Below are 40,891 nucleotides of genomic sequence, written 5' to 3'. Positions count from 1 at the left end.
CGCCTCGGCGGCCGTCGGCGTTCGGACGCCTGCGCAGGCGGCGACGCTGCGCGTGGTCTCGCTCGAACTGCAACTCACTGAAATCCTGGTCTCGCTCGGCGCGCCGCCGATAGCCGCCGCTGACAACCCGCTCTATCGCCGCCTGATCGGCCGGCCGGAGCTGCCGGCCGACGTGCTGGACCTTGGTCCGATCCAGCAACCCAACCTCGAGTTCCTGCAGTACCTTGCGCCGGATCTCATGGTCGTTCCCGCCTGGGAGGCGAACGCGAACCGGGCCACGCTCGCGCGCGTCGCGCCCATCGAGGTTCTGGGCGACCTCTCGCCCCGGCCGCCGCTCGAACGGTTGGAGGCGGTCGCGCTCCGGCTCGCCACGATCGTCGGGCGGGAGGCCGAGGTCGGCGCCCTTGTCGCTGCCCTCGGGGCGTCTTGCGCCCTCGCGCGCGAAACCGTCTCGCCGCAGCCGACGCTGCTCTGCCGCTTCTTCGAGGACGGGCGGCACCTCGCGGTGTTCGGCACGAAGAGCGTGCTGGGCGCCGTCGCGGAACGCTGCGGGGTGGTCAATGCGTGGACGGGCCGGCAGAACGCCTTCGGCGCCTCCCTCGCGTCGGTCGAGACGCTCGCCTCCATGCCGTCCGCGCGCATCGTGCATTTCCACCGCGGCTCCGAGACGGAACGGGCGATCGCGCGGCTGGAGCGCAGCCCGCTGTGGCGGGCGCTCCCCACGGTCCGGCGCGGCGAGGTGACGGCCATGCCGGTCGTCCATCCGAACGGCGGCCTCGCCTCCGCCGCGCGCCTCGCCGACCAGCTCCGCACGGCGCTCGGCGCTCATGGCTAGACCCGTGCCGGGATATGACCTGCCCGACGCCGTCATGCCCCCGCGGCGGCGCGAGCATCCACGCGTTAAGACCGCGGCGCCCTACGTCGAGGTCGTGTTCGCTCGCTCGAAGGCGCGGGCATGACGGCCCGGTCGGACACGGCGTCGTCCGCCAAGGCCCCGAACGCCGCCCGCCGGCCGGTCGTCGGCGCGGCCGCGGTCGCGATCGGCTTGCTGGCGTTCGGGCTCGCGCTCGCGGCCTTCAACCTGTCGTCGACTGCGCCCGCCGGGCGCTGGCTGGAGGCGCTGGTCGCGCCCGATGAGAACGACATGCGCGAACTCGTCCTGCGCTACAGCGCTCTGCCGCGCATCGCCGTCGCGCTTCTCTGCGGTCTCGGGCTCGGTCTGTCCGGCGCGCTGTTGCAGCAGGTTCTGAGAAATCCGCTCGCCGAACCCGGCACGCTCGGGGTGTTCGCGGGCGCGCGCTTCGCCCTGTTCGCCGCGACGCTCTGGGCCCCGGAACTGCTCGCCTACGGGTACGAGCCGCTTGCGCTCGCCGGCGCGTCCTTGAGCATGGCGATCGTCCTGCTGCTCAGCCGAGGCAGAGGCTTCGCGCCTGCGGCGCTCATACTCTCGGGCATGATCGTCTCTCTCGCGCTCGAAGCCGCGAACAAGATGCTGACGATCGGCAATTTCGAGCTGCTGTCGGACCTCATGATCTGGCAAGCCGGCTCGCTCGCGCAGAACGACTGGTCGACGGCGCTTGGCCTTGCGCCACGCATCGCGGTCGCGGGCATGGCCGCCGCCTTCGCGGCGCGGTCGCTCGCGCTGCTCGATCTCGACGACGCCGGCGCGCGCAGCCTGGGCGCGCGGCTCGGACTGACCCGGCTCATGGCGCTCGCGATCGCGGTCTTCGTCAGCGCGACCGTCGTGGCGAGCGTCGGCGCGATCGCGTTCGTGGGGCTCGCGGGACCCGCGATCGCTCGGGCCGCAGGCGCACTCCGGCTTTCGCAGCGGCTTGTCTGGGGCTCGGTCGTTTCCGCCGGCCTGCTGACGCTGACCGATCAGGCGCTGGTGGCGCTCACCGGCGGCATGCTGCCGCCAACCGGCGCCGTGACGGCGCTCCTTGGCGCGCCGCTGCTTCTCTGGCTGGTCTGGCGCTTCCGATCGACGGCGGCAGGCGAGCGGGTGACGACAGGGGCCTCACCCCGGATTGGCGCCTCATGGTGGCTTCCCATGATGATCCTCCCGGCGCTCGTGCTCGCCGTACTGGTCGCGATGTCGCTTGGCCGCGTCCCGAACGGCTGGGTTTGGGCGACCGGCGCCGATCTCTCGGCGCTTGCGCCCTGGCGAGGCCCACGCGTCGCCGCGGCGCTCGCGGCCGGCTTCATGCTGTCCGTCGCGGGCGCGCTGCTGCAGCGGGTCAGCGGCAACCCTATGGCGAGCCCCGAGCTGCTCGGCGTCTCGGCCGGCGCCGCGATCGCGCTGCTCGCCGCCGCCTTCCTCGCGCCCGGCCTCGGCTATGGCGGAGCGCTGGCGCTTGCGGCCGCCGGCGCCCTCGTGAGCCTGTCGGTGGTGCTTGTCCTCGGAAAGCGGTCCGCCTTCGCGCCGACGCAGACGCTTCTCGTCGGCGTCGGCCTGACGGCGCTGCTCGGCTCGGTCTCGGAAATGGCGCTGGTGACCGGGGACCCTCGCGTCGCCCAGTTCCTCACATGGCTCGCAGGCTCAACCTATTCGGTGTCGTCGGCGCAGGCGGCGGCCTCCTGTGCGTTCGCCGTGGTGACGGCGCTTTCGCTGCCGCTGCTGACCCGCTGGCTCGCCATCCTGCCGCTGGGCGATCCGCGCGCTCTTGCGCTTGGGCTTCACGTCGGCCGCATTCGGCTGATCCTCCTAAGCGTCGCGGCCGTGCTCACCGCAGCCTCGACGCTGCTCGTCGGACCGTTGAGCTTCGTCGGTTTGATGGCGCCGCACCTGGCCAGGCTTTCCGGCGTGCGCGGAGCGCTCGCCGAGACGATTGCGGCGGGCCTCATCGGAGCGCTTATCATGGTGCTGGCCGATTGGCTCGGCCGCACGATCGCGTTTCCCTGGCAGGTCCCGGCCGGGGTGGTGGCGACGGTGATCGGCGGTCTGTACTTCACGTGGGCCATGCGGAGCCGCAGATGACCATCCCGGCGCTAGCCCCGCTCTTCAAAGGACCACTCGAGCCGTTCGCCGACGCCCTGACGCTCGGGCCGATCGAGAACGCGAGGCCGGGCGCAGACCTGCTCGACCGCGCAGTCTTGCGAGAGCTGATCGAAAGGCTCGCGCCGAACTATGGCGACGGCGACCGCCGCGCCGTCGCGTCCATCTGGTCGAAAAGCCATTTCAGCACGCTGATGCCAAGCGCGCTCGCGGCGAACCTCCTGCTCGACATCGATCTTCCGATAGCGATCGACCGGGTCGGAATCGTCAGCGACGACATGGGACGGACCGAGCAGATCGTCCTTGAGCATGCCGGCGAGCCGCTGTCCGCCGGCTTGGCCGAGCATCGCTTCGATGACCTGATAGAGGCTCACGTGGCGCCGTTGATCGCGGCGCTGGCCTCCGTCAGCGGAGCCTCGACGAAGGTGTTCTGGAGCAACGCCGGCAACGTGTTCGACTACGTCGTGCGTGAGACGCGCCGCCTGGCCGCGTCGACGACCGGTTCGGACGCGGGGCTCGCGCTCATGGCGAAGCGAAGGAAGGCCGGACGCCCGAACCCGCTTTACGCCACCGTGAGCTATCCACCCGGCGGCGGACGAATTCGCAGGGTTTGCTGCCTGCGCTATCTGGCGCCGAACATCAGCTACTGCGGCACCTGCCCGATCGCGCCCCAAGCCGCCAGCAGACATCAAGCGCGGTAAACGGGCGCGAGAGGACGTCGGGAGCCGTCGGCTGGTCTTCAACCTTCGGCTGCAGCACCAGCGCAGGGCCGCCAGCAGAGCGAGATTCAGCCCGGTCAACACGGCGCGCCGGGCGGTCAACGCCGCCGCTCAGGCTCGTGGGGTGGGCGTCGAGGCCGTCACGCCGTCAGGCGATAGCCGACGCCGGGCTCGGTCAGGAGCAGCGCGGGGCGGGCCGGATCGGCCTCTAGCTTGACGCGGAGCTGGCGGACGAAGACGCGCAGGGAGGTCTGGTCGCCGTCGTCCTGGCCCCAGACGGCGCGGAACAGGTGGCGATGGGTCAGCACCTTGCCCGCGTGGACGACGAGTTCGCGCAGGATCGCGAACTCCTTGGGGCTGAGCTTCACCTCGGCCCCGTCGCGCGTCACGAGATGGCGCGCGAGATCGACCGTCAGCGGGCCGGCGACGAAAATCGGCTCCGCGCCCCGGTCGGCGAGCCGGTGGCGGAGCGCCGCGCGCATGCGGGCCATCAGTTCGTCGGTCCCGAACGGTTTCGTCACATAATCATCGGCGCCGAGATCGAGCGCCGCGACCTTGGCGGCCTCCTCCCCGCGGGCCGACAGCACGACGATCGGGACCGGGCTCCTGGTCCGGATCTCCCGGATGACGTCGAGCCCGTCCATGTCCGGGAGCCCGAGGTCGAGCAGGACGAGCTCCGGCGCGACATGCCGCAGCAGGCGCAGCGCCTCGGCGGCGGTGTCCGCCTCCAACGTCCGGTAGTCGTTGACCACGAGCGTCGCCTTCAGGAAGCGCCGGATCGGCGCCTCGTCGTCGACGATCAGGACGGTGATCGCGCTCGAGGCCATCAGGACGCGCTCCCGGTCTCTTCCGCGGCCGGAAGCCGCAGCGTGAAGCGGGCGCCGCGGCCCGACGGGGCGGGCTCCGCGGTCGCGGAGCCGCCGAGCGCCTCGACGAAGCCCTGGGCGATCGCGAGGCCGAGGCCAGCGCCCGGCGTTTTCCGATCGCCGCCCGCGGAGCGATAGAAGCGGTCAAAGATGTAGGGCATGTCCTGCGGGGCGATCCCGGGCCCGTCGTCGGTCACGCTCACCGCGATTTCGCCACCCGCGCGCGCGCCGCGGATCTCGATGCGGGCGGCGGCGGGCGTGTGCTTTCCGGCGTTCTCCAGCAGGTTTGTGAGCGCGTGCTCGAACAGCACCGGATCGCCCAGCGCCGTAAGAGGCTGCTCCGGAAAGTCGAGCGCGACGGCGCGTGGCCCAAGCGCGCCCGCCGCGCGGCGGAGCGCGACGCCCGTGATGTCCTCGACGTCGATCGGCTCGCGCTTGGCCGCGACGCCGCCGGCGTCGAGGCGCACCACGTCGAGGAGGTTCGCCACGAAGCGCGTCAGCCGCTCGGTCTCGCTCTCGGCGCTCGCCAGCATCTCGTCGCGGGTGGCGTCGTCGTAGCGAGTCCCGAAGCTCCTCAGGCTCGTGATGACCCCCATGATGGTGGCGAGCGGCGTCTTCAGGTCATGGCTGACGGAGGTCAGCAGCGCCCCGCGCAGCCGTTCCGTCTCCGCCTCGAGCCGCGCTTGGTCGACATCGACTCCGAGCCGGACACGCTCGAGCGCCACCGCGGTCTGGTCCACGAGCGCGTCGAGCAGCCGGCGCTCGACCGGCGTCAGGACAGCGCCGTCGACGCGGCGCGCGACGCCCACGACGCCGAGCCGCCCGCGGCTGGTCTTCAGCGGAAGGAACAGCCGCGTCGCGCCGGGAAGCGTCGGCGCGCCGAGCCCGGTCGGTTCGTCGTGCTCATAGGCCCAGGTCGCGGCGGCGAGCTCGGCCCTGTCGAGCTCGTCCTCGGGCGGATAGGCCCCGCCGATCGCGAGCCCTTCGGACTGGGCGGTCAACAGCACGACGTCGGCCTTCAGCATCAGCGCCACCTGATGGGCCGCCGCCCACAGCAGGTCGTCCTCGGTTCCGACCGCGGCGAGCTTGCGCGAGAACGCGTAGAGCTCGGCCGTCACGCGCGCCTGGGTCCGCGCGGCGATCGTCTGCGCCCGCGCGCGCGCCGCGACCGAACTCGCGAGCAGCGCGGTCAGCGAGAAGAACACCAGCGCGACCACGTTTTCGGGATCGTCGACGGTCAGCGAATACCGCGGTTCGAGGAACAGGAAGTTGTAGGCGACGGCCGACATGACGGAGGCCGCAAGCGACGGCGCCAAGCCATAGCGGACCGCGACGAGCAGCACCGGCGGCACAAAGATCAGGGAGATGTTGGGCAGGTCGATCGTCAGATCGATCGCGAGGCCGACGCCGCCCGCAAGCGCCACGCCCGCCGCGGCGAGCGCATAGGCCGCGCCGCCTGGCCCGCGCTCCGCCGCGCGCGTCTCGACCGTCTTCGGCGGCGCCGTCTCGCCGTCGCCGGAGACGACCTGCACGGCGATCGGGCCGGCGCGGTCGATCAGGTCGGCGACCACCGAGCCGCGCGTCAGCGCGAACCAGAACGAGCGCCGGGCCTTGCCCACCAGGATGGTGGTGACGTTGCGGCTGCGGGCGAAATAGAGAAGCTCGTCGGCGACGTCGCGGCCGCCGGGCAGCACCAGCGCCTCCGCGCCGAGCGCCTCGGCGAGCCGCAGCGTGTCGGCGATCCGGTCGCGCTCGAGCTCCGACAGTCGGACGTGGCGCGGCGTCTCGACCGCGACGCAGTGCCATGGCGCACGGGCGCGGTCGGCGAGGCGCTTGCCCGCGCGCACAAGCGACGCGGCCCCCGGCCGCTCATCGATCGCGACCAGCACGCGCTCGGCCGCGGGCCACGGCCCCTCGATCGCGTTCGCGGCCATGTAGCCGCGCATGTCGCTGTCGACCCGCTCGGCGGTGCGGCGGAGCGCGAGCTCGCGGAGCGCGGTGAGGTTGCCTGGCTGGAAGAAGTGGCGAACCGCGCGCTCGGCCTGTTCGCGCACATAGACCTTGCCGTCCGAGAGCCGCTTGCGGAGGGCGTCCGGGGTCACGTCGATGACCTCGACCTCGTCGGCGAGGTCGAAGATGCGGTCCGGCACGGTCTCGCGCACGCGGACCCGCGTGATGCGGGCCACGACGTCGTTCAGGCTTTCGAGGTGCTGGACGTTCAGCGTCGTGAAGACGTCGATCCCGGCCGCGAGGATCTCTTCGACGTCATGATGGCGCTTCGGATGGCGAGAGCCCGGCGCGTTGGTGTGGGCGAGCTCGTCGACGAGCACGAGCCTCGGCGCGCGGGCCAGCACCGCGTCGATGTCCATCTCGGCGAGCGTCCGGCCGCGGTAGGGAACGTCGCGCCGCGGAACGACCTCGAGGCCTTTCAACAGCGCGTCGGTCTCCGCGCGGCCGTGGGTCTCGACGACGCCGACCGCCACGTCGACCCCTTCGCGTCTCGCGGCCTGCGCCGCCGACAGCATCTCGTAGGTCTTGCCCACGCCGGGGGCCGCCCCGAAGAATATCTTCAGCCGCCCTCGCGCCTCGCGGCTGGCGAGGCTGAGAAGGCTGTCAGGCGATGGGCGGGCGTCGGCGACCATATGGGCCGCCTTATACGCCCTTGCCGCCGCAGCGCCTCACGGCTTCAGCGCGTCGAGCGCCATGTTGAGCGCGAGCACGTTGACGCGGGGTTCGCCCAGCAGGCCGAGCGCGCGGGGCTGGACCGCCCGCTGCGCCAGCGCCCGCACGTCGGCCTCCGGCAGACCGCGCTCGCGCGCGACGCGCTGGACCTGGGCGAAGGCGGCGGCCGGCGAGATGTCGGGATCGAGGCCGGAGCCGGACGCGGTCACGAGGTCGGCCGGGACCGGACCCGTCATGCTGTTTTCGGCCCTCGCCTTCTGGACGTCGCCGGCGATCCGCTCGGCGAGCGCCTTCGAGGTGGGGCCGAGATTCGAGCCCGACGAGGCGGATGCGTCGTAGCCGTTCGCGCCAGCGGCCGAGGGCCGGCCATGGAAGTAGCGCGGGCTCGTGAAGGCCTGGCCGATCAGGCTGGAGCCGACGACTGTCCCGTTCCTTTCCACCATCGAGCCGTTGGCGGCCGACGGCGCGACCGCCTGGGCGATTCCCGTGACCGCGAGCGGATAGGCGACGCCGGTGACGAGCGTGAACAGGACGAGCAGCACGAAGGCGGGGCGGAGATGCGAGAGCATTTTGGGATGTCCGAAATGGATGGCCGCGTCACGCGAGCCCGAGCGCCGAGACGCCCATGTCGATGAGCTTGATGCCGACGAAGGGCGCCACGAGGCCGCCGAGGCCGTAGACGGCGAGGTTCCGCCGCAGCAGCGCGGCCGCGCTCGACGGCCGGTAGCCGACGCCCTTCAGGGCGAGGGGCGCCAGCGCGACGATGATCAGCGCGTTGAAGATGATGGCCGAGAGAATGGCGCTCTGCGGCGAGGCCAGCCCCATGACGTTCAGCGCGCTCAGGGACGGATAGAGCGTGACGAACATCGCCGGCAGGATCGCGAAATACTTCGCGACGTCGTTCGCGATCGAGAAGGTTGTCAGCGCGCCGCGCGTCATCAGCAGCTGCTTGCCGATGCCGACGATCTCGATGAGCTTCGTCGGGTCGCTGTCGAGATCGACCATGTTGCCGGCCTCTCTCGCCGCGACCGTGCCGGTCTGCATCGCGACGCCGACGTCCGCCTGGGCGAGCGCCGGGGCGTCGTTGGTCCCGTCGCCGCACATCGCCACCAGTTTGCCGCCGGCCTGCTCCTTGCGGATCAGGGCGAGCTTCATCTCGGGCGTGGCTTCGGCGAGGAAGTCGTCGACGCCGGCTTCCGCCGCGATCGCCGCCGCGGTCATCGGGTTGTCGCCGGTGATCATGACGGTGCGGATGCCCATCGCCCGCAGCTCCGCGAAGCGTTCGCGGATGCCGCCCTTCACGATGTCCTTCAGATGGACGACGCCGAGAGCCTGCGCGTCGCGCGACACGACGAGCGGCGTCCCGCCGGACCTGGCGACCCGCTCGACGATCTCCGGCAGCTCCGGCGGAACGATCCCGCCGAGCGCCTTCACGTGAGCGATGATCGCGTCGGCCGCCCCTTTGCGGATTCTGACCCCGCCGACGTCGATCCCGCTCATGCGGGTCTGCGCCGTGAAGGGCACGAAGGTCGCGTCGAGCCGCCCCATCTCGCGGCCCCGCAGACCGTGCGCCTCCTTGGCGAGGACGACGATCGAGCGGCCCTCGGGCGTCTCGTCGGAAAAGCTCGTGAGCTGCGCCGCCGCCGCGAGGTCGGCGGGCGCGACGCCCGGCAGGGCGATGAACTCCGACGCCTGACGGTTGCCGAGGGTGATGGTGCCGGTCTTGTCGAGCAGCAGCACGTCGACGTCGCCGGACGCCTCGACCGCGCGGCCGGACATGGCCAGCACGTTGAAGCGCACGAGCCGGTTCATGCCCGCGATGCCGATGGCGGACAGGAGGCCGCCGATCGTCGTGGGAATCAGCGTGACGAACAGGGCCGCCAGCACGATCACCGACGCCACGCCGCCGGCGTAGGACGCGAAGAACGGGATGGTGGCGACCGCCAGCACGAAGATCAGGCTGAGGCCCGCGAGCAGGATCGTGAGCGCGATCTCGTTCGGGGTCTTGGCGCGCTCGGCGCCTTCGACCAGCGCGATCATCCGGTCGAGGAAGCTCGAGCCGCCCGCCGCCGTGATGCGCACCCGGATGCGGTCCGACAGGACCTTGGTGCCGCCGGTGACGGCGGAGCGGTCGCCGCCCGACTCGCGGATGACGGGCGCGCTTTCGCCGGTGATCGCGCTCTCGTCGACCGTCGCGACGCCTTCGACCACCTCGCCGTCGCCGGGAATGAGGTCGCCGGCGTCGACCAGGACGTGGTCGCCCACTTTGAGCGACGCGGCCGCCACCTCCTCGACCCGGTCGCCGTCGCCGAGGAGGCGCTTCGCCATGGTCTCGGACCGGGTGCGCCGGAGCGCGTCCGCCTGCGCCTTGCCGCGCCCTTCGGCCACGGCCTCGGAGAAGGTCGCGAAATAGACCGTCGCCCAGAGCCAGACGGCCATCTGCCCCGAAAAGCCCGCTTCCCCGCCGGCGGCCAGATCGCGGGCGAACAGGAGCGTGGCGACCACGGCCACGATCTCGACCGCGAACATCACGGGGTTGCTGATCATCTCGCGCGGATCGAGCTTGCGCGCGGCCGCGCCGAGCGCCGGGACGATCAGCGCGGGGTCAAGCAGGGAGCGGGGTTGTGCGGACATGGTGTTGGCTCGGATTGGCGCCGCCGTCTTGTCCCGGCCTTGAGCCGGGACCCAGACGCGCGGGGCTCGCAAGGTATGACGGCGAGGGTGGAGGTCTTCTGGAAGCGTCGAGGCTCTGGGTCCCGGCGCAAGGCCGGGACAAGAAGGCAAGGCCTCACCACGTCCTCCCCTGCGCCGTGGCGAAGGCGTCGGCTACCGGCCCGAGCGTCAGCGCAGGCAGGTAGGTGAGGCCGCCGACGATCAGGATCACGCCGACCAGCAGCCCGACGAACAGGCCGCCATGCGTCGGGAAGGTGCCGGCGGAGGGGGGAACGGCGGGCTTGCCCGCGAGCGAGCCGGCGACCGCCAGCATCGGCACGATGAGGGCGAAGCGGCCGATCATCATCCCGGCGGCGAGCAGCAGATTCCAGAAGGGACTGTTGGCCGTCAGCCCGCCGAACGCCGAGCCGTTGTTGGCCGCGGCCGAGGTCGTGGCGTAGAGCATCTCCGAGAAGCCGTGCGGACCGCTCTCCTGCAGCCCGGCGAGCCCGAGGGGGCTCACGGACGCCGCGGCGAGCGCGATCAGCGTGGCGGCCGGCGAGCAGAGCAGCGCCAGCATGGTGAGCTTCACCTCGCGGGACTCGATCTTCTTGCCGACGTACTCCGGCGTCCGCCCGACCATCAGCCCGGCGACGAACACCGCGACCACGGCGAACAGCAGCACGCCGTAGAGTCCCGCGCCGACGCCGCCGATGACGACCTCGCCGAGCTGCATGTTGATCATGGGGATCAGCCCGCCGATCGCCGAGAAACTGTCGTGCATGGCGTTGACGGCGCCGCAGGAGGCGGCGGTGGTGACCGCCGCGAACAGCGCCGACAGCGCGACGCCGAAGCGGACCTCCTTGCCCTCCATGTTTCCGCCCGCCGGATCGAGCCCGAGCGCGGCATGGATCGGGTTGGCCGAGCCCTCGGCCCAGTAGACCAGCGCGACGCCCGTCAGGAACAGCGCCCCCATCGCCGCGAGGATCGCCCAGCCCTGACGCTCGTCGCCGACCATGCGGCCGAACAGGTTGGTCAGCGCCGCTCCGATCGCGAAGATCGAGACCATCTGGACGAGATTCGCGAGCGCCGACGGGTTCTCGAACGGATGGGCGGAGTTCGCGTTGAAGAAGCCGCCGCCGTTGGTGCCGAGCATCTTGATCGCGAGCTGGCTCGCGATCGGCCCGAGCGCGATTGTCTGCTCGGCGCCCTCGAGCGTCCGGGCGGTCGTGTAGGACGACAGCGTCTGGGGAACGCCCATCGCCACATAGGCAAGCGCGAGCACGAGGCAGGCGGGCAGCAGCAGGTAGAGCGTGGAGCGGGTGAGGTCCGCCCAGAAATTGCCGACGCCGCTCGCGGACCGCCGGGCGAAACCGCGGACGAACGCGACCGCGACCGCCATGCCGGTCGCGGCGGAGACGAAGTTCTGCACGGTCAGCGCCCACATCTGCGAGCCGTAGGACAGCGTCGTCTCACCGCCATAGGACTGCCAGTTGGTGTTGGTGGCGAAGGAGACCGCGGTGTTGAGCGCGAGATCGGGCGCGACGCCGGCGAAGCCCTGCGGGTTCAGCGGCAGCGCGCCCTGAAGGCGCAGCAGGTCGTAGACCGCGAGGAAGCCGAGGGCGTTGAAGGCGAGCATCGCCAGCGCGTAGGCCGCCCACCCTTGCTCGGCGTCGGGCTTGACGCCCGCAAGCCGGTAGAAGCCGCGCTCGACCGGCGCGAGCACGGGATGAAGGAACGTGCGCTCGCCCGCGTAGAGCCGGGTCAGGAAGCCGCCGAGGGGGCGGGCGAGCGCGAGCACGAGCGCGCAGAACAGCGCGATCTGCATCCAGCCGTTGAACGTCATGTCGGATGTCCGGGAATATGCGCCGGCGGCGTCAGAAGCGCTCGGGGCGAAGGAGGGCCGCGACGAAGACCGCGGCCGTGATGACGGCCGCGGCTCCGCCCAAGGCGGCGTCGAGAAACGGAAGACCGAGCAGCGTCACGGCTCTCAAAGCCTCTCGCAGGCGAGCGCATAGGAACCGAGCGCCACGAAAGCCGCCAGGCCGGCCGCCAGCATCAGCAAGTCCATCATCGTCAGTGGGTCCCACGGGGGTTGATCTCCGCATGGAGACTGGCCCCGGCGCGCGTTGGGGATCGATGAGGGCGAAGGCCTGCGGGCGTTAAATCCGCGTTGGCGCGGCGAGGCTGTGTCGTTCAGCGGCGGCGACATCCACACGAAGGGCGGAACGCGTCGCGCGGCGCATCGGGGCGGGCTCAGCCGCCTCGATCAGCGAAAATCGCCATGGCTTAGAACAAGTCTAGAATATTGATCTTGCTCGATTTTCCAGCGGGTGGTTTCTAGCCTTCGCGGGCGGACTCACGACGTTCCGCGAAGCGCGACGGTGACCGGGATTTCGACGCCGGCGCGTGAAGGCGCCGGGGCGGGAAAAGGGGTGCGGTCGCCCGGTCGGGCCTGATAGGTAGGCCCGCGCAAGGAAGGCTCGGGAGACAGGCGAGCCGAGGAGAAACTGTCCGGCATGGCGAAGAAGAGCGGCTCGTCCGCGCGCATCTGGTTCCTGGCCCATTCCTGGCTCGCCCTGCCGATCTGGGCGTTCCTGTTTTTCGTGTGCCTCACCGGCACGATCGCGACAGTGAGCCAGGAGATCGTCTGGCTGGCGAACCCGGCGGTTCGCGCGAACGCGCCGTCCGCCGACGCCACGCCGCTCGGCTATGACGAGGCGCTGGCGGCGGTCGAGCGGCAGCGGCCCGGGGTCGTCCCGACGCAGATCGTCCGCTCAGTGAAGTCGCAGTTCGCGCTTCGCGTCGAGGTCGCGCGGCCGGACGGGGCGACGGTCGAGCTGTTCGTCAACCCCTACACCGGCGAGATCCAAGGCGAGCAGGGCGCGTTCGACTTCCAGCAGTTCACGCGCGCTTTGCACGGCTGGCTGCTCACCCCGTTCACCAACGGATTCGCGATCGGCTGGTACGCGGTCTCGCTGCTGTCGATCCCGCTGCTCGGCTCGCTGATCACCGGCGTCGTTGTCTACAAGAAGTTCTGGCGGGCCTATCTCAGGCCGAGGCTGAGGCTGTCCAAGGGGCCGCGGGCGTTCTGGGGCGACCTGCACCGGCTGGTCGCGATCTGGTCGATCCCCTTCGTCGCGATCATGTCCGTGACGGCAGGCTGGTTCCTGATCCAGGCGATCCTGTTCGACAACGCCATCTCGATCTCGACGGCGGGTGCCCCGCCGATCGTCGCGCGCGAGCATGCGCCGAACCTCAAGGCCGGCGAGGCGCCTCCGAAGGTCAGCGTCGACCGCGCGGTGGCGGCGGCGAAGGAAAGTTTTCCCGATCTCGAGCCCGGCCTGATCATGCTGCCCCAGAACGCCTTCAGCCATGTGAGCGTCTGGGGGCGCGGCTCCTATCCGCTGATCTTCGAGCAGGCCGCCGTCAATCCCTACACCTACGGCGTGGAGTGGACCCGGCGGGTGTCGGACCGCAACGCGCTCGAGCTCGTCACCGAAAGCATGCGGCCGCTGCATGTCGGCGACTTCGTCGGTCTGTCGCTGAAGCTCGTCTACTTCCTGTTCGGCGCGATGCTGACCGCTCTGTCGCTGAGCGGCGTGATGATCTGGACGAAACGGACGGCGCAGGCGACCGTCTCGGTCGCCCGCGGCGAGCCGATGCCGGCCCCGTTCCCGGAGCCCGCGGAATGAGCGTCGCGACCATCGAAACCGGAACGCTGAAGCGCTGGTGGCTGCGCTGGCGCTTTCACCTGAGCGCGCTCGTCGTCCTCGTGCCCGCCGCGCTGACGCCGCTCTATTTCGAGCAGGTCGCGATGTTCGCCGGAACGTCGGGCCTCGGCGCGCGCGAGATCGGCGAACGGCAGGTCGGGCCGTGGACGGTCAGGCTCGCCGAGTTCGACCTGATGGCCCCTCAGGTCCAGGGGCCGGCGGGGCCGGTGAAGCTGTTCTCGCTGGCTTTGACGGGCCGCGCGTTGACCGAGGTGCGCGCCGCCTATCTGAAGGTCGGCAAGCCGCGGTCGCTGCGGGCGACGGGCGCGATCTTCTTCGGCACGCCCTACCGCCAGACGGCGGGCCTGCCCGTGCCGGAGCGCACGAGTCCGGACGCCGAGGTCTGGCTCACGCTCGAAGGATGGGACGGCTCGATGCAGCAGGCGCCGCTCAAGCTCACGGACGTCTCGCCGGTGACGGCGGACTGGCTCAAGCGCAACGGAGGGCGAAAGCCATGAACAGACTGCGTCCCGGCGCGCTCGCCGCCGCCCTCGGGCTCGTGTGCCTCGCGGCGCCTGCCCAGGCGCACTACCCCTTCTGCGCCTGCGAGAAGCATGGCGAGACGATCCGCTGCAAGGGCGGCTTTTCTGACGGCACGGGCGCGGAAGGCGTGAAGCTCGACGTCATCGGCTACGACGAGTCGGTGCTGATCCCCGGCAAGTTCGGCAAGGACAGCGTGGTCGAGTTCAAGCCGCCCTCGGGCGAGTTCTACGTGCTGTTCGACGCCGGACCGGGCCATGTGGTCGAGGTCGACCACAACGACATCCCGTGACGCGGGTCGTCGTCCGGCCGGCGGGGGCGGGTCGCGAAACGCTTCTGGTCGCGGCGCTCTGCGCGGCGATCGTGGCGGCGGCGGGCGCGACCGCGCTGATCCGCGCGCGGCCGGCCGACGAGACGACTCTTGCGGCCTGGCGCATCGACGCGCGCGACGGGCTGAACGCCGCCGAGCAGGGCCTCAACGCCGACCTGCTGGCGGCCGCCGAAGACATTCGCGCCGCAGCCGTGGGCGACGAATTCCCGACGCCCGAAGCGCTCGCCGCCGAAGCGCTGCCGCCGTTCGCGCGCGACGTCACGACCGCCAAGCGCGGCGGCCATGCCTGGAGCCTCACGCGCGACGGCGCGACGGTCGCCTATCTCGGCGCGACCGGCGACGCCGCGACCGCGCGCTCGCTGCTGCTTCGGATCGCACAGCCGTCGCCGGACGCGCACGGCCATGACGGCGAGCCCGTTTCCAGCGTCTGGGCGCATGTCGCGGCGGGGTCCGTCGAAGGACTCTCGAACGAACGCCTGATCGCCGCGGGCTGGAGACAGGTGACGTCGCGCTACGACGCCAGCGTGACGCGGGAGACGAGATGAGCGCCCCCTCCCCTTCGCGGCGCGGCCTTCTGCTCGGCGCCGCCGCGGCCGTCGTCCTCGCGCCGCCCCTTCGCGCGGGCAAGCGTCTCCGCATCGGCGTGACGCTCCATCCCTATTACTCTTACGTCGCCAACATCGTGGGCGACCGCGCCGACGTCGTTCCGCTCATTCCCGTCGGCTTCAACCCGCACGCCTACGAGCCGCGCGGCGAGGACATCAAGCGGCTCGGGACGCTCGACGTCGTGGTGCTGAACGGCATCGGCCATGACGACTTCGCCGAACGCATGATCCGGGCGTCCGAGAACCCGAACGTCGCGATCGTCGAGGCGAACCGCGACGTCGCCCTGCTCGCGGCCGTCGGGCAGATGGCGCAGTCCCGGGGCAGGACGATCTCCGGCAAGGTGGTGAACTCCCACACCTTCCTGTCGATCACCGGCTCCATCACCCAGGTCCAGACCATCGCGCGCGAGCTGGCGCGGCTCGACCCGGACAACGCGGATTTCTATGCGGCGAACGCCGGCGCCTACGCCCAGCGCCTGCGGAAGATCCGCGCCGCGGCGCTCGCGCAGATTTCGGAGGCGCCCGGCGCCTCGTTCCGGGTCGCGACCATCCACGGCGCCTACGACTACCTGCTGCGCGAGTTCGGCCTCGAGGTGACGGCCGTGGTGGAGCCGGCGCACGGCGTCGAGCCGAGCCCGGCGCAGCTCGCCAAGACCATCGAGCAGATCCGGGCGCTCGACGTGAAGGTGATCTTCTCGGAGCTCAACTTCCCGTCCGCCTATGTCGACACCATCCGGCGCGAGACAGGGGTGAGGCTCTACCCGCTCAGCCACATCATCTACGGCGAGTACGCGCCCGAGAAGTTCGAGGTCGAGATGGCCGAAAACTTCGCCACCGTCGTGCGCGCCATCAAGGAGATGGGCGGCCCGGCCGCCGCGGAGGCGGGACGGTGACCGGGCCCAGGGTCTCCTTCCTTGGCGCGGGGCTGACGCTCGGCGGCGCCGAAATCCTTCGCGGCGTCGACCTCGAGATCGCGGCGGGCTACGTCCACGCGATCGTCGGGCCGAACGGCGGCGGCAAGAGCTCGCTGGTGCGCGCGCTGCTCGGCCAGGCGCCGCATTCCGGCGAGATCGCGATCGACTGGCCGGGCGCGCCCGGCGTCACGGCCTACGTGCCCCAGGCGCTCGACTTCGACCGCGGCCTGCCGATGACGGTGACGGACGCGCTCGCGGCCATGACGGCGCGCCGTCCCGCCTTCCTGAGGCCCGCCGCGCGCGACCGCGACGCCATCGTCTCGGCTCTCGCCCGCGTCGGCATGGCGGAGAAGGCCGGACGGCTCGTCGGCGCGCTCTCGGGCGGCGAGCGGCAGCGCGCCCTGATGGCCCAGGCCCTGATCCCGGAGCCCGACCTCCTCGTGCTCGACGAGCCGATGGCGGCGCTCGACGAGGCGGGCGTCGCGGCGTTCGAAACGCTGATCGCGGAGCTCAAGGCGCGGGGCGCCACCGTGCTCTGGATCGAGCACGACCTCGCCGCGGTCCGCCGGCTGGCCGATCGCGTCACGGGGCTTAACCGCAGCGTGCTGTTCGACGGGCCGCCGGCCGCCGAGCTCACGCCCGAGCGCCTGCTCACGCTGTTCTCGCACCACCCGGCGGCCGCCGCGCGAACGAGCGTCGCCGCGCTGCGCCGGGCGGGGAGCGGCCTGTGAGCGAGGCCTTCGAAGCGTTCCGCGCGTTCGTGCAGGCGCAGGCCGCGGCCGGCTTCCTGCCGCCCTCCCTCGCCTACGGCTTCATCGTCAACGCGCTCGTCGCCGGCCTCATCGTCGGCCCCGTGCTCGGCGGACTCGGAACGCTCGTCGTGGTGAAGCGCCACGCGTTCTTCTCGGAGGCGGTCGGCCACGCGGCGCTGACCGGCGTCGCGATCGGCATCCTGATCGGCGAGCCCTATACCGGCCCCTACGGCGCGCTGTTCGGCTACTGCCTGCTGTTCGGGATCGGTCTCAACTACCTGCGCAACCGCACCGGGCTCTCGGCCGACACGCTGATCGGCGTCGCGCTGTCCATGTCCCTGGCGCTCGGGGCCAGCGTGCTGCTGGTTCTCGCGGGCAGGATCAACATCCACATCCTCGAGAACGTGCTGTTCGGCTCGGTGCTCACCGTCGCGGGCGAGGACATCGCGATCCTGGCCGTCGTCGGTTCGGCGACGCTGGCGCTCACCTTCGCGTTCTACAACCGCTTCATGCTGGCGAGCTTCAACCCGGCGCTCGCGAGCGTGCGCGGGGTCAGGGTCAAGGCGCTCGACTACCTGTTCGTGATCCTCGTCACCGTGGTCACGGTCGCGAGCGTGAAGATCATCGGCGCGATCCTTGTGGGGGCGCTGCTGGTCATCCCGGCGGCGGCGGCGCGCACGGTCGCGACGTCGCTCCGCGGCTTCCTGTTCCTGTCGATGGCGATCGCGACACTGAGCGCGGTCATCGGCGTCGTCGCGCCGATGGAGCTCGACCTGCCGGTGCCTTCGGGCGCGGCCATCATCCTGACGGCCGGCCTGCTGTTCCTGCTCGCCGCGCTCGCCCGCGCCGTCGTCCCCGCGCTGAAAGGATCCGCCGCATGACGGCGCTGCGCCTGCTCGCGGCCGGCCTCGCGCTCGCCCTCACCCTCGGCGCCGCCCGGGCCGAGGACAAGACCGTCGTCCTGACCGCCCATCCGGCCGCGCAGGCGATCACGGCCGCGCTCGCCGCGGGGTCGCCGATCGACGTGAGGCCGGTCCAGCCAGCGAAACTGCCGGCGACGCGGCTCGCCTCCTATCTCGCGGGCCGGGGCGCCGCGACGCTGCGCGCGGCTGCCGGGACCGCCGACGCCGTGGTGACGTTCCGCTCCTTCTGGCCGGATGATCCGCTCTATCCGCATGCGCGCCGCGCCAACATCCGCATTGTCGAGATCGACGCCGGCCGGCCGCTCGACGGCGCGCTGCCGGGCATCGCCCTGCTCGCGCCGCAGGAGGACGCGCAGGCCTACGCGGCGCTCGACCTCAGCCCGATGCCCGCGACCGGCGAAGGCGCGGCGCCGTGGCTGTCGCCGACGGCGCTCGGGCGCATGGCCGACGTCGTGGCCGCCGACCTCGAACGGCTCGCTCCGGAGGCGAAGGAGGCGATCGCCGGAAACCTCGCCGCGATGAAGCGCCGGCTGATCGCCGTCAAGGCGAAGGCGGACGTCGGGCTCGCGGCGGCGCCCGACGTGACCGTGCTCGCGCTGTCGGGGCGCTACGGCTATCTCGCGAACGATCTCGGGCTGGACCTCCTCGCCTCGATCACCGCGGCGCCGGGCGAATGGACCCCGGAGCGCGCCGAGAGGCTCGCCGCCCTGATCAAGGCGCGCAAGGCCGCCGTCGTCTTGCTCGACGCCGAGCCGTCGGAAGAGATCGCGAAAGCCGTCTCGTCCTCCGGCGCGCGCGTGGTCGTGATGGAGCAGGCGGAGACGGCGGCCGGCGACCCGGTCGCGGTCGTCGAGCGAAACGTCGCGGACCTGACCGACGCGCTTGCGCGTCCGAAATAGGCCGCGCTCGCGCCCGTTGCGTGACGGCGCGGCCTCCCCGCCTCACGACATGGGGGGAGCCGGCGGCGAGGGTTCGTCCGGCAGAGGGATGAACTCCTCGTCGTCGGCGTCCGGTAGCTTCATCCGTCCGGCCTTCCAGTCCGAAGCCGCCTGCGCGAGCCGGTCTTTCGAGGACGACACGAAGTTCCAGTGGATGAAACGTTCGCCGACGGGTTCGCCGCCGAGCATCATCACCGCCGAGCGTTCGACCGCCCGCACGCGCGAGGCGGCCGCGCCGAGGACCAGCATGACGCCGGCTCCGTAGCGCGCGCCGTCGAGCTCCACCGCGCCGGTCGCGACGTAGAGCGCGCGCTCCTTGTGGCCGCCGGGAATCTCGGCGGTCGCCCCCGGCTCGATGTCGAGATGGGCGTAGAACAGCGGCGAGTGGGTCTCGGCGCCGGCCGTCAGCCCGTACGCGCCGCCCGCGATGAGCTGGCCGTGCACGCCGGCGTCGCTCCATTGCGGCAGATCGAGGCCGGCGTGGTGCGAGAAGGACGGGGCGACCTCCTCATGCTCTGTGGGCAGCGCCACCCAGGCCTGGACGCCGTGCAGGCGGTCGCCATGGACGCGCGCATGCTCGAACCGCTCGCTGTGCGTGACGCCGCGTCCCGCGGTCATCCAGTTCACCTCCTGCGGGCGGATCGCCTGCTCGTAGCCGAGGCTGTCGCGATGCATGATCTCGCCGGAGAACAGGTAGGTGACGGTCGACAGGCCGATATGCGGATGCGGACGGACGTCGACGCCGCGGTCGACGCCGGGCGCGAGATCGAGCGGTCCGATGTGGTCGAAGAAGATGAACGGCCCGACCATGCGCCGCTTCGCGAAGGGCAGCACGCGCCCGACCTCGAAGCCGCCAAGGTTGCGGCGCCGCTGCTCGATGATCAGCTCGATCATCCTTTCCCTCCTGCTTCCTCGGGATCGAACGACGAGGCGCCGCCGGGGACCGCCGGCGCCTCGTCCTGCGACGCGTCTGCGGCGTCCCTCATGGCGCGGGCCGGGCGGCGCGGATGATCGGCGCGACTTCGACGCCCAGCAGTTCGATCGAACGCTTCATCGCCGCCGTCTCAAGCGAGGCCGTGCTCATCTGGAAGGTGATCCGCGAAACGCCGCCCAGCGCCTCGCTCGCCCGCAGCATCTTGGCCGCGACGGTCGCCGGATCTCCGATCAGGAACGCGCCTTCCGGCCCGGCCATCGCTTCGAACTGCTGACGCGTGGGCGGCGGCCAGCCGCGCTCGCGCCCGACCGTCGACATCAGATGCGCCCAGCCGGGGAAGAAGGCGTCCCTGGCCGCCTGCGCGGTCTCGCCGACGAAGCCGATGGCGTGAACGCCCACCGTCAACGCCTCCGGGTCGTGCCCGGCCCGCAGGCCGGTCTCGCGGTAAAGGTCGACCAGCAGGCGGAAGCGCTCGAACGTGCCGCCGATGATCGCGACCATCAGCGGGAGGCCGAGCGCGCCGGCGCGTGCGAAGGACTGCGGCGTGCCGCCGACGCCGATCCAGACCGGCAGCTGCGTCTGGTGCGGGCGCGGAAAGACGCCCTGTCCGGTGAGCGGAGGTCGGAAACGGCCCTCCCAGGTGATCTCGGTCTGCTCCCTCAGCTTCAGGAACAGGTCGAGCTTCTCGGCGAACAGGGCGTCGTAGGAGCGCGTGTCGAGGCCGAACAGCGGATAGGCCTCGCCGAACGACCCCCGGCCGACGACGATCTCGGCGCGGCCCTTCGAGATCAGGTCGAGCGTCGCGAATTCCTGGAACACCCGCACCGGGTCGGCGGCGCTCAGCACCGTCACGGCGCTCGTCAGCCGGATCCGGTTCGTGCGCGCGGCCGCGGCGGCGAGAACGACCGCAGGGGCGGAATCCAGGAACTCGGCGCGGTGGTGCTCGCCGATCCCGAAGACGTCCAGCCCGACCCGGTCCGCGACCTCGACCTCGCCGAGCAGGTCGGCCATCCGGTCGGTCGCGGAGGGCGGCCGGCCCGTCGCCGGATCGGGAAGGATGGCGGCGAAGCTGTCGATGCCGATTTCCATGCGATGTCCTTGCAGAGTCTGTGGCCGCGGACCGCCGTCGCCTGCGCCCGCGCCACGGTGAGGAGCGTCGCCATCCGGGCGACGCCCCTCGATCAAGCGCTACCCTGCCATCAGGCTTCGATCAGCGCACGGCCTTGGACGGAACCGGCGTGTTGAGCAGCTGCTGCTCCCACAGGAAGGCGATGCCGCTGGCGCCGGCGTACTGCTTCATCACCTCGACCGCCGCGGGCAGCTTTTCCGTCCGCGCCCAGTCGCGCTGCCATTCGCCCAGCACGGCCATCCACGTGATCATGTTCACGCCGGCGGCGATCATGCGCTGGATCGCGACCTGATGCGCCTCGAGCGACACGCCGCCGGAGGCGTCGGTGACCACCGTGACGTCCCAGCCTTCGCCCGCGGCCTGGATGGCCGGCATGGCGACGCAGATCTCGGTGTAAAGGCCGGCGATGATCAGCTGCTTGCGGCCCGTCGCCTTGACGACGTCGACCACCTTCTGGTCCTCCCAGGTGTTGATGAAGGTGCGATTGATCACCTCCTGACCGGGGAACTGGCTCGTGATCTGGGGGAAAATGACGCCGCCCTGAGCTTCGAGCACGCTCGTCAGCACAACGGGGACGTCGAACGCCTTCGCGGTCGCGGCCAGCGCCGCCGCGTTGTTGATCGCCATATGCGGGTCATGGCTATTCAGATTAGTGAGCTGGAAAGGCTGGTGGTCGATCAGCACAACAACCGATTCTTCGGGGCGCAAAAGCGATTCAAGTCCGTTTCGAAACGTCACGACTACATCCTTAGATATCGAATTGATGAGTTTTATTTGCATGGACATCCGCCGACTGCGTCGCCGAACGCCGGGCGAGACGTTGCCGTCTCAGAAGACGAGGCGGTAGCGTCGGTCTGAGCTAAACTGTGTCGCGCAACGGGGAACGCCGACGTGGACATCGAAGATCTGCGGACATTCGTGGAAGTGGCCGACGCCGGAGGCGTCACGGCGGCCGCAGGGCGTCTCGGCGTCTCGAAGTCGATCGTCAGCCGGCGGCTCATCCGGCTGGAAACCGAGCTCGGCGTCCAGCTTCTCGCCCGCACCACCCGCGGCGCCGCGCTGACCGAGGCCGGGGCGACGTTCCGGGACCACGCGGCGCGGGTCTGCGCCGAGATCGACGTGGCGCGGGAGACCATCCTTCCGAACGGACACCTTCGCGGCCGGCTAAGGGTCGCGGCGCCGCTGACTTTCGGACCGACCCATTTCGCGCCGGCGCTGGCGGAGCTGGCGCGGCGGCACCCGCAGCTTCACGTCCACGCCTGCTACAGCGACCGCTTCGTCGACTTGGTTTCGGAAGGGTACGACTGCGCGATCCGCGTCGGCTACCTGCAGGACTCCAACCTGATCGCCAGGCGCGTCGGGCCGATGTACGGAAAACTCGTCGCGAGCCCCAGCTACATCAAGGCTCACGGCGCCCCCGAGACGCCGGATGACATCCTCGAGCATCAGGCCCTCATGCAGGGGACGGAAACCTGGCAGTTCGAGGATGGAGACGAGGTGGTCACGGTCCACCCGCAGGGACGCTTCAAGGCCGACAACGGCGCGGCGCTCGCGGCGGCGGCCGCGGCGGGCCTGGGCGTCGCCCGGCTGCCGGATTGCGTCACCCACGACTACATCGTCTCGGGCGAGCTCGTCCCGATCATGACGCGCTATCCGCCGCCTTCGGCCGGAGCCTATGTCGTTCGCCCGAGAGGACAGCACCCCGAACGCAAGGTGCGGGTCCTGACCGACCTCCTGATCGAATACTTCGGCAAGCCTCCCCACCTCGCCCGAAGCGGTCACAGAAGCCGGCTACGCGAGGGCTGAGGCCGCCTTCCTGCCGCGGAGCCCTCGTTCACGACGGTGACAGGGCGACCTCCGGAGGTTCGGGAAATCGCGACGTTCGGGAAACCGGCGCGGCTCCTCGCCTTATGTTCGCACGCCATATGCGCTCACGCATGGACGCGACTTCGACCGTTGACGGCCTCGTCCGCCTCATCAGCCTCCCGACGCCAAAGGAGCATCGAGCGCAGCGTCCGCGCCTTGCGCGAGGGGCGAGGGGATCGTCTGGCGCCTCAATTGTCGCGGAAGGGGAACGACCGCCGATTTGAATTGTTCTCATCCCAAGACCGCCTGCCGCGCGGGTTGGACGGCGCGGCGTTCCAGTTTTGGGAGATGTCCCGTTGTCGCCAGCGCAATCCGGCTCGGCCCCCGAGCCCGTGTCCGTCACGCTTACCGTGAACGGCCAGACCCACACCTTGTCCGTCGAGCCGTCCGTGACGCTGCTCGATCTGCTGCGCGAGCGGCTCCACCTCACCGGATCAAAAAAGGGTTGCGACCAGGGCCAGTGCGGCGCCTGCACGGTGCTCGTCGACGGCCGGCGGGTGAATTCCTGTCTCCAGCTCGCCGTCATGAAGGACGGAGCCGAGATCACCACCATCGAAGGGCTCGGGACGCCGGACCGTCTGCACCCGATGCAGGCCGCCTTCATCGCCCATGACGCCTTCCAGTGCGGCTACTGCACGCCCGGCCAGATCTGCTCGGCGGTCGGCATGCTGGACGAGGGCCACGCCCACGGGCAGGAGGAAATCCGCGAGCTGATGAGCGGCAACCTCTGCCGCTGCGGAGCCTACACCAACATCGTCGAGGCGATCGAGGACGCGCGCCGTGGGCGCGAGGCGCCGACCCTGGGGACGCCCTCGCTGGAGGCTGCGGAATGATGAACTTCGGCTACACGCGCGCCGCCACGATCAGCGACGCGATCCAGGCGGTGGCGGGCGATCCGCAGGCGCGCTTCATCGCGGGCGGCACCAATCTCGTCGACCTGATGAAATACAACGTCGAGCGGCCCGGACGGCTGGTCGACATCACGCGGCTGCCGCTCAAGGCGATCGAGGAGACGCCGGGCGGCGGGCTCAAGATCGGCGCGCTCGCGCCGAACTCCGACCTCGCCTATGACGCCCGCGTCGTGCGCGACTACCCGCTGCTTTCGAGCGCCATCCTCGCCGGCGCCTCGGCCCAGCTCAGAAACGCCGCCACCACCGGCGGCAACCTGCTCCAGCGCACCCGCTGCTACTATTTTTACGACGCCGCGGCGCCCTGCAACAAGCGCGAGCCCGGCTCCGGCTGCTCGGCGATCGGCGGCGTGAACCGCATTCACGCGATCCTTGGGGCGAGTTCGTCCTGCATCGCCACCCACCCCTCGGACATGTGCGTCGCCCTGGCCGCGCTCGGCGCGACGGTCCATGTCGAGGGACCGGACGGCGCGCGGACGGTCGCGTTCGAGGACTTCCACCGCCTGCCCGGCGACGCGCCGGAGAAGGACAACACGCTCGCGCATGGCGAGATGGTGACGGCGGTCGAGCTGCCGGCGCCGCGGTTCGGCCGGAACCACAGCTATCTCAAGCTCCGCGACCGGCTGTCCTACGCCTTCGCGCTGGTCTCGGTCGCCGCCGCGATCGAGTTCGACGGCGACCGGATCGCCGAGGCGCGCGTCGCGCTCGGCGGCGTCGCGCACAAGCCCTGGCGCGTTCCCGAAGCCGAGGCGCTGCTGAAGGGCGAGACGCCGTCCTCGGACGTGTTCGGTAAGGCGGCGGACCGTCTGCTGGAAGGCGCGGTCGGCCAGGGCGAGAACGACTTCAAGATCGAGCTCGCGCGCCGCGCGGTGATCCGGACGCTGTCCCAGGCCGCCGCCGGAACCCCGCAGGTCCAGTCCAACAAGATCGTCAACTGAAGGGACGGGAAGACATGTCCAACGTCCATCCGTATGTCGGCCGCGCCCAGCCGCGCGTCGACGGCGCGCTCAAGGTCACGGGCCGCGCGCGATACGCCGCCGAGTTCCGCGCCGACGACATGGTCTACGCGGCCGCCGCGCCGGCGACGATCGCAAAGGGCCGGATCGTCTCGCTCGACCTGTCAAAGGCGCGATCCGCGCCCGGCGTCATCGACATCCTGACCCACGAGAACCGTCCCGACATCCCCGAGAGCGACGAGCCCTACCTCAACGACATGGTGGCGGTGCCGGGCAGCCCGTTCCGGCCGCTCAAGGACGACCGCATCGTCTACAGCGGTCAGGCGATCGCGCTGGTGATCGCCGACACCCATGAGAACGCGCGCCACGCCGCCTCGCTGGTCGCGGCGGAGTACGAGGCGGAGCCGCCCGTCGTCGACGTCGCCGCGGCGCGCGGGGAGGCCTACGACACGTTCGAGCCCCGCGACGGCATCCCCCCGCCCCCGCCGCCCCGCGGCGACGCCGAGGCGGCGTTCGAGGGGGCGGCCATCCGCCTCCGCAATGACTACCGGGTCGCGCCGGAACATCACAATCCGATGGAGCTGATGGCGACGACCGTGGTCTGGGAGGGAGAAGGACGCCTGACGATCCACACCAAGACCCAAGGCGTCATCAACCCGAAGAACTACATCTGCGCGGTGTTCGGGCTCGATCCGGACAACGTCACGGTGAATTCGCCCTTCGTGGGCGGGGCCTTCGGCATGGCTCTCCGGCCGCATTACGATCTGGTGCTTGCGACCATGGCGGCGCTGAAGCTCGAACGGTCGGTGCGGCTCGTGCTGACCCGCGCCCAGATGTACACGATGGGCTGGCGGCCCGACACGCTGCAGACGGTGGCGCTGTCGGCGAACGGGGACGGCGCGCTGAGCTCGATCAGCCATCACGCCATCCAGGCGACCTCGCGCTACGAGGACTATCAGGAGCCGATCGTGAACTGGTCGGGCCTGCTCTACGACTGCCCGAACGTCAGCCTCAAGTACGAACTCGCGAAGATCGACACCGCCACGCCCTCCGACATGCGCGCGCCCGGCGCGACGCTCGGGGTCTATGCGCTTGAGGCCGCGATGGACGAGCTGTCCTACGAGCTCGGGGTCGATCCGCTGGAGCTTCGGCTGAAGAACTACGCCGAGAGGGACAGGAACGACGACAAGCCGTTCTCGTCGAAGGAGCTCAGGGCGGCCTACGCCCAGGGCGCGGAGCGTTTCGGCTGGTCGAAGCGGAGCCCCGAACCGCGATCGATGCGCGACGGGAAGGAGCTCGTCGGGCTCGGCATGGCGACGGGCTGCTGGGAGGCGATGATGCAGCCGCATTCGGCGAGCGCGACGCTCTCCGCAGACGGCAGGCTCGAAGTCGCCTGCGGCACGGCCGACATCGGAACCGGGACCTACACGATCCTGTCGCAGATCGCCGCCGACGAGTTCGGTCTGGACATCGGCGACGTGACGGCGAGGGTCGGCGACACCACGCTGCCGATGGCCCCGGTGGAGGGCGGCTCCTGGGCCGCCGCGTCCGCCGGCAACGCCGTCCGCGTCGCGTGCAAGGCGCTGAAGGAGAACCTGCTGAAGCACGCCCGCGGGCTCGACGGCAGCCCGCTCGCCAACGCCTCGCTCGACCATGTCGCGTTCGCGAACGGTCGGATCGCGCTCGGCTCGGACGAAAGCCAGTCGGTCAGCTTCGCCGACGCGGTCCGCGCCTCGGGCGAGGCCGCGGTGACGGCCAAGGCGGACTTCGCGCCCGACGAAGACTTCTCGAAGAAATTCGCGGCCTATACGCACTCGGCGGTGTTCGCCGAGGTCAAGGTCGACGAGGAGCTTGGCGTGATCCGGGTGACCCGCGTCGTCAGCGCGATCGCGGCCGGCAGGATCCTGAACCTCGCGACCGCGCGCAGCCAGATCCTCGGCGGCGTAGTGATGGGGATCGGCATGGCGCTCCACGAGGAGACGCTGTGGGACAAGCGTCTCGGCCGCGTGGTGAACGCCAATCTCGGCGAGTATCACATGCCGGCGCACGCCGACGTCCAGAACATCGACGTCATCTTCGTCGAGGAGGACGACAAGGCGAATCCGCTCGGCGTGAAGGGTCTCGGCGAGATCGGCATCGTGGGCGCGGCCGCCGCGATCGCGAACGCGGTGTTCCACGCGACCGGCAGGCGCGTGCGCGAGCTGCCGATCACGATCGACAAGCTGCTCTGAGGCGGAGGGGGCGGCCCGGGACCGCCGGCACGCCCCTCCCCCTCCCCGGCTCAGAATCGGTAGGTGACGCCGACGCCCGTGACCCACGGGTTGATCTTGGCCTTGCCGCGCACGTCGGCGCCGCCGGCCGTCAGCCTGATCTTCGGCTCCATATAGATCTTCTTGAGGTCGACGTTCACGCCCCAGTGCTCGTCGATCATGTAGTCGAAGCCGATCTGGGCCGCGACGCCGACCGAGTTCTTCAGCTTCAGCCGCGAGATCGCCGGGCCGCCGTCCTCGTTGAAGTAGATCGAGTAGTTCACGCCGGCGCCGACATAGGGCTTGAACGCCCCGAAATTGGTGAAGTGGTACTGCGCCGTCACCGTCGCAGGGATCACCCACGTGTCGCCGATCCTGAGGCCGTTGATCGCGCCGCGTCCCTTGATCGCGTGCTTCGAGGCGCAGCAGATCACCTCGACCGCGAGATTGGGCGTGAAGAAATAGCTGAAGTCGATCTCCGGCATGACGTCGCTGGAGACGCGGGCGCTCCCCGGTATGTTGAGCTTCGCGGACGAGTCCGGCAGCACGCCGATGGCGCGGACGCGCACCATGAACCGGCTCCACTCCGTCGGAGCCGCGGCGGCGAAGCTCGGCGTGCCCCCGAGGTCCGCCGCGCGGGCCGGGCCGAAGGCCTGCGCCGAGGCGAGCAGCGCGAGCGACAATGCGTAGAGCGACTTCATGACCTTCTGATCCCCTGAATGGACGGCCGACAGCCGTGTCCTCAGGGATAGGCGGGCAGCGTTCGCCGCGCGTTGACCTGCGTCAAACGCATGACCCTCGCAGACGTCACACCACCAGCGAATGCCGCGCGCCCGCGCCGAGATAGGCGTCGAAGGCGCTGGCGACGATGCGGGCCAGCGCCGGCCCGTCGCGGAGGATCGCGACCCGGCTCCCGTCGACGCGGACGAAGCCCTGCTCCGCCAGCGACCGCAGCTTCGCGAGGTCCTGCGCGAAGATCGAGGGGTCGGCGCTGTGGCGGCGGCAGACCGCGTCGAGATCGACGGCGAAGCCGCACATCACCTCCTCGATGACGTCCGAGCGCAGGCGGTCCTCTGCGGTCAGCGCGCGGCCTTTCGCGGTCGCGAAGCGGCCTGCGTCGATCGCTCGCGCCCAGCCCGCCGCGTCGGCCGCGTTCTGGGCGTAGCCCTCGCGCAGCCTGCCGACCGCGGACGGCCCCAGTCCGATGAGGACGTCGGCCCGGTCGGCGACATAGCCCTGGAAGTTGCGGCGCAGCCGTCCGTCCTGCGCCGCCCGCGCCAGCGGGTCGCCCGGCTTCGCGAAATGATCGATGCCGACCGCGCCGTAGCCCGCCGCGAGCAGGGTTTCGCGCGCGGTTTCGGCGAGATCGAACCGGGAGGGGGAATCAGGCAGCTCGCCCTCGTCGATCAGCCGCTGGTTCGCCCGGAACCAGGGCACGTGGGCGTAGCCGAACAGCGAGATCCTGTCGGCTTCGAGCGAGGCCGCGAGCCGCGCCGTGTCGCGGATGGAGCGCATCGTCTGGCGCGGCAGGCCGTAGATCAGATCGAGGTTCAGCCCGCTCACGCCCGCCGCCCGCAGCGCCGCAACGGCGGAGCGGACCACGGCGAACGGCTGCGCGCGCCCGATCGCGCGCTGCACGTCGTCGTCGAAGTCCTGCACGCCGAGGCTGGCGCGCGTCACCCCGCTCGCCTTGAGCCGCCGCGCGCTGTCGCGCGTCACCCAGCGGGGGTCGAGCTCGATGGCGTGTTCGGCCTCCGACGCCACGTCGAAACGGTCGCACAGCTCGGTCACGAGGCTGTCGAACACGTCGGGCGGCAGCAGGTTCGGGGTGCCGCCGCCCCAGTGGATCTGGCCGACGCGCAGCGGCCCAGCGCGGTCCGCGACGAGCTCGATCTCGCGCCGCAGCCTGTCGGCGAAGGCGACGATCGGCTCGTCGCGCCGGGCCGCCTTGGTGGCGCAGGCGCAGTAGTGGCAGATCGACCGGCAGAAGGGCACGTGAAGGTAGAGCGAGGCGGAGACGTTCGAGCCCGCGAGGCCGCGAAGCCAGCCGTCGTAGTCCTGCGGCCCGACCTCCGCCCCGAAATGCGGCGTGGTCGGATAGGAGGTGTAGCGCGGCGCGGAGCGGCGCACGAGCTCCGAAAGCCGAAGCGAAATCATGGGTCGGTCTCCGTTCGCGATCGGGACTGGGCCGGGCCGCGCAGGCTTCAGTGCGAGAGCAGAAGCGGAACCGGCGCTGTCTCCAGCAGGTCCTTGGTGACGCCGCCGAACATCCATTCCCGCGTGCGGCTGTGGCCGTAGGCGCCGGAGACGATCAGCCCCGCGCGGAGATCGTCGGCCACGTCGAGCAGTTCCTCCGCGACCGACGACAGCTCTCCCGCCCTCACCAGCGGCCGGCTGTTTGCGCCATGACGGCCGAGCCACGCGGCGACGTCCTCTGCGCCCTCGTCCCGGAAGGACGGGGTCGCGGCGACCACGACCACCTCGCCGGCGCGCACGAGAAGCGGCAGCGCGTCATAGACCGCCCGGCGCGCCTCCCGCGTGTCCTTCCACGCGACCACGACGGCCCTGATCGAGAGGTCGTCGACTTCGGGCGGCGCGACCAGGACGGGGCGCCCGCATTCCATGACGACGTAGCCCGGCGATACGCCGAGCATGGGATCGATCTGATCGTAGGAGGCGCGGCGTCCGACGACGACGATGTCGGCGGCGCGCGCCTGCTCGACCACATGGCGGTCCGGGGCGAGGAAGCCGGAGCGCCATTCGAGGTCGTTCCGCGAGCCGGCCACGTCGAGGAAGGTCTGGCGCGCAAGCTCCAGATCGCGCTCCACCCGACGCCTTTCCGCCTCGGCCCCCAGGCCGTCGTCGTACAGCAGCAGGGCCTGCTCCGCTGCGACGCCCGTCAGCCGGGCGCCGAACATGTCCGCCAGCGACGCGGCGAGACGGCCGCGCGGGGCGGCGTAGGGCGAAAGGTCGAAATGGGCCAGCACGCTCGCATAGGACGGCGCGGCTGCGGTCGGTCGTGTCATGGTCCGTCTCCTCCCCTCAGGGGCGTCCGGCGACGGTCGGACGAAAGCCGCGGCTGCGCTTTGATCCTGCTCAAGCGGCGCGCTCGTTTCGGGATCGGCTGCGAGCCGCTATACGTCGCGCATGAGCGCCACGCGGGACGCTGAGACGGACGAAACGACGAGCGCGCCGCGCGGCGCGGGCGGGCTCGCCGTGTTCACGCTCGACGCCGCCGGACGCGTCCTCACCTGGCCGGACGCCGCCCAACGGGTCTGCGGATGGCGGGCCGACGAGGTGGTCGGCCGGCCGGTCGCCATCCTCGCAGCGGCGTCGGATTCGGAAGTCGGCGCCCCGACTCTGGCCGGCGGCCTCACCGAGCTGGCGCGGTCGGACGGCTCGCGCTTCCTCGCCGAGGTCGCGGCGACCGCGATTCCGGACGGCGGCTACGCGCAGGCCGTCCGCGACGTCGGCGAGAGCTTCGCCTCGGAGGCCGCGCTCAGGGCGCGCGAGGCCCATCTCAGCTCGATCCTCGAGACCATCCCGGACGCGATGATCGTGATCGACGAACAGGCGATCGTGCGCTCCTTCAGCGCCGCGGCCATCCGCCAGTTCGGCTACCAGCCCGAGGAGGTGGTCGGCCGCAACATCAGCATGCTGATGCCCGAGCCTTACCGGACGCAGCATGACGGCTACATGGCCCGCTATCTCGCGACCGGCGAGCGCCGGATCATCGGCCTCGGCCGCGTCGTCGTCGGCGAGCGCAAGGACGGCTCGACCTTCCCGATGGAGCTTGCGGTCGGCGAGATGCGCTCGGCGGGCGAACGCTATTTCACCGGCTTCATCCGCGACCTGACGGAACGGCGGCAGGCCGAGGCGCGGCTGCAGGAGATCCAGTCCGAGCTCATCCACATGTCGCGCTTCACGGCGCTCGGCGAGATGGCGTCGACCCTGGCGCACGAGATCAACCAGCCGCTGACCGCGATCACGAACTACCTCAAGGGCTCGCGGCGGATGCTGGAGCGCATGGAGGGCGAGCAGGCCTCGATTCTCCGCAGCGCGGTGGACGAAGCCGCGGAGCAGGCGCTTCGCGCAGGCGCCGTGATCCGCCGGCTGCGCGAGTTCGTCGCCCGCGGGGAGACCGAGCGCCACATCGAAGACCTGCCCCGGCTGATCGAGGAGGCAAGCGCCCTCGCCCTGGTCGGCGCGAAGGAGCGCGGCGTGCGCGTCTCGTTCCGCCTCGCGCCGGCCGCGCGGCTGGCGCTGGCCGATCGTATCCAGATCCAGCAGGTGCTGCTGAACCTCATCCGGAACGCCGTCGAGGCGATGGAGCGCGCGCCGCGCCGCGAACTCGAGATCGCGACCGAGGCGCTGCCCGACGGGCTGCTTGCGGTGAGCGTGACCGACACCGGCCCCGGCGTCGCGCCCGAGATCGCCGGACGCCTGTTCCAACCCTTCGTGAGCACGAAGGACGACGGCATGGGGGTCGGCCTTTCGATCTGCCGGACGATCGTCGAGGCTCACGGCGGCAGGCTGGACATGTCCTCGCCGCCGGGGGGCGGCGCCAAGTTCACGTTCACCCTGCGCGCGGTCGACGAACGGGAGCTCGCGAATGGCGAATGAGGCTGTCGTTCACGTGGTGGACGACGACGACGCGGTGCGCCGCTCGCTGTCCTTCCTGCTGGCGTCGGACGGCCTGCCCGTGCGGCTGCACACGTCGGCGGACGCCTTTCTCGCGCATATCGACGGCGTCCAGGAAGGCTGCGTCGTGACGGACGTGCGGATGCCGGGCACCGACGGCATAGCCTTCCTCCGCCGGCTCAAGCAGGAGGGGCTGGCGCTTCCCGTGATCGTCATGACCGGCCATGCGGACGTGCCGATGGCGGTGGAGGCCCTGAAGCAGGGCGCCGTGGACTTCATCGAGAAGCCGTTCAGCGACGACCTGTTCCTCGCCGCGGTCAGGTCCGCGCTCGCGAGCCGCGCCGCCGAGGCGCGCGAGCACGCCCGCGCGGCCGAGATGCGCGAGCGCGCGGAGCATCTGTCCGAACGCGAGCGCGAGGTGCTCGACGGGCTCGTGGACGGCAAGGCCAACAAGGTCATCGCGTTCGAGCTCGGGATCAGCGCCCGCACGGTCGAGATCTACCGGGCGAACGTCATGACCAAGATGCAGGCCAGAAGCCTGTCCGAGCTGGTCCGCATGGCGGTCGCGGCGGGCCTCGACGTCGACCGCAAGGAGCCTCCGCGCGGTTGACGAAGATCAAGCCGGAGCCCGCGGACCGGCGATAAGGTCCGACGCCCTTGCCGAGGCGTCAGGTGAAGTCATGTCCGCGAACACCGGCGTCGTGATCGTCGTCGACGACGACGAGGCCGTCAGGGCCTCCATGCGCTTCGCGCTCGAACTCGAGGGGCTCGACGTTCGCCTCTACGACGGCGGCGCCGCGCTGCTCGCCGCGGGCGAACTGCCCGAGACGGGGTGCCTGCTGATCGACCAGTGGATGCCCGGCATGGAGGGCGTCGACCTGATCGCCCGCCTGCGGGAGCGTCGCGTGCTGCTGCCGGTCATCCTCATGACGGCGAAATCGACCGAGGAGCTGCGCCGCCGCGCCGGCGCGGCCGGGGCGGAGCTGGTCGTCGAAAAACCCTTCGGAGACGGCGTGCTGATGGACGGCATCCACCGCGCGCTCGCCCCCCGCTGAACGGCGGCGGAAGGCAACTCAGGAACTCCCCTTAGGGGCCTATCTGAATTTTGCGGAGCGCCCGCCGGCCGTAGCTCTGGATCGCCGCCAGACGCGGCCGATGGAGTCCGCCAGATGCTCGCCGCCTTCGAACCCGCACCCTTCCGCCGCCACGCCGAAAGCCGCGTCGAGCCGCTCCGCGCGCATGTCCCGCTCAAGGTCTTCTCGAAGGATCAGGAGATCTTCGCCGAGGGCGACGAGGCGGACGTGTTCTACAAGGTCGTCAGCGGGGCGGTGCGGACCTACAAGCTGCTGAGCGACGGCCGTCGCCAGATCGACGCGTTCCACCTCGCAGGCGAGATCTTCGGAGCCGAGGCGGGAGGCGAGCATCGCTTCACCGCGGAGGCGGTCGGCGAGGTCTCGCTGATCGGCTACCGCAGGCGCTCCATCGACGTCCTCGCCTTCGACGATCCCGACCTCGCGCGGGAGGTGCTTTCGGCGACGATGGCCTCGCTCGCCCGCGCGCAGGAGCACATGCTGCTGCTCGGGCGCAAGAGCGCGGTCGAGAAGATCGCCAGCTTCCTCCTCGGCCTCGCCGAGAGGATGACGAGCGGAGGAGCCGTGGACCTGCCCATGGCGCGCATCGACATCGCCGACCATCTCGGCCTGACCATCGAGACGGTGTCGCGCACGCTGACCCAGCTCGAGCGTCAGGGCGTCATCTCGCTGCCGGCCAACCGCCGCGGCGTCGTGCTGAAGGACCGCGCCGCGCTCCGCCGCCTGAGGGCCTGAGCGCGGCGCCATCGATCGTCTCGCCAAATCGAAAACGCCCGCGGAGACCGCGGGCGTTTTCGCATGCGCGGACCGCCGTCAGGAGGCGGGCGGAACGTAGCCGTTCATCGCCGGCATCATGTTGGCGTGCATGTGGTGCATCACCCAGATCGAGCCGCCGATCGTCAGCACCACGATCACCGCCGTGAACAGGAAGGCGAGCAGCGTCCAGCCGCCCTCCGACCGCGTGTCGAGGTGGAGGAAGCTGACGACGTGCACGACGATCTGGACGAAGGCCATCGCGAAGATGATCGCGGCCGTCGCGCCCGGACCGACCGGAGCGCCCGACATGACGAGCCAGAACGGGATGACGGTCAGGACGATCGCCAGCGCGACGCCGATCCGGTAGCCGCGGCGGTCGCCGGCGTGATGCGCGGCTTGAAGAGGGGCGCTCAACGGATCACTCCATAGAGATAAACGAAGGTGAAGACGCCGATCCAGATGATGTCCAGGAAGTGCCAGAACATGGACAGGCAAATGAGGCGGCGCTTCATCTCGCCGGTCAGTCCGTGTCGACGGAGCTGGACCAGCAGCGTGACGAGCCAGATCAGGCCGGCGGCGACATGGGCGCCGTGGGTTCCGACCAGGGTGAAGAACGCGGACAGGAACGCGCTGCGCTGGGGCGTCGCGCCCTCCGCGATCAGGTGGTGGAACTCGTAGAGCTCGACGCCCAGGAAGGCGGCGCCGAGCAGGCCCGTCGCCGCGAGCCAGAACCGGACCGGGCCGACGCGGCCGGCCTCCATATGCGGGATGGCCTGCCCGAAGGTGATCGACGAGGCGAGCAGAAGCGCGGTGTTGAGCGCGACCAGCGGCAGGTCAAAGATTTCCCGCGGCGTAGGCCCGCCGGCGTAGGCCGTGCTCACCACGCCGAACATCGCGAACAGCGAGGCGAAGATGAGCGCGTCGCTCATCAGGTAGATCCAAAAGCCCAGCACCGTGGCGCTTCCGCCGTGGTCGTGGTGGGCGTCCTCCTCGGCGTGATGCCAGACGACGGCGTCGCCGTGAGGCGCGAGAGCGCGATCGGTCATGTCAGGCCCCCATGCCGAGCAGCGACCGCCGCTCGCCTTCCATCGCCGCGACCTCGTCGGCCGGGATGAAGTAATCGCGCTTGAAGTTGAAGGTGTGCCCGATCGAGACGGCGAGCATCGCGAGGAAGCTCAACGCGGCGAGCCACCACATGTACCAGACCATGGCGAAGCCGAGCGTGAGCGCCAGGCCGGAGAGGATCACGCCCGCCCCGGTGTTCTTCGGCATGTGGATCGGCCGGAAGCCGACCGTGGGGCGCTGGTAGCCCCGCGCCTTCATGTCGTACCAGGCGTCCAGATCGTGGACGACGGGCGTGAAGGCGAAGTTGTAGGGCGGCGGCGGCGAGGACGTGGCCCATTCGAGCGTGCGGCCGTCCCACGGGTCGCCGGTCGTGTCGCGCAGCTGCTCGCGCTTCACGAAGCCCATGACGATGCTCATCACGAAGCCGAGGATGCCGACCAGGATGATGGCCGCGCCGATGGTCGCGACGACGAAGTAGGGCTGCAGGCTCGGATCGGCGAAGTGGTTGACGCGCCGCACCGTGCCCATGAGGCCGACCACGTAGATCGGCGTCCAGGCGATCCAGTAGCCGATCACCCAGCCCCAGAAGGCGACCTTGCCCCAGAAGGGATCGAGCTTGAAGCCGAAAGCCTTCGGGAACCAGTAGACCATGGCCGCGAACAGGCCGAACACGACGCCGCCGATGATGGTGTTGTGGAAGTGCGCCACCAGGAACAGCGAGTTGTGGAGCACGAAGTCCGCCGGCGGGATCGCCAGCAGCACGCCCGTCATGCCGCCGACCACGAAGGTCAGCATGAAGGCGACCACCCACATCATTGGCAGCTCGAACCGGATGTTGCCGCGGTACATCGTGAACAGCCAGTTGAAGATCTTCGCGCCCGTCGGGATCGAGATCACCATCGTGGCGATGCCGAAGAACGAGTTCACCGTCGGCCCGGCCCCCATCGTGAAGAAATGGTGCAGCCAGACGAGGTAGGCGAGGATGGTGATGACCACCGTCGCGTAGACCATCGAGGAATAGCCGAACAGGCGCTTGCCGGTGAACGTCGACGTGATTTCGGAATAGATGCCGAAGGCGGGCAGGATCAGGACATAGACCTCCGGGTGGCCCCAGATCCACACCATGTTCCAGTACATCATCGGCGCGCCGCCGTTGTCGTTCGTGAAGAACGCGGTGCCGACGTAGCGGTCGAGCATCAGGAGGAAGAACGCGGCGGTGAGCGCCGGGAAGATCGCGATCGCGAGCACGTTCGAGCACAGCGCGGTCCAGACGAAGACCGGCAGCTTCATCATGGTCATGCCGGGCGCCCGCATCTTGATGACGGTGACGACCATGTTGATCGCCGACAGCGTCGTCCCGACGCCCGCGATCTGCAGCGACCACAAGTAATAGTCGACGCCCGTGTCCGGGCTGTAGGCGATCCCAGCAAGCGGCGCGTAGGACAGCCAGCCGGTGCGGGCGAACTCGCCCACGAACAGCGAGACCATCGTGAGGACGGCGCCCGCGGCGGTCAGCCAGAAGCTCAGATTGTTGAGAAACGGAAACGCGACGTCGCGCGCGCCGATCTGCAGCGGCATCACGTAGTTGATGATGCCCACCACCAGCGGGATCGCAACGAAGAAGATCATGATCGTCCCGTGGGCCGTGAAGATCTGGTCGTAGTGGTGGGAGTTCAGGTAACCCTCGTTCGCGCCGAAGGCGATCGCCTGCTGGAGGCGCATCATCAGCGCGTCGGCGAAGCCGCGCAGCAGCATGATGATGGCGAGGACGATGTACATTATGCCGATCTTCTTGTGATCGACGCTCGTGAACCATTCCTTCCAGAGATAACTCCAGAGCCGGAAGTAGGTGATCGCGCCCACGATGGCCAAACCGAGAAGGGCGACCACAAGGAACGTGCCGACGAGGATCGGTTCGTGGATCGGGAACGAGTCCCAGCCGAGACGGCCGAAGATCGTTTGGGAGAGCGTTTCAGTCATGACGGACCTGGAAGCGAGGGGTCCTGCCCGTTCGACGCGCGGCGCGCCGGGGGCCGGATGAGGATCGTCGGAAGCGCGGCTGTCAGCGCCCGTGGACGGCGTGGGCGGCGGTCGGACCCGAGCCCGCCCGCGCGTCGGGGCCGGCGGCCCCCGTGTGGCCGCCATGCGAACCGCCGCCCGCCTCCATGTCGCGCCGCATCACGTCGGCCACGCAGGGTTTTCCGGGCTCCACGCAGCGGTTGAGCACGAGGTCGAACAGGCCAGGCCGGGCGTCGCCGAAGCGGGCCGCCGGCTCCCGTTCGCTGGGCTTGACCAGCTCCATGAGCTTCTCGCGGTCGAGGACGCCGCCGGCGGCCCGCGCGTCGGCGACCCAGCGGTCGAACTCCGCCGTCTCGAAGCCGCGCAGCTTGAAGCGCATGTGGGAGTAGCCCCGGCCGGTGTAGTTGGCCGAATAGCCCCAGCTCTCGCCGGGCTTGTTCAGCACGGCGTTCAGCTCAGACCGCATGGTCGGCATGGCGTAGATCATGCCGGCGAGCGTCGGGGCGTAGAAGGTGTTGAACTGGTCGGACGAGGTGATCGCGAAGCGGACCGGAACGTCCACCGGCAGCGCCAGCTCGTTCACGGTCGCGATCCCGAGGTCGGGGTAGATGAAGAGCCACTTCCAGTCGAGCGCGACCGCCTGCACGTTGAGCGGCGTCATGTCGGCGGTGACCGGCCGTCCCGGCGCGATCCGGTCGAGCGGCCGGAACGGATCGAGCAGATGCGTGCTCGTCCAGGTCACGGCGCTGAGCGCGATGATGATGAGCAGCGGGCAGGACCAGATCACCAGCTCGAGCTTGGTCGAGTGGTCGAAGGTGGGATCGTAGATCTTGTGCGGATTGCTCCAGCGGTAGCGGTAGGCGAACAGCGCCGTCAGGACCATCACGGGCACAATGATGAGCAGCATGACGCCGACCGAGAACAGGATCAGGTTGCGCTGCTGGAGGGCGATGTCGCCCGTGGGGTTCATCGTGACCATGTCGCAGCCCCCGAGCAGGAGCGGCAGGGCGACGAGCGGAAGGGCGGCGGCCCGTTTCATGAGGCGGGATCCTGATCTGACCATGGCCCCGGAATAGGCGCCCGCCCGTTCGCCGGCTTTGATCCCGATCAAGTCCGGTTCGAAACTTTGCCGCTATGGCGTTCGGCAAGGTCGATGGCGGCGCGGGCGCACGGAGCGCGGGCCGCCGACGGACCGGCTCAGAGGACCGCACGAATGGCCGCCACATCCGCACGCCCCGCAAGCTCGACTGAGCTCGAGCGCGACGCCCGGCTTCTCAACGCGAGGGAGCACCGGATCCGGCCCGGCGAGATCGCCGTCGGCGTCATCATCGGGCGGTCGTCCGAGTTCTTCGACTTCTTCGTCTACGCGATCGCGTCGGTGCTGGTGTTCCCGTCGCTGATCTTCCCTTACGCCGACGCGCTGACGGGCACGCTCTACTCCTTCGCCGTCTTCTCGCTCGCCTTCGTCGCCCGGCCGTTCGGGGCGCTGCTGTTCATGTGGATCGACCGGAGGCACGGCCGCGGGGCGAAGCTCACCATCGCGCTGTTCCTGCTCGGCGGATCGACCGCCGCCATCGCCTTCCTGCCGGGCCACGCGCAGGTCGGCGACCTCGCCGTGGTCATCCTGGCGCTGTTCCGGATCGGCCAGGGCTTCGCCCAGGGCGGCGCGTGGGACGGCCTGCCGGCGCTGCTGTCGCTCAGCGCGCCTCCCGCGCGGCGCGGCTGGTTCGCGATGGTTCCGCAGCTCGGCGCGCCGATCGGGATGTTCGTGGCGAGCGCGATCTTCGCGTTCCTCCTCGCGACGCTGAAGCCGGAGGATTTCTTCGACTGGGGATGGCGCTATCCGTTCTTCGTCGCCTTCGTCATCAACGTGGTGGCCCTGTTCGCCCGCCTCCGGCTGATCTCGACCCCCGAGTTCGAACGCCTGTTCGAAAGCCGCGAGCTGCAGCCCTCGCCCGTGTCGGAGCTGTTCCGCGAGGAGGGCCGCACCGTCGTCCTCGGCGCCTTCGCGCCGCTCGCGAGCTTCGCGCTCTTCCACCTCGTCACCGTGTTCCCGCTGTCCTGGGTGGTGCTGACCTCCGCCGACGCGCCGCTGCGCTTTCTGGTGATCGAACTGGTCGGGGCCGCCGTCGGTCTGGCGGCCGTGGCGCTCTCCGGCGTGCTCGCGGACCGCTTCAGCGGCCGGACGGTGCTCGCCGCCTCGGCGGTCCTGATCGGCGTCTATGGCCTGACCGCGCCGCAGCTTCTGGACAAGGGCCCCGCCGGCGAATGGACCTATGTGCTGGTGGGCTTCGCGCTTCTCGGGCTCGCCTTCGGCCAGTCTTCCGGCGCCCTGAACGCGAGCTTCTCCCCGAAGCGCCGCTACACCGGCGCCGGCACGACGGCGACGGCCGCGTGGTTCATCGGCGCCGGCTTCGCGCCGCTGGTCGCCCTGCTGCTGGCGAGCGCCTTCGGACTGACGTCGGTGGGCCTCTACCTCCTCTCCGGAGCCGCCTGCACCCTCGGCGCCCTCTGGCTCAACCGAAGAACGAACGGCGCTTCCGCCCGGCGGTAGCGGCCTCCCGCCGTCGGCGGGCGCTCTGCGCCAAAGCCCGCCGCCGGTCGCCATCTCCCGATTGCCCCGCGCGTCGCGATCGGCTAGTTTCCGCGCCGGCTCAGGCACCCGTAGCTCAGCTGGATAGAGCGCTGCCCTCCGAAGGGTGTCCGGGTCGAAAAGTTCAACAAAATCGGGACGTTGTGGACCTTGGGGAGTGTGAATCTCCCGAGAGCGATCCGCGCTGTGGATCGCGTCGGCGTCCACATTCCTTCCACTCCGGGCGTCGGATCTCCACCTCCGGGCCACCTCGATGCATGCCGGACCGCCGCGATGGCCGCCTTTACCATAATAGCGCGGAACTGCGCTGGAGGCTTTCTGGCCAAGTTGCATGTCGTGACGAATCCAAACCGGAAACCACGCACAGTTACGGGCTGCGTCAATCAGGGGCCGCTGGGTCTTAAGGCGTTGGTCAGTTGCGCCGATCGGGCTTAGAAACGTCCGAGCACATTTACCCATGGACTGAAAAGGGTGTGACACCAAGTCAGCTATCACAGGCTCTTAAAACGGGTCGTCGCCTTCAGTTTTTTGGAAGCGACTGACTCTCCTTCGAATTGAGTCGTCATAAGCGACAGCAACGATTTTCCTAACTTCAATCGAAGTTAATTCGAGTCGCAATGTCGGTGGCAACTGCGGTGTTACAGGCAAATCTATCCACTCGTCCGCGCTTGATTTCTGCGCCTGAGGCGAAATGTCTGCCTTCCTAAACCATACCGTTATAGAGTCGTCGAAATCGTCGTCGGTTGCCCATCCAAAATCTGTCTCTAATTCTTTTTCTAAATATTCGGCCGCCTCAACGAGCGCGGAATCTTGAAATAAAACTATGTTTTGTTTTTCGCCTCCGCTTTGAGAAGAATGAAAAATTATACCATCTAAATTTTCGTCAAATTTCTCAGAGAGGAACTCGACAACAAATTGTGTCGGTAGATATTCGTAATCATTGTCAGCCGACGTCACCGGCTGACTCATAATTCCGACTAGCTTTCCCAAAAAGTCCGCTTTACTCTTTAGTGTTCTAAACACAGGATCAAAATAACTAGCTTCCTCGACATACAGGTCTTGGAGCGCAGTCAAATCCAGCAAGCGAAGCTTCCGAATAATATCAAACTGTCCTATTACGACAGCGCTACCAACTGGTGGCCGAATTTCAGCAACACATGTTTCTGCATCTCGGGCACCATAAAACATCGGTATCCAACGAGGGTTCATCCGGCCACTACCGGCGTGCCTAGAAGGTGGGGCCCCCAGTTCGGCAATGGGATTTTCCACAATCCTCGCTATCTCCGCATTTGTTGTGGCGCGTCGCGCTCGAAAAATCTTCGATAAGTTTGTGCCTGGACCCGCATCCCTTATGATATCTCGCTCTCTATTTTTAAATCGAGCAAGCGGTGCAAATATTCCATTTAAAATTACTTCGGCTCGTCGGTTGAAAAAACGTGACCGGGACCGTATCTCAGTTTCGAACGCAGCCCATTCACCTAAAGCTTCATTGATCGAAGGTTTGCGATACCGATAATTTGTTTCGTCACCATATGGATTCTCTTCGCCCATAGCAGCGTCGTCATATGAATAATGGCAATTTGACAAATACTCTTTAATTTCGTCTAATAAATAACCCTCAGATTCAATTATTTCATAAAATATCTGATAGAGACCATCTCCAGACCGCTCCAAATCAAGTCCACCGCCATAATAAGAATAACTATCTGAGCTTACCCTCTCGAAGTCTTCTGTCATGATGACGTGGATGCGATCACAAAGCTCCTCAAAATCGGTGCATTTTTGTCTTTTATCGCAGATCATACATGTGTGAACCGCCCCAATTCTTTCAATTTCATTCTTTAAATAAGCGTCGCCTATACACTCGTGGCAGACGTATCGATGCTCTTCGTCCTGACCGACCATGCTCAAGCTTCCATTTTTTAGTGTGATGGGACGATAGAAAAGCTAGGGAAGCTAGGCCATTTACAAAGACGAGGTCAATTCTCGGCCAAAGTCGACGTGGCCTTTAGCTAAATAATCCACAATCCGGGATTATCCTTCATCCCGTCTCG

The 40,891-nt window shown here is 69.3% G+C and carries 36 protein-coding genes; 20 read left to right on the top strand and 16 right to left on the bottom strand.

Going from position 1 to position 40,891, the window contains the following annotated elements; all coding sequences use genetic code 11:
• The 3 genes from ACFSCV_RS08095 to fhuF form a co-directional block, all read left to right on the top strand.
• The coding region (locus ACFSCV_RS08095) for an ABC transporter substrate-binding protein (RefSeq protein ID WP_378798726.1) at window positions 1–835 on the top strand (835 nt) is incomplete at its 5' end.
• Between the two features lie 120 nt (window positions 836–955).
• Entirely contained in the window at window positions 956–2,977 is a 2,022-nt protein-coding gene (fhuB, locus tag ACFSCV_RS08090; RefSeq protein ID WP_378798724.1) for a Fe(3+)-hydroxamate ABC transporter permease FhuB, read from the top strand.
• The gene (gene fhuF / locus ACFSCV_RS08085) at window positions 2,974–3,696 is read left to right on the top strand and encodes a siderophore-iron reductase FhuF (protein ID WP_378798722.1); all 723 of its coding nucleotides are present in this window, start codon (window positions 2,974–2,976) and stop codon (window positions 3,694–3,696) included. The genes fhuB and fhuF overlap by 4 nt, the downstream gene beginning before the upstream one ends.
• A 158-nt stretch (window positions 3,697–3,854) precedes the next feature.
• Here fhuF and ACFSCV_RS08080 read toward each other — a convergent pair whose 3' ends face one another.
• The 5 genes from ACFSCV_RS08080 to kdpA all read right to left on the bottom strand — a co-directional run bounded on the left by ACFSCV_RS08080 (window position 3,855) and on the right by kdpA (window position 11,760).
• The gene (locus tag ACFSCV_RS08080; protein WP_378798720.1) at window positions 3,855–4,541 is read right to left on the bottom strand and encodes a response regulator; all 687 of its coding nucleotides are present in this window, start codon (window positions 4,539–4,541) and stop codon (window positions 3,855–3,857) included.
• A complete protein-coding gene (locus ACFSCV_RS08075) occupies window positions 4,541–7,222 on the bottom strand; it encodes a DUF4118 domain-containing protein (protein ID WP_378798718.1) in 2,682 nt (893 codons plus the stop codon). Before ACFSCV_RS08075 ends, ACFSCV_RS08080 begins: the two co-directional genes overlap by 1 nt.
• A gap of 36 nt (window positions 7,223–7,258) precedes the next feature.
• Window positions 7,259–7,831 carry a potassium-transporting ATPase subunit KdpC gene (kdpC, locus tag ACFSCV_RS08070; RefSeq protein WP_378798716.1) on the bottom strand — a complete coding sequence of 191 codons (573 nt, stop codon included), beginning with the start codon at window positions 7,829–7,831 and terminating at the stop codon, window positions 7,259–7,261.
• A 28-nt stretch (window positions 7,832–7,859) separates the two neighbouring features.
• Window positions 7,860–9,896: a potassium-transporting ATPase subunit KdpB gene (gene kdpB / locus ACFSCV_RS08065; RefSeq protein WP_378798714.1), complete on the bottom strand. Its 2,037-nt coding sequence runs from the start codon at window positions 9,894–9,896 to the stop codon at window positions 7,860–7,862.
• A gap of 154 nt (window positions 9,897–10,050) precedes the next feature.
• Window positions 10,051–11,760, bottom strand: a complete 1,710-nt coding sequence (kdpA, locus tag ACFSCV_RS08060) for a potassium-transporting ATPase subunit KdpA (RefSeq protein ID WP_378798712.1) — start codon at window positions 11,758–11,760, stop codon at window positions 10,051–10,053.
• A gap of 673 nt (window positions 11,761–12,433) precedes the next feature.
• Here kdpA and ACFSCV_RS08055 point away from each other — a divergent pair.
• The 8 genes from ACFSCV_RS08055 to ACFSCV_RS08020 are packed head-to-tail and all read left to right on the top strand — an operon-like array spanning window position 12,434 to window position 18,591.
• Window positions 12,434–13,609, top strand: a complete 1,176-nt coding sequence (locus tag ACFSCV_RS08055; RefSeq protein WP_378798710.1) for a PepSY-associated TM helix domain-containing protein — start codon at window positions 12,434–12,436, stop codon at window positions 13,607–13,609.
• The gene (locus tag ACFSCV_RS08050; RefSeq protein WP_378798708.1) at window positions 13,606–14,145 is read left to right on the top strand and encodes a thiamine pyrophosphate-binding protein; all 540 of its coding nucleotides are present in this window, start codon (window positions 13,606–13,608) and stop codon (window positions 14,143–14,145) included. The genes ACFSCV_RS08055 and ACFSCV_RS08050 overlap by 4 nt, the downstream gene beginning before the upstream one ends.
• Entirely contained in the window at window positions 14,142–14,459 is a 318-nt protein-coding gene (locus ACFSCV_RS08045) for a hypothetical protein (RefSeq protein WP_378798706.1), read from the top strand. The genes ACFSCV_RS08050 and ACFSCV_RS08045 overlap by 4 nt, the downstream gene beginning before the upstream one ends.
• Window positions 14,456–15,043 carry a DUF6162 family protein gene (locus tag ACFSCV_RS08040; RefSeq protein ID WP_378798704.1) on the top strand — a complete coding sequence of 196 codons (588 nt, stop codon included), beginning with the start codon at window positions 14,456–14,458 and terminating at the stop codon, window positions 15,041–15,043. Before ACFSCV_RS08045 ends, ACFSCV_RS08040 begins: the two co-directional genes overlap by 4 nt.
• Window positions 15,040–15,996, top strand: coding sequence for a metal ABC transporter solute-binding protein, Zn/Mn family (locus ACFSCV_RS08035; RefSeq protein WP_378798703.1), 957 nt, complete (start codon window positions 15,040–15,042; stop codon window positions 15,994–15,996). Before ACFSCV_RS08040 ends, ACFSCV_RS08035 begins: the two co-directional genes overlap by 4 nt.
• Window positions 15,993–16,748, top strand: coding sequence for a metal ABC transporter ATP-binding protein (locus ACFSCV_RS08030; RefSeq protein ID WP_378798701.1), 756 nt, complete (start codon window positions 15,993–15,995; stop codon window positions 16,746–16,748). The genes ACFSCV_RS08035 and ACFSCV_RS08030 overlap by 4 nt, the downstream gene beginning before the upstream one ends.
• Window positions 16,745–17,650, top strand: a complete 906-nt coding sequence (locus tag ACFSCV_RS08025; RefSeq protein WP_378798699.1) for a metal ABC transporter permease — start codon at window positions 16,745–16,747, stop codon at window positions 17,648–17,650. The genes ACFSCV_RS08030 and ACFSCV_RS08025 overlap by 4 nt, the downstream gene beginning before the upstream one ends.
• On the top strand, window positions 17,647–18,591 hold the full coding sequence (locus tag ACFSCV_RS08020; protein ID WP_378798697.1) for a metal ABC transporter substrate-binding protein: 945 nt from the start codon (window positions 17,647–17,649) through the stop codon (window positions 18,589–18,591). The genes ACFSCV_RS08025 and ACFSCV_RS08020 overlap by 4 nt, the downstream gene beginning before the upstream one ends.
• A 42-nt stretch (window positions 18,592–18,633) precedes the next feature.
• Here the strand turns inward: ACFSCV_RS08020 and ACFSCV_RS08015 are convergent, their stop codons facing one another.
• From ACFSCV_RS08015 to ACFSCV_RS08005, 3 genes are all read right to left on the bottom strand, one after another.
• On the bottom strand, window positions 18,634–19,524 hold the full coding sequence (locus tag ACFSCV_RS08015; RefSeq protein WP_378798695.1) for a pirin family protein: 891 nt from the start codon (window positions 19,522–19,524) through the stop codon (window positions 18,634–18,636).
• 88 nt (window positions 19,525–19,612) lie between these two features.
• A complete protein-coding gene (locus ACFSCV_RS08010) occupies window positions 19,613–20,653 on the bottom strand; it encodes an LLM class flavin-dependent oxidoreductase (RefSeq protein WP_378798693.1) in 1,041 nt (346 codons plus the stop codon).
• A gap of 121 nt (window positions 20,654–20,774) precedes the next feature.
• The gene (locus ACFSCV_RS08005) at window positions 20,775–21,431 is read right to left on the bottom strand and encodes an isochorismatase family protein (RefSeq protein ID WP_378798691.1); all 657 of its coding nucleotides are present in this window, start codon (window positions 21,429–21,431) and stop codon (window positions 20,775–20,777) included.
• Between the two features lie 153 nt (window positions 21,432–21,584).
• On the opposite strand from ACFSCV_RS08005, the gene ACFSCV_RS08000 reads away from it, so the two are divergent.
• From ACFSCV_RS08000 to ACFSCV_RS07985, 4 genes are all read left to right on the top strand, one after another.
• On the top strand, window positions 21,585–22,499 hold the full coding sequence (locus ACFSCV_RS08000) for a LysR family transcriptional regulator (RefSeq protein WP_378798689.1): 915 nt from the start codon (window positions 21,585–21,587) through the stop codon (window positions 22,497–22,499).
• Window positions 22,500–22,840: 341 nt separating this feature from the next.
• Entirely contained in the window at window positions 22,841–23,392 is a 552-nt protein-coding gene (locus ACFSCV_RS07995) for a (2Fe-2S)-binding protein (protein ID WP_378798687.1), read from the top strand.
• Entirely contained in the window at window positions 23,389–24,405 is a 1,017-nt protein-coding gene (locus ACFSCV_RS07990) for an FAD binding domain-containing protein (protein ID WP_378798685.1), read from the top strand. The genes ACFSCV_RS07995 and ACFSCV_RS07990 overlap by 4 nt, the downstream gene beginning before the upstream one ends.
• A gap of 14 nt (window positions 24,406–24,419) precedes the next feature.
• Window positions 24,420–26,654, top strand: a complete 2,235-nt coding sequence (locus ACFSCV_RS07985) for a xanthine dehydrogenase family protein molybdopterin-binding subunit (protein ID WP_378798683.1) — start codon at window positions 24,420–24,422, stop codon at window positions 26,652–26,654.
• A 50-nt stretch (window positions 26,655–26,704) separates the two neighbouring features.
• Here ACFSCV_RS07985 and ACFSCV_RS07980 read toward each other — a convergent pair whose 3' ends face one another.
• The 3 genes from ACFSCV_RS07980 to ACFSCV_RS07970 form a co-directional block, all read right to left on the bottom strand.
• Window positions 26,705–27,373: an OmpW/AlkL family protein gene (locus ACFSCV_RS07980; RefSeq protein ID WP_378798681.1), complete on the bottom strand. Its 669-nt coding sequence runs from the start codon at window positions 27,371–27,373 to the stop codon at window positions 26,705–26,707.
• Window positions 27,374–27,479: 106 nt separating this feature from the next.
• Complete coding sequence (gene hemN, locus ACFSCV_RS07975) at window positions 27,480–28,829, bottom strand: oxygen-independent coproporphyrinogen III oxidase (protein WP_378798679.1); 1,350 nt, start codon at window positions 28,827–28,829, stop codon at window positions 27,480–27,482.
• 47 nt (window positions 28,830–28,876) lie between these two features.
• Complete coding sequence (locus ACFSCV_RS07970) at window positions 28,877–29,698, bottom strand: universal stress protein (RefSeq protein ID WP_378798677.1); 822 nt, start codon at window positions 29,696–29,698, stop codon at window positions 28,877–28,879.
• 121 nt (window positions 29,699–29,819) lie between these two features.
• On the opposite strand from ACFSCV_RS07970, the gene ACFSCV_RS07965 reads away from it, so the two are divergent.
• The 4 genes from ACFSCV_RS07965 to ACFSCV_RS07950 all read left to right on the top strand — a co-directional run bounded on the left by ACFSCV_RS07965 (window position 29,820) and on the right by ACFSCV_RS07950 (window position 33,139).
• On the top strand, window positions 29,820–31,295 hold the full coding sequence (locus tag ACFSCV_RS07965) for a sensor histidine kinase (protein ID WP_378798675.1): 1,476 nt from the start codon (window positions 29,820–29,822) through the stop codon (window positions 31,293–31,295).
• Window positions 31,285–31,923 (top strand): response regulator FixJ, encoded by a 639-nt coding sequence (gene fixJ, locus ACFSCV_RS07960; RefSeq protein WP_378798673.1) that lies wholly within the window; start codon window positions 31,285–31,287, stop codon window positions 31,921–31,923. Before ACFSCV_RS07965 ends, fixJ begins: the two co-directional genes overlap by 11 nt.
• 70 nt (window positions 31,924–31,993) lie before the next feature.
• Window positions 31,994–32,368, top strand: coding sequence for a response regulator transcription factor (locus ACFSCV_RS07955; RefSeq protein WP_378798671.1), 375 nt, complete (start codon window positions 31,994–31,996; stop codon window positions 32,366–32,368).
• 114 nt (window positions 32,369–32,482) lie between these two features.
• On the top strand, window positions 32,483–33,139 hold the full coding sequence (locus tag ACFSCV_RS07950) for a helix-turn-helix domain-containing protein (protein ID WP_378798669.1): 657 nt from the start codon (window positions 32,483–32,485) through the stop codon (window positions 33,137–33,139).
• Between the two features lie 78 nt (window positions 33,140–33,217).
• On the opposite strand, the gene cyoD is transcribed toward ACFSCV_RS07950, so the two are convergent.
• The 4 genes from cyoD to cyoA all read right to left on the bottom strand — a co-directional run bounded on the left by cyoD (window position 33,218) and on the right by cyoA (window position 37,283).
• Window positions 33,218–33,574: a cytochrome o ubiquinol oxidase subunit IV gene (cyoD, locus tag ACFSCV_RS07945; protein ID WP_378798667.1), complete on the bottom strand. Its 357-nt coding sequence runs from the start codon at window positions 33,572–33,574 to the stop codon at window positions 33,218–33,220.
• Window positions 33,571–34,206 (bottom strand): cytochrome o ubiquinol oxidase subunit III, encoded by a 636-nt coding sequence (gene cyoC, locus ACFSCV_RS07940; RefSeq protein ID WP_378798665.1) that lies wholly within the window; start codon window positions 34,204–34,206, stop codon window positions 33,571–33,573. Before cyoC ends, cyoD begins: the two co-directional genes overlap by 4 nt.
• A gap of 1 nt (window position 34,207) precedes the next feature.
• A complete protein-coding gene (cyoB, locus tag ACFSCV_RS07935; protein WP_378798663.1) occupies window positions 34,208–36,205 on the bottom strand; it encodes a cytochrome o ubiquinol oxidase subunit I in 1,998 nt (665 codons plus the stop codon).
• Between the two features lie 82 nt (window positions 36,206–36,287).
• Entirely contained in the window at window positions 36,288–37,283 is a 996-nt protein-coding gene (cyoA, locus tag ACFSCV_RS07930) for a ubiquinol oxidase subunit II (protein ID WP_378798661.1), read from the bottom strand.
• A 174-nt stretch (window positions 37,284–37,457) separates the two neighbouring features.
• Here cyoA and ACFSCV_RS07925 point away from each other — a divergent pair, with 174 nt between their 5' ends.
• Window positions 37,458–38,798 carry an MFS transporter gene (locus ACFSCV_RS07925; RefSeq protein WP_378798660.1) on the top strand — a complete coding sequence of 447 codons (1,341 nt, stop codon included), beginning with the start codon at window positions 37,458–37,460 and terminating at the stop codon, window positions 38,796–38,798.
• Window positions 38,799–39,338: 540 nt separating this feature from the next.
• Here ACFSCV_RS07925 and ACFSCV_RS07920 read toward each other — a convergent pair.
• Window positions 39,339–40,742 carry an RES family NAD+ phosphorylase gene (locus ACFSCV_RS07920; protein ID WP_378798658.1) on the bottom strand — a complete coding sequence of 468 codons (1,404 nt, stop codon included), beginning with the start codon at window positions 40,740–40,742 and terminating at the stop codon, window positions 39,339–39,341.
• Window positions 40,743–40,891: the final 149 nt, after the last annotated feature.

It is taken from the genome of Methylopila henanensis (assembly GCF_042681025.1).
Classification (GTDB): Bacteria; Pseudomonadota; Alphaproteobacteria; order Rhizobiales; family Methylopilaceae; genus Methylopila; species Methylopila henanensis.
Note: the sequence above shows the minus strand (reverse complement) of the source record. Positions and strands in the feature narration are given on the sequence as shown.

Coding starts and splice junctions, on each gene's coding strand:
- fhuB (WP_378798724.1), top strand. CDS start 956: ATGACGGCCCGGTCGGACACGGCGTCGTCCGCCAAGGCCCCGAACGCC.
- fhuF (WP_378798722.1), top strand. CDS start 2,974: ATGACCATCCCGGCGCTAGCCCCGCTCTTCAAAGGACCACTCGAGCCG.
- ACFSCV_RS08080 (WP_378798720.1), bottom strand. CDS start 4,541: ATGGCCTCGAGCGCGATCACCGTCCTGATCGTCGACGACGAGGCGCCG.
- ACFSCV_RS08075 (WP_378798718.1), bottom strand. CDS start 7,222: ATGGTCGCCGACGCCCGCCCATCGCCTGACAGCCTTCTCAGCCTCGCC.
- kdpC (WP_378798716.1), bottom strand. CDS start 7,831: ATGCTCTCGCATCTCCGCCCCGCCTTCGTGCTGCTCGTCCTGTTCACG.
- kdpB (WP_378798714.1), bottom strand. CDS start 9,896: ATGTCCGCACAACCCCGCTCCCTGCTTGACCCCGCGCTGATCGTCCCG.
- kdpA (WP_378798712.1), bottom strand. CDS start 11,760: ATGACGTTCAACGGCTGGATGCAGATCGCGCTGTTCTGCGCGCTCGTG.
- ACFSCV_RS08055 (WP_378798710.1), top strand. CDS start 12,434: ATGGCGAAGAAGAGCGGCTCGTCCGCGCGCATCTGGTTCCTGGCCCAT.
- ACFSCV_RS08050 (WP_378798708.1), top strand. CDS start 13,606: ATGAGCGTCGCGACCATCGAAACCGGAACGCTGAAGCGCTGGTGGCTG.
- ACFSCV_RS08045 (WP_378798706.1), top strand. CDS start 14,142: ATGAACAGACTGCGTCCCGGCGCGCTCGCCGCCGCCCTCGGGCTCGTG.
- ACFSCV_RS08035 (WP_378798703.1), top strand. CDS start 15,040: ATGAGCGCCCCCTCCCCTTCGCGGCGCGGCCTTCTGCTCGGCGCCGCC.
- ACFSCV_RS08020 (WP_378798697.1), top strand. CDS start 17,647: ATGACGGCGCTGCGCCTGCTCGCGGCCGGCCTCGCGCTCGCCCTCACC.
- ACFSCV_RS08015 (WP_378798695.1), bottom strand. CDS start 19,524: ATGATCGAGCTGATCATCGAGCAGCGGCGCCGCAACCTTGGCGGCTTC.
- ACFSCV_RS08010 (WP_378798693.1), bottom strand. CDS start 20,653: ATGGAAATCGGCATCGACAGCTTCGCCGCCATCCTTCCCGATCCGGCG.
- ACFSCV_RS07990 (WP_378798685.1), top strand. CDS start 23,389: ATGATGAACTTCGGCTACACGCGCGCCGCCACGATCAGCGACGCGATC.
- ACFSCV_RS07985 (WP_378798683.1), top strand. CDS start 24,420: ATGTCCAACGTCCATCCGTATGTCGGCCGCGCCCAGCCGCGCGTCGAC.
- ACFSCV_RS07980 (WP_378798681.1), bottom strand. CDS start 27,373: ATGAAGTCGCTCTACGCATTGTCGCTCGCGCTGCTCGCCTCGGCGCAG.
- hemN (WP_378798679.1), bottom strand. CDS start 28,829: ATGATTTCGCTTCGGCTTTCGGAGCTCGTGCGCCGCTCCGCGCCGCGC.
- ACFSCV_RS07970 (WP_378798677.1), bottom strand. CDS start 29,698: ATGACACGACCGACCGCAGCCGCGCCGTCCTATGCGAGCGTGCTGGCC.
- ACFSCV_RS07965 (WP_378798675.1), top strand. CDS start 29,820: ATGAGCGCCACGCGGGACGCTGAGACGGACGAAACGACGAGCGCGCCG.
- fixJ (WP_378798673.1), top strand. CDS start 31,285: ATGGCGAATGAGGCTGTCGTTCACGTGGTGGACGACGACGACGCGGTG.
- ACFSCV_RS07955 (WP_378798671.1), top strand. CDS start 31,994: ATGTCCGCGAACACCGGCGTCGTGATCGTCGTCGACGACGACGAGGCC.
- ACFSCV_RS07950 (WP_378798669.1), top strand. CDS start 32,483: ATGCTCGCCGCCTTCGAACCCGCACCCTTCCGCCGCCACGCCGAAAGC.
- cyoC (WP_378798665.1), bottom strand. CDS start 34,206: ATGACCGATCGCGCTCTCGCGCCTCACGGCGACGCCGTCGTCTGGCAT.
- cyoB (WP_378798663.1), bottom strand. CDS start 36,205: ATGACTGAAACGCTCTCCCAAACGATCTTCGGCCGTCTCGGCTGGGAC.
- cyoA (WP_378798661.1), bottom strand. CDS start 37,283: ATGAAACGGGCCGCCGCCCTTCCGCTCGTCGCCCTGCCGCTCCTGCTC.
- ACFSCV_RS07925 (WP_378798660.1), top strand. CDS start 37,458: ATGGCCGCCACATCCGCACGCCCCGCAAGCTCGACTGAGCTCGAGCGC.
- ACFSCV_RS07920 (WP_378798658.1), bottom strand. CDS start 40,742: ATGGTCGGTCAGGACGAAGAGCATCGATACGTCTGCCACGAGTGTATA.